General features: G+C 33.7%; 61 protein-coding genes and 1 pseudogene (2 of these 62 only partly in view). 38 read left to right on the forward strand and 24 right to left on the reverse strand.

Features of this window, described 5'->3' with window-relative positions; translation table 11 throughout:
• From A0O34_RS05355 to A0O34_RS05405, 11 genes are all read left to right on the forward strand, one after another.
• A protein-coding gene (locus A0O34_RS05355) for an ATP-dependent nuclease (RefSeq protein ID WP_066752188.1) crosses the window boundary here: on the forward strand, window positions 1–213 show its end. It extends 810 nt beyond the left edge of the window; 213 of the gene's 1,023 nt are visible here — the last part of the coding sequence; its start codon lies beyond the left edge, outside the window; its stop codon occupies window positions 211–213.
• A gap of 2 nt (window positions 214–215) precedes the next feature.
• Window positions 216–758, forward strand: a complete 543-nt coding sequence (locus tag A0O34_RS05360) for a hypothetical protein (protein WP_066752193.1) — start codon at window positions 216–218, stop codon at window positions 756–758.
• Window positions 759–783: 25 nt separating this feature from the next.
• The gene (locus A0O34_RS05365; RefSeq protein ID WP_054512961.1) at window positions 784–1,782 is read left to right on the forward strand and encodes an NADH-quinone oxidoreductase subunit G; all 999 of its coding nucleotides are present in this window, start codon (window positions 784–786) and stop codon (window positions 1,780–1,782) included.
• Window positions 1,783–1,960: 178 nt separating this feature from the next.
• On the forward strand, window positions 1,961–3,025 hold the full coding sequence (gene nuoH / locus A0O34_RS05370) for an NADH-quinone oxidoreductase subunit NuoH (RefSeq protein WP_066752196.1): 1,065 nt from the start codon (window positions 1,961–1,963) through the stop codon (window positions 3,023–3,025).
• A 62-nt stretch (window positions 3,026–3,087) separates the two neighbouring features.
• A complete protein-coding gene (locus A0O34_RS05375; RefSeq protein ID WP_054512963.1) occupies window positions 3,088–3,645 on the forward strand; it encodes a NuoI/complex I 23 kDa subunit family protein in 558 nt (185 codons plus the stop codon).
• On the forward strand, window positions 3,645–4,142 hold the full coding sequence (locus tag A0O34_RS05380) for an NADH-quinone oxidoreductase subunit J family protein (RefSeq protein WP_054512964.1): 498 nt from the start codon (window positions 3,645–3,647) through the stop codon (window positions 4,140–4,142). Before A0O34_RS05375 ends, A0O34_RS05380 begins: the two co-directional genes overlap by 1 nt.
• Window positions 4,143–4,146: 4 nt before the next feature.
• Window positions 4,147–4,476 (forward strand): NADH-quinone oxidoreductase subunit NuoK, encoded by a 330-nt coding sequence (gene nuoK / locus A0O34_RS05385; protein ID WP_054512965.1) that lies wholly within the window; start codon window positions 4,147–4,149, stop codon window positions 4,474–4,476.
• 2 nt (window positions 4,477–4,478) lie between these two features.
• Window positions 4,479–6,392, forward strand: a complete 1,914-nt coding sequence (gene nuoL, locus A0O34_RS05390; protein ID WP_066752199.1) for an NADH-quinone oxidoreductase subunit L — start codon at window positions 4,479–4,481, stop codon at window positions 6,390–6,392.
• Window positions 6,392–7,885 (forward strand): complex I subunit 4 family protein, encoded by a 1,494-nt coding sequence (locus A0O34_RS05395; protein WP_066752204.1) that lies wholly within the window; start codon window positions 6,392–6,394, stop codon window positions 7,883–7,885. Before nuoL ends, A0O34_RS05395 begins: the two co-directional genes overlap by 1 nt.
• A gap of 98 nt (window positions 7,886–7,983) precedes the next feature.
• Window positions 7,984–9,363, forward strand: a complete 1,380-nt coding sequence (locus A0O34_RS05400) for an NADH-quinone oxidoreductase subunit N (protein WP_066752206.1) — start codon at window positions 7,984–7,986, stop codon at window positions 9,361–9,363.
• 74 nt (window positions 9,364–9,437) lie between these two features.
• Window positions 9,438–11,744 (forward strand): GAF domain-containing protein, encoded by a 2,307-nt coding sequence (locus A0O34_RS05405; protein WP_066752210.1) that lies wholly within the window; start codon window positions 9,438–9,440, stop codon window positions 11,742–11,744.
• On the opposite strand, the gene A0O34_RS05410 is transcribed toward A0O34_RS05405, so the two are convergent.
• Window positions 11,741–12,664: a bestrophin family protein gene (locus A0O34_RS05410; protein ID WP_066752212.1), complete on the reverse strand. Its 924-nt coding sequence runs from the start codon at window positions 12,662–12,664 to the stop codon at window positions 11,741–11,743. The genes A0O34_RS05405 and A0O34_RS05410 overlap by 4 nt on opposite strands.
• Before the next feature lie 21 nt (window positions 12,665–12,685).
• A complete protein-coding gene (locus tag A0O34_RS05415; RefSeq protein WP_066752215.1) occupies window positions 12,686–13,855 on the reverse strand; it encodes a Pycsar system effector family protein in 1,170 nt (389 codons plus the stop codon).
• Between the two features lie 38 nt (window positions 13,856–13,893).
• Between A0O34_RS05415 and A0O34_RS05420 the strand changes: the two genes are divergently transcribed.
• On the forward strand, window positions 13,894–17,595 hold the full coding sequence (locus A0O34_RS05420; protein WP_228394355.1) for a metallophosphoesterase: 3,702 nt from the start codon (window positions 13,894–13,896) through the stop codon (window positions 17,593–17,595).
• 58 nt (window positions 17,596–17,653) lie between these two features.
• Here the strand turns inward: A0O34_RS05420 and A0O34_RS05425 are convergent, their stop codons facing one another.
• From A0O34_RS05425 to ruvX, 6 genes are all read right to left on the reverse strand, one after another.
• Entirely contained in the window at window positions 17,654–18,532 is an 879-nt protein-coding gene (locus A0O34_RS05425; protein ID WP_066752222.1) for a hypothetical protein, read from the reverse strand.
• Complete coding sequence (gene mazG, locus A0O34_RS05430; protein ID WP_066752225.1) at window positions 18,532–19,305, reverse strand: nucleoside triphosphate pyrophosphohydrolase; 774 nt, start codon at window positions 19,303–19,305, stop codon at window positions 18,532–18,534. Before mazG ends, A0O34_RS05425 begins: the two co-directional genes overlap by 1 nt.
• A gap of 212 nt (window positions 19,306–19,517) precedes the next feature.
• Window positions 19,518–20,261 (reverse strand): hypothetical protein, encoded by a 744-nt coding sequence (locus A0O34_RS05435; RefSeq protein ID WP_066752228.1) that lies wholly within the window; start codon window positions 20,259–20,261, stop codon window positions 19,518–19,520.
• A 250-nt stretch (window positions 20,262–20,511) separates the two neighbouring features.
• Complete coding sequence (locus A0O34_RS05440) at window positions 20,512–21,072, reverse strand: DUF5606 family protein (protein ID WP_066752230.1); 561 nt, start codon at window positions 21,070–21,072, stop codon at window positions 20,512–20,514.
• Between the two features lie 102 nt (window positions 21,073–21,174).
• The gene (def, locus tag A0O34_RS05445) at window positions 21,175–21,747 is read right to left on the reverse strand and encodes a peptide deformylase (RefSeq protein ID WP_066752232.1); all 573 of its coding nucleotides are present in this window, start codon (window positions 21,745–21,747) and stop codon (window positions 21,175–21,177) included.
• A complete protein-coding gene (gene ruvX / locus A0O34_RS05450; RefSeq protein WP_066752233.1) occupies window positions 21,744–22,160 on the reverse strand; it encodes a Holliday junction resolvase RuvX in 417 nt (138 codons plus the stop codon). Before ruvX ends, def begins: the two co-directional genes overlap by 4 nt.
• Window positions 22,161–22,273: 113 nt before the next feature.
• Between ruvX and A0O34_RS05455 the strand changes: the two genes are divergently transcribed.
• Window positions 22,274–22,750 (forward strand): SixA phosphatase family protein, encoded by a 477-nt coding sequence (locus A0O34_RS05455; RefSeq protein WP_066752235.1) that lies wholly within the window; start codon window positions 22,274–22,276, stop codon window positions 22,748–22,750.
• A complete protein-coding gene (locus A0O34_RS05460; protein ID WP_066759520.1) occupies window positions 22,731–23,621 on the forward strand; it encodes an archaemetzincin in 891 nt (296 codons plus the stop codon). Before A0O34_RS05455 ends, A0O34_RS05460 begins: the two co-directional genes overlap by 20 nt.
• Before the next feature lie 81 nt (window positions 23,622–23,702).
• On the opposite strand, the gene A0O34_RS05465 is transcribed toward A0O34_RS05460, so the two are convergent.
• Window positions 23,703–25,244, reverse strand: a complete 1,542-nt coding sequence (locus A0O34_RS05465; protein WP_066752238.1) for a serine hydrolase — start codon at window positions 25,242–25,244, stop codon at window positions 23,703–23,705.
• A gap of 97 nt (window positions 25,245–25,341) precedes the next feature.
• Here A0O34_RS05465 and A0O34_RS05470 point away from each other — a divergent pair, with 97 nt between their 5' ends.
• The 6 genes and pseudogenes from A0O34_RS05470 to A0O34_RS05495 all read left to right on the forward strand — a co-directional run.
• Window positions 25,342–25,596 (forward strand): hypothetical protein, encoded by a 255-nt coding sequence (locus A0O34_RS05470; RefSeq protein WP_157885958.1) that lies wholly within the window; start codon window positions 25,342–25,344, stop codon window positions 25,594–25,596.
• 185 nt (window positions 25,597–25,781) lie between these two features.
• Window positions 25,782–26,279 (forward strand): metallophosphoesterase family protein, encoded by a 498-nt coding sequence (locus A0O34_RS05475; protein WP_066752244.1) that lies wholly within the window; start codon window positions 25,782–25,784, stop codon window positions 26,277–26,279.
• A gap of 106 nt (window positions 26,280–26,385) precedes the next feature.
• Window positions 26,386–26,880 (forward strand): Smr/MutS family protein, encoded by a 495-nt coding sequence (locus A0O34_RS05480; RefSeq protein WP_066752247.1) that lies wholly within the window; start codon window positions 26,386–26,388, stop codon window positions 26,878–26,880.
• A gap of 18 nt (window positions 26,881–26,898) precedes the next feature.
• Window positions 26,899–27,615, forward strand: coding sequence for a DUF3822 family protein (locus A0O34_RS05485; RefSeq protein ID WP_066752249.1), 717 nt, complete (start codon window positions 26,899–26,901; stop codon window positions 27,613–27,615).
• A 39-nt stretch (window positions 27,616–27,654) separates the two neighbouring features.
• Window positions 27,655–27,954 carry a hypothetical protein gene (locus A0O34_RS05490; RefSeq protein WP_066752252.1) on the forward strand — a complete coding sequence of 100 codons (300 nt, stop codon included), beginning with the start codon at window positions 27,655–27,657 and terminating at the stop codon, window positions 27,952–27,954.
• A 25-nt stretch (window positions 27,955–27,979) separates the two neighbouring features.
• A pseudogene (locus tag A0O34_RS05495) lies at window positions 27,980–28,570 on the forward strand (RsmD family RNA methyltransferase); the annotation flags it as partial.
• On the opposite strand, the gene A0O34_RS05500 reads toward A0O34_RS05495, so the two are convergent.
• Entirely contained in the window at window positions 28,567–28,914 is a 348-nt protein-coding gene (locus A0O34_RS05500; protein WP_066752258.1) for a winged helix-turn-helix transcriptional regulator, read from the reverse strand. The pseudogene A0O34_RS05495 and the gene A0O34_RS05500 overlap by 4 nt on opposite strands.
• Before the next feature lie 82 nt (window positions 28,915–28,996).
• On the opposite strand from A0O34_RS05500, the gene A0O34_RS05505 reads away from it, so the two are divergent.
• Entirely contained in the window at window positions 28,997–29,596 is a 600-nt protein-coding gene (locus A0O34_RS05505) for a nitroreductase family protein (RefSeq protein WP_066752261.1), read from the forward strand.
• Window positions 29,597–29,809: 213 nt separating this feature from the next.
• Here A0O34_RS05505 and murI read toward each other — a convergent pair whose 3' ends face one another.
• The 5 genes from murI to A0O34_RS05530 all read right to left on the reverse strand — a co-directional run bounded on the left by murI (window position 29,810) and on the right by A0O34_RS05530 (window position 35,151).
• Window positions 29,810–30,640, reverse strand: coding sequence for a glutamate racemase (gene murI, locus A0O34_RS05510; RefSeq protein ID WP_066752264.1), 831 nt, complete (start codon window positions 30,638–30,640; stop codon window positions 29,810–29,812).
• A 108-nt stretch (window positions 30,641–30,748) separates the two neighbouring features.
• Complete coding sequence (hemW, locus tag A0O34_RS05515) at window positions 30,749–31,873, reverse strand: radical SAM family heme chaperone HemW (RefSeq protein WP_082891102.1); 1,125 nt, start codon at window positions 31,871–31,873, stop codon at window positions 30,749–30,751.
• Window positions 31,874–31,923: 50 nt separating this feature from the next.
• The gene (locus tag A0O34_RS05520; protein WP_066752270.1) at window positions 31,924–32,874 is read right to left on the reverse strand and encodes a PorP/SprF family type IX secretion system membrane protein; all 951 of its coding nucleotides are present in this window, start codon (window positions 32,872–32,874) and stop codon (window positions 31,924–31,926) included.
• A gap of 51 nt (window positions 32,875–32,925) precedes the next feature.
• Complete coding sequence (locus tag A0O34_RS05525) at window positions 32,926–33,999, reverse strand: RluA family pseudouridine synthase (protein WP_169816836.1); 1,074 nt, start codon at window positions 33,997–33,999, stop codon at window positions 32,926–32,928.
• A 72-nt stretch (window positions 34,000–34,071) separates the two neighbouring features.
• The gene (locus A0O34_RS05530) at window positions 34,072–35,151 is read right to left on the reverse strand and encodes a PASTA domain-containing protein (protein WP_066752273.1); all 1,080 of its coding nucleotides are present in this window, start codon (window positions 35,149–35,151) and stop codon (window positions 34,072–34,074) included.
• Window positions 35,152–35,307: 156 nt separating this feature from the next.
• Between A0O34_RS05530 and A0O34_RS05535 the strand changes: the two genes are divergently transcribed.
• The 4 genes from A0O34_RS05535 (at window position 35,308) to A0O34_RS05550 (ending at window position 37,920) form a co-directional block, all read left to right on the forward strand.
• On the forward strand, window positions 35,308–36,300 hold the full coding sequence (locus tag A0O34_RS05535) for a D-alanine--D-alanine ligase (protein ID WP_066759522.1): 993 nt from the start codon (window positions 35,308–35,310) through the stop codon (window positions 36,298–36,300).
• Window positions 36,301–36,381: 81 nt separating this feature from the next.
• Complete coding sequence (coaD, locus tag A0O34_RS05540) at window positions 36,382–36,846, forward strand: pantetheine-phosphate adenylyltransferase (protein ID WP_066752277.1); 465 nt, start codon at window positions 36,382–36,384, stop codon at window positions 36,844–36,846.
• A 36-nt stretch (window positions 36,847–36,882) separates the two neighbouring features.
• Window positions 36,883–37,245, forward strand: coding sequence for a four helix bundle protein (locus A0O34_RS05545; protein WP_082891103.1), 363 nt, complete (start codon window positions 36,883–36,885; stop codon window positions 37,243–37,245).
• A 42-nt stretch (window positions 37,246–37,287) separates the two neighbouring features.
• Entirely contained in the window at window positions 37,288–37,920 is a 633-nt protein-coding gene (locus A0O34_RS05550) for a trimeric intracellular cation channel family protein (protein WP_066752284.1), read from the forward strand.
• A gap of 206 nt (window positions 37,921–38,126) precedes the next feature.
• On the opposite strand, the gene A0O34_RS05555 is transcribed toward A0O34_RS05550, so the two are convergent.
• Both A0O34_RS05555 and A0O34_RS05560 read right to left on the reverse strand, forming a co-directional pair.
• Window positions 38,127–38,693: a hypothetical protein gene (locus A0O34_RS05555; RefSeq protein ID WP_066752287.1), complete on the reverse strand. Its 567-nt coding sequence runs from the start codon at window positions 38,691–38,693 to the stop codon at window positions 38,127–38,129.
• 75 nt (window positions 38,694–38,768) lie between these two features.
• Window positions 38,769–39,263 carry a dihydrofolate reductase gene (locus A0O34_RS05560; protein ID WP_066752289.1) on the reverse strand — a complete coding sequence of 165 codons (495 nt, stop codon included), beginning with the start codon at window positions 39,261–39,263 and terminating at the stop codon, window positions 38,769–38,771.
• A gap of 76 nt (window positions 39,264–39,339) precedes the next feature.
• On the opposite strand from A0O34_RS05560, the gene A0O34_RS05565 reads away from it, so the two are divergent.
• The 5 genes from A0O34_RS05565 (at window position 39,340) to A0O34_RS05585 (ending at window position 43,868) form a co-directional block, all read left to right on the forward strand.
• Window positions 39,340–39,948: a LemA family protein gene (locus A0O34_RS05565; RefSeq protein WP_066752292.1), complete on the forward strand. Its 609-nt coding sequence runs from the start codon at window positions 39,340–39,342 to the stop codon at window positions 39,946–39,948.
• The gene (locus A0O34_RS05570; RefSeq protein WP_185097275.1) at window positions 39,948–40,376 is read left to right on the forward strand and encodes a TPM domain-containing protein; all 429 of its coding nucleotides are present in this window, start codon (window positions 39,948–39,950) and stop codon (window positions 40,374–40,376) included. Before A0O34_RS05565 ends, A0O34_RS05570 begins: the two co-directional genes overlap by 1 nt.
• Window positions 40,357–41,163: a TPM domain-containing protein gene (locus A0O34_RS05575; RefSeq protein WP_066752297.1), complete on the forward strand. Its 807-nt coding sequence runs from the start codon at window positions 40,357–40,359 to the stop codon at window positions 41,161–41,163. Before A0O34_RS05570 ends, A0O34_RS05575 begins: the two co-directional genes overlap by 20 nt.
• A gap of 294 nt (window positions 41,164–41,457) precedes the next feature.
• Window positions 41,458–41,979, forward strand: a complete 522-nt coding sequence (locus A0O34_RS05580) for an NAD(P)H-dependent oxidoreductase (protein ID WP_066752300.1) — start codon at window positions 41,458–41,460, stop codon at window positions 41,977–41,979.
• A gap of 5 nt (window positions 41,980–41,984) precedes the next feature.
• Complete coding sequence (locus tag A0O34_RS05585; protein ID WP_066752302.1) at window positions 41,985–43,868, forward strand: monovalent cation:proton antiporter-2 (CPA2) family protein; 1,884 nt, start codon at window positions 41,985–41,987, stop codon at window positions 43,866–43,868.
• A gap of 3 nt (window positions 43,869–43,871) precedes the next feature.
• Here A0O34_RS05585 and A0O34_RS05590 read toward each other — a convergent pair whose 3' ends face one another.
• Entirely contained in the window at window positions 43,872–44,687 is an 816-nt protein-coding gene (locus tag A0O34_RS05590; RefSeq protein WP_066759524.1) for a GIN domain-containing protein, read from the reverse strand.
• Between the two features lie 58 nt (window positions 44,688–44,745).
• Here A0O34_RS05590 and A0O34_RS05595 point away from each other — a divergent pair, with 58 nt between their 5' ends.
• Both A0O34_RS05595 and A0O34_RS05600 read left to right on the forward strand, forming a co-directional pair.
• The gene (locus tag A0O34_RS05595) at window positions 44,746–46,887 is read left to right on the forward strand and encodes a M3 family metallopeptidase (RefSeq protein WP_066752304.1); all 2,142 of its coding nucleotides are present in this window, start codon (window positions 44,746–44,748) and stop codon (window positions 46,885–46,887) included.
• A gap of 315 nt (window positions 46,888–47,202) precedes the next feature.
• On the forward strand, window positions 47,203–47,580 hold the full coding sequence (locus tag A0O34_RS05600) for a YchJ family protein (protein WP_066752306.1): 378 nt from the start codon (window positions 47,203–47,205) through the stop codon (window positions 47,578–47,580).
• Between the two features lie 39 nt (window positions 47,581–47,619).
• Here the strand turns inward: A0O34_RS05600 and A0O34_RS05605 are convergent, their stop codons facing one another.
• From A0O34_RS05605 to A0O34_RS05615, 3 genes are all read right to left on the reverse strand, one after another.
• A complete protein-coding gene (locus tag A0O34_RS05605; RefSeq protein WP_066752309.1) occupies window positions 47,620–48,120 on the reverse strand; it encodes an FKBP-type peptidyl-prolyl cis-trans isomerase in 501 nt (166 codons plus the stop codon).
• Window positions 48,121–48,231: 111 nt separating this feature from the next.
• Complete coding sequence (locus A0O34_RS05610) at window positions 48,232–48,483, reverse strand: VF530 family protein (protein ID WP_066752312.1); 252 nt, start codon at window positions 48,481–48,483, stop codon at window positions 48,232–48,234.
• A 12-nt stretch (window positions 48,484–48,495) separates the two neighbouring features.
• The gene (locus A0O34_RS05615; protein WP_066752315.1) at window positions 48,496–49,344 is read right to left on the reverse strand and encodes a hypothetical protein; all 849 of its coding nucleotides are present in this window, start codon (window positions 49,342–49,344) and stop codon (window positions 48,496–48,498) included.
• A gap of 71 nt (window positions 49,345–49,415) precedes the next feature.
• Between A0O34_RS05615 and A0O34_RS05620 the strand changes: the two genes are divergently transcribed.
• From A0O34_RS05620 to A0O34_RS05645, 6 genes are all read left to right on the forward strand, one after another.
• Window positions 49,416–50,510: a sensor histidine kinase gene (locus A0O34_RS05620; RefSeq protein ID WP_066752319.1), complete on the forward strand. Its 1,095-nt coding sequence runs from the start codon at window positions 49,416–49,418 to the stop codon at window positions 50,508–50,510.
• A gap of 4 nt (window positions 50,511–50,514) precedes the next feature.
• Entirely contained in the window at window positions 50,515–51,189 is a 675-nt protein-coding gene (locus tag A0O34_RS05625) for a LytR/AlgR family response regulator transcription factor (RefSeq protein WP_066752322.1), read from the forward strand.
• 339 nt (window positions 51,190–51,528) lie between these two features.
• Window positions 51,529–52,257, forward strand: coding sequence for a dioxygenase family protein (locus tag A0O34_RS05630; protein WP_228394356.1), 729 nt, complete (start codon window positions 51,529–51,531; stop codon window positions 52,255–52,257).
• A gap of 131 nt (window positions 52,258–52,388) precedes the next feature.
• On the forward strand, window positions 52,389–53,033 hold the full coding sequence (locus A0O34_RS05635) for a pirin family protein (protein WP_066752324.1): 645 nt from the start codon (window positions 52,389–52,391) through the stop codon (window positions 53,031–53,033).
• Window positions 53,034–53,045: 12 nt separating this feature from the next.
• Window positions 53,046–53,306, forward strand: a complete 261-nt coding sequence (locus A0O34_RS05640) for a T9SS type A sorting domain-containing protein (protein ID WP_066752327.1) — start codon at window positions 53,046–53,048, stop codon at window positions 53,304–53,306.
• A gap of 95 nt (window positions 53,307–53,401) precedes the next feature.
• Window positions 53,402–53,908, forward strand: a complete 507-nt coding sequence (locus A0O34_RS05645) for a hypothetical protein (RefSeq protein WP_066752330.1) — start codon at window positions 53,402–53,404, stop codon at window positions 53,906–53,908.
• 197 nt (window positions 53,909–54,105) lie between these two features.
• Here A0O34_RS05645 and A0O34_RS05650 read toward each other — a convergent pair whose 3' ends face one another.
• From A0O34_RS05650 to A0O34_RS05660, 3 genes are all read right to left on the reverse strand, one after another.
• Window positions 54,106–55,128 carry an LLM class flavin-dependent oxidoreductase gene (locus A0O34_RS05650; RefSeq protein WP_066752333.1) on the reverse strand — a complete coding sequence of 341 codons (1,023 nt, stop codon included), beginning with the start codon at window positions 55,126–55,128 and terminating at the stop codon, window positions 54,106–54,108.
• Between the two features lie 84 nt (window positions 55,129–55,212).
• Window positions 55,213–56,151, reverse strand: a complete 939-nt coding sequence (locus A0O34_RS05655) for an acyltransferase family protein (protein WP_082891104.1) — start codon at window positions 56,149–56,151, stop codon at window positions 55,213–55,215.
• 153 nt (window positions 56,152–56,304) lie between these two features.
• On the reverse strand, window positions 56,305–57,671 hold the 3' portion of the coding sequence (locus A0O34_RS05660) for a S9 family peptidase (protein WP_066752340.1). 775 nt of this gene lie beyond the right edge of the window; the window shows 1,367 of its 2,142 coding nt (coding positions 776–2,142); its start codon lies off the right edge, out of view — the gene reads right to left on this strand; the stop codon is at window positions 56,305–56,307.

The following is a 57,671-nucleotide window of genomic DNA, read 5'->3' on the forward strand; positions in this document are numbered from 1 at the left end:
AATAATCAGTTTTTCATGGTTACTCACAGTGATTTTATTATTCAGGAATTTTTGAGAGATGAAGAAAGTAAAAACAACTTGCAGATTTATTTAGTTAATAATGTAGAAGGAAAAACGGAAGTAAAGAAGCTAGATAAAGAAAAAAATGATGATGTTTATGAGTATGGGATGAATGTATTTTTCAACTTCGACAGTCTTTGGGAAAATAATTAATCATGGAAAGGGTTGTTGCAGTTGAATGTTTTGCAGATAAATATTTTTTCGGAAAGTTATTACAAAATGAAAAACGTATCCGAAAAGAAAAAAATAAAAATGAAGTTATAAAAGCTTTTGAAAGAGTAAAAGGAGAATTTCTTATCGGAATTGTAGATGAAGACAGAAAAGATTTATTACTCAATCCTAATTTAAAAAACTTCGAGAAAATTAAAGAAGGAAATAGTTTCAAAATTTATAAGGATAAAACAAAATATCAATTTATTTTTGCACTTTGTCCTAAGGCCTTTGAAGATTGGATTTGTCAATTTTTAAAATGTCAAAATAAGGATTTAGTTGAATTTGATTATATTGATTTTGAATCATTTAAAAAAGAAACTAAAAGTGAACAAATAGATAAGGAAAATAAGTATAAAAATTTGGTTAAGCATATCATTCAAACTTATCCAGATTTTGATAATCATATCAGAGAATTTAAAATTCATATTGATTATCTGCTTACAGAAACTTATAATTTTAATTTAGAAAGATTTAAAAATTTATAGCTTAATTAAGCGAAAAGCATAGAATATGAGCGAAGAGGTTAAAAAATTCACAATAACTATAGACGGACAAACTACCGAAGTTTTGCCTGGTACTTCTATTCTTGAAGCAGCAAGACAAATCGGTGGAAAATCTGTACCTCCTGCAATGTGCTACTATAGCAAATTGGAAACCAGTGGAGGAAGATGTAGAACTTGCTTAGTAGAAGTTTCGAAAGGATCGGAAGCAGATCCTCGCCCTATGCCAAAATTAGTTGCAAGTTGCAGAACTAACGTAATGGATGGTATGGAAGTTAAAAATCTTTCTTCTGAAAAAGCTCAGGAAGGAAGAAAGGCGGTTACCGAATTTTTATTAGTAAATCACCCACTAGACTGTCCTGTATGTGATCAGGCTGGTGAATGTCATCTTCAGGATCTTGGATATGAGCACGGAAATCTTCAGACAAGAACTGAGTTTGAAAGAAATACATACGAAGCAGACGACCTTGGTCCGAATATTAAGTTGAATATGAACCGTTGTATTCTTTGCGCAAGATGCGTATTGACAGCAAATCAATTGACAGAGACTAGAGAGCATGGAATTCTTTTCAGAGGAGATCACGCAGAAATTTCTACCTATTTAAATAAAGCTTTAGATAACGACTACATCGGAAATATTATCGATGTTTGTCCTGTTGGAGCATTAACAGACAGAACTTCTCGTTTTGCAAGCAGAGTTTGGTTCACAAAACCAATGAATGCTACTTGTAAATGTGGTAAATGTTCAGGAAAAGCTGTTGTTTGGATGAAAGGTGACGAGATTGTAAGAGTTACTGCCAGAAAAGATCAGTGGGGAGAAGTTGAAGAATTCATCTGTGATACATGTCGTTTCGAAAGAAAAGAACTTTCAGATTGGAATATTGAAGGTCCTAGACATATCGACAGACATTCTGTTATTTCATTGAATCACTATGAAAAGCCTAAAGATGAGCTAAGAGTCTTAGACAATCCAATGGCTAAGGAAATCAGTGAAAAAGACGAAAAATAAAATAGTTGGATGCTAGAAGCTGGGAGCTGGAAGTTTTAATCACAAAAACCTACAGTCCACTTTTAACTTCAACCATTTAAAAAAATAAAAAAAAATTGGTAATGTGATGAAGAGTTGATGCCACGACGTGATAAACTTCCAGCTTCCAGCTCCCATCTTCAAACATTTAAATTAAAAAATGGATTTACTTACATTTAAACTTATACTTGTACTTGCGCTTTTCTTGTTATCATTAACGATAGCAGCCTACTCTACTTGGGCAGAAAGAAAAGTTGCTTCTATTATGCAAGATAGAATTGGTCCTAACAGAGCCGGACCTTTCGGATTACTACAGCCTCTTGCAGATGGTGGAAAGTTTTTCTTTAAAGAAGACTTTACGCCTGCCAATGCAGAGAGATTCCTATTTGTATTAGGACCGGCTTTGGTAATGTTTATTTCATTAATCACAGGAGCGGTTATTCCTTGGGGTAAAAGTTTAAATATTGGAGGTACTTCTTTTGATTTACAGGTTGCTAACATTGATGTTGGTGTACTTTTTATCATCGGAATGGCTTCTATTGGTGTTTACGGAATCATGATCGGAGGTTGGGCGTCGAATAACAAATATTCATTATTAGGTGCCATCCGTGCTTCATCTCAGATGATTTCTTATGAATTGGCAATGGGACTTGCTTTACTTTCTATTATTATGATGACAGGAAGTTTAGATCTAAAAGTAATTACTGAAAGCCAGACTACAGGAAAACTTTGGGGAGTGATTCCTTGGGTTTCCGGGATGAACTGGAATATTTTCTACCAACCAGTTGCCTTCCTTGTATTCTTTGTAGCTGCTTTGGCAGAAACCAACAGACACCCTTTCGATTTACCGGAATGTGAATCTGAATTGGTAACAGGATATTCTACAGAATACTCATCAATGAAATTAGGTTTATACATGTTCGGTGAATATGTGAACATGTTTATTTCAAATGCTTTTATGGTTGTTCTTTTCTTCGGAGGGTATAACTATCCGGGAATTGATTGGGTAACTCAGCACTGGGGTGAGAACACTGCAGGAATCTTGAGTGTTGTAGCATTTTTAGCAAAAACTGTAATCGGAATCTTGATCTTTATGTGGATCAGATGGACGCTTCCAAGGTTTAGATATGACCAATTAATGCACCTAGGTTGGAAAACATTAATTCCAATGGCATTGGTGAACTTAATTATTACAGGTGCTGTAATTTTAGCATTTGCAAACTAAGAAATAGATAAGAATATATTTTTAACGCTGAATAAAAATTCGGCCTAAAAAAAATAAAATAAATGAAACTTACTAACAGATCAAAAGTTGTTTCTAACAAAGAAATGACCCTTGCTGAGAAAATCTACCTCCCGGCGATTTTCAAAGGTATGGGGATTACATTTAAGCATGCTGTAAGAACCGTTATGAAAGGTGCTCCTGCAGTTTATTCGTATCCTGAAGTACAGAAGCCAAGAACGACTATCTGGAGAGGTCAGCACGTTTTGAAAAGAGACGAGGAAGGCAGAGAAAGATGTACAGCTTGTGGACTTTGTGCGGTAGCATGCCCTGCAGAAGCAATTACAATGACTGCGGCTGAAAGAACGAAAGAAGAAAAAGGCCTTTACAGAGAAGAGAAATATGCCTCAGTATATGAAATCAATATGCTAAGATGTATTTTCTGCGGTATGTGTGAAGAAGCTTGTCCGAAATCTGCAATCTATCTTACAGACAGATTGGTAGACGTGGAAACCAACAGAGGTTCTTTCATCTACGGAAAGGAAAAGTTAGTCGAAAAAATAAATGAAAGGATTGATATCACTACAAGACAATCCGAGAAACAAAAAAATGCGGTAAAATAATGGATCAGTTTTTATTTTTCTTGGTGGCGTTTTTAGCAGTGGCTAGTGCAGTGTATTTTGTATTTGCAAGAAATCCTTTATATGCTATTTTGTCATTAATTGTCACGATGTTTTCCATTGCAGGAATGTACATTCTTTTGAATGCACAATTCTTAGCAATTATTCAGATTATAGTGTATGCCGGAGCGATCATGGTATTATTCCTTTATATACTGATGATGCTTAACCTTAATAAAGAAGACGAAAGTAAGAAGAGCAATACTTTAAAATTTATTGGTGTTTTTACAGCAGGTCTTTTATTAATTGGAGTTTTAGGCGTATTCAGAGGAGTACAAGACAAACATATTGTTGCAGATAATGTAGACAAAGGGGTTGGTCTTACTAAAAATCTGGGTAGACTTTTGTTTAACGAATATGTTTTGCCGTTTGAGCTTGCCTCGATTCTTATTTTAGCAGGTATTGTAGGTGCGGTATTAATCGGTAAAAAAGATTTATAAAATTATGGGAGAAGTAAATACATTTATACAAAGCGTCCCTCTAGATTATTTCATAATTCTTTCTTCAGTATTGTTCTGTTTGGGAGTATTGGGAGTATTGTTGAGAAAAAACGCTATTGTTATTTTGGGTTGTGTTGAGCTTATGCTGAATTCTACAAACCTTTTATTAGCTGCATTTTCAGCCTACAAAGGGAATGGCGACGGACAACTTTTAGTTTTCTTCATTATGGTGGTGGCTGCTGCGGAAGTAGCAGTAGGTTTGGCAATTATTGCTATGCTATATAGAAATACCCGTTCTGTGGATGTAAGTATATTTAATAAATTAAGAGGATAAGAATGGAAAATTTAGTGTATGCAATAGTACTTTTACCACTTTTAGGTTTTCTTATTAACGGTTTATTCGGGAAAAATCTTCCAAAGATAGTTGTTGGAAGTTTGGCTACGATTGCTGTTTTCGGATCTTTCTGTATCGCAGTAAGCCTTTTCATGAATTTCGATTCTGAAAGCCAGCCTGTAATTGTAAAAGCTTTTGAATGGTTTAGAGTAAATGGAATTCAGATCAATTTTGGTTTCCAGATCGATCAATTATCATTAATGATGATTATGGTCATCACAGGAATCGGATCTTTGATTCACCTGTACTCTATCGGATATATGAGTCATGATAAAGGTTTCTATAAGTTTTTTACTTATTTAAATCTATTTATCTTCTCAATGTTATTATTAGTAATGGGAAGCAACTACCTTATCTTATTCATCGGATGGGAAGGTGTAGGATTGTGTTCTTATTTATTGATCGGATTTTGGTATACCAACGAAGAATATGGTAAAGCGGCAAGAAAAGCTTTCATCATGAACAGAATTGGTGACTTAGCATTATTGATCGGTATCTTTATGATCGCTTCTCAAACCAATGCGGTAGATTATCTTACAGTAGCTCAAAACGCAGGAAAATTTGAATTAGACGGATCTGTAATTATCTTTATTACGGCGAGTTTATTTATCGGTGCAACTGGTAAATCGGCTCAGGTTCCTTTATATACTTGGTTACCGGACGCGATGGCAGGACCAACTCCTGTATCAGCATTGATCCACGCGGCAACGATGGTTACGGCAGGTATTTATTTAGTGGTAAGATCAAACTTCTTATTTACTTTAGCACCAACCGTTCAGGACGGAATCTTATTAATAGGATTCTTAACCGCTGCTTTAGCTGGTTTCTATGCTCTTCGTCAAAACGATATCAAAAAAGTATTGGCATATTCTACAGTTTCACAACTTGGATTTATGTTCATTGCTTTAGGATTAGGAGCCTACACAACAGCAATGTTCCACGTAATGACGCACGCTTTCTTCAAAGCATTGTTATTCTTAGGAGCAGGTTCTGTAATTCACGCAATGAGCAACGAGCAGGATATGCGTTTCATGGGAGGTCTTAAAAAGTACATTCCTATTACTCACGCTACATTCCTTATCGGAACATTGGCAATTTCAGGATTCCCTTTATTATCAGGGATGATTTCTAAAGACGAAATTTTAGTGGCTGCTTATGCTAAAAACCCTATTTACTGGGTAATGTTATTCATTTTAGCGGCAATCACTGCAACCTATATGTTCAGACTGTATTACCTGACTTTCCACGGAGAGTTCAGAGGTACAGAAGATCAGAAACACCATTTACATGAAAGTCCGACAAGCATGACATTACCATTGATCGTCTTGGCTATTCTTTCTGTATTGGGTGGATTAATTAACCTTCCTCACTTCATCGGACATGGTCATTATGCTAAACTAATGGAATGGCTTAAACCTGTTCTTACCGAGGAAAGTTTCAAACAAATGGAAAATACCCTTTCAGGAGTTCCTTTTAATACTGAAATGATCCTTCTTGGAGCAACAGTATTAATGTTCTTCGCTGTTTGGTTTATTGTGAAAAATACTTATGTAAATAAGAAGAAAATGGCTCTTGCTGAAGAGAACTACACCGGATGGGAAAAGCTTTCTGCTAAAAAACTATATGTAGACGAACTTTACAATGCATTAATTGTAAAAACTGTTGAAGGATTAGGACGTGGAGGAAAGATGTTTGATAAGGGAATACTGGATCGTTTCGTTGACTTTGTGGGCGAAGGCGCTGAAGACAGCGGTAGATCTATGAAACGTATCCAAAACGGAAACGTTGAGACATACATACTTATCATGTCTTTAGCTGTGGGAATTATACTGATTGTTAACTTTATATTACAATAATGTCTGGTTTATTATTAACATTATTACTATTACCTCTAGTAGGTTCGGGACTGGTTTTTGCCTGGAAAGACAAATCCAGCAAATATTTGGCATTAGGAATTGCATTGGTTCAAATGCTTATTACGTTTTACATCGCAGCGGATTTCGATTTTAATCCAACGGTAGACAGCGTATTACAGCACGAGATCAATTATCCTTGGTCACAATTTATTAAAAGCTCTCTTCATTTCGGAATTGACGGAATGAGCTTGCTGCTTTTATTATTGACCAACATCTTAACACCGATCATCATTTTATCTTCATTTAATGAAAATGTGAGTTACAGAAACTCTTTCTATGGTTTGATCTTGCTTATGCAGTTCGGATTGGTTGGAGTTTTCACCTCTTTGGACGGCTTACTGTTCTACATTTTCTGGGAAGTAACTTTGATCCCAATTTGGTTTATTGCCGGACTTTGGGGGCAGGAAAATAAAAGATTGGAATTCACTACGAAATTCTTTGTCTATACATTCGTTGGATCTTTATTCATGTTGGTAGGATTGATTTATGTTTACAATCATTCTGCATCATTTGCATTAACAGATCTATACAATGCTACATTAAACGAAACTCAACAGACTGTGGTCTTCTGGTTTATTTTCTTTGCTTTTGCAGTGAAATTACCGGTATTCCCTTTCCACACATGGCAGCCTGATACTTATACCTACTCTCCTACTCAAGGATCGATGTTGTTATCTGGTATTATGCTAAAGATGGCGGTTTATGGAGTTCTTCGTTACTTATTACCAATTACTCCAATTCCAATTGCAGGAATTTCAGGACAAATTGTAATCATTCTTGCAATCGTAGGAATTGTTCACGGAGCATTAATTGCAATCATCCAGACAGATATGAAGAGAATCATTGCATATTCTTCTTTCTCTCACGTTGGATTGATGGTAGCAGGTATCTTTGCTTCTGCAGTAGTTACTTTAAGAGGATCATTCACAATCGAAGGTGCTGAAGGAGCTTTAGTACAAACTTTTGCTCACGGTATCAACGTGGTAGGTTTATTCTACTGTTGTGATATTTTATATAAAAGATTTAAATCAAGAGACATCAGACAAATGGGAGGTTTAGCGAAAGTGGCGCCGAAGTTTGCTGTATTATTCTTGATCATTGTATTAGGTTCAATGGGAGTTCCATTAACCAACGGATTCATCGGAGAATTTATCTTGTTGAAATCTGTATATGATTTTAACGGATTAGCAGCAGTAATCGCTGGTCTTACGGTAATTCTTTGTGCTGTTTACTTATTGAGATTCTACGGAAAAGCAATGTTTGGAGAAGGGAATGATGCCGTATTAAGCACAGCAAAAGATCTATCTGCAGTAGAATTTTCTGTATTGGCAAGTATCGCAGTTTTCGTGATCTTACTAGGTGTTTTTCCACAACCGGTAATTACAATGGTAAGTAGCTCAGTGAAGTTTATCTACACAGCTATGGCTAATTAGAAATTAAAAGATTTAAAAATTAAAAAATTAAGAGAGAGTATGAAATTTAGGACCTATTTTTATTCTGAATTTCAGTTCTCAAATCTCAAATCTATATTATGAGTGTTTTAATTATTGTTTTCCTAACGGCAATTGTTGCGTTATTTTCAGGAGTTTTCGAACAAGGAAAATTCGCAAGATACATTGGGATTTTTGGATTAATCATCGCATTGTATGTAAGCTTCATGCCAGGACTTGCTTTTTTCGAAAAGTACAGACACATGTATGATTATACTGCAAATACTGCCTTATTTACAAAAATATCAATTGTAACTACTTTATTATTATTCTTTTTGGGAGGTTTTGCATTCAGCAATCACAGAAGCCACCAGTCAGAATTGTATGCATTGATGTTATTTGCTCTTTGTGGAGGAATTACCCTTTTCGGTTTCCAAAACTTAGTAACATTATTCTTAGGAGTAGAAATTCTTTCCATTCCTTTATATGTAATGGCAGGTACCAACAAAACTGATCTAAGATCAAACGAAGCTTCTATCAAATATTTCCTAATGGGTGCATTTGCAACAGGATTCCTCTTGTTTGGTATTGCGTTTATCTATGGAAGTACAGGAACTTTCGATTTATATAAAATTCATGATTTTGGAACTCAGAATCCTAAAAATGTAATGTTCATTTTGGGAGTTCTATTAATGCTTTGTGCAATGGCTTTTAAAGTTGCATTAGCACCTTTCCACATGTGGAGTCCTGATGTTTATTCAGGTTCACCATCATTGATTACTGCTTTCATGGCAAGTGTTGTGAAAATCTCAGGATTCTATGCGTTATTCAGATTAATGACGATTGGTTTCGCAGGCGTTACTCATGACTGGATCAATGTATTCGGAGTATTCCTAATCATCACCTTATTCTTAGCCAACGCAATGGGTCTTGCACAGACTAATGCGAAGAGAATGTTGGCCTATTCATCAGTTTCTCACGCAGGATACATCGGTTTGGTTTTCTTCGGAATGACGAGCCTTTCTACGTATAACTTAGCATTTTATTTATTTGCTTATTCGTTATCTACAGTAGGTGTATTTATGTGTTTGATCTGGGTAGAAAAATTAAAGAGAGAAACTTCTTTCGGAGCATTCAAAGGATTGGCAAAATCTGAGCCTTTGTTGGCAACAGTTGCAGCAATCTCATTGCTTTCAATGGCTGGAGTTCCTTTAACAGCAGGTTTCATGGGTAAATTTTCTTTATTTTCTCAGGCGATGAACGGAGCAGCTTTCTTAGTATTGGTAGCCGTTTTAGGTTCTGCAATTTCAATTGCTTTTTATCTAAGACTAATTGTTGCGATGTTCTTCTTTAAAGAAACAACGTTTAAAACATCAGAAAAAGTAACCTTAACTTATAATATTGTTGCAGTTTTCATTATCGCTTCAATTATTATGCTAGGAATCTTCCCGGATCTGTTTGCAAAGCAGTTCGGATTGTAAGAATCAACATAAAAATATAAAAGCACAACCTTCAAGTTGTGCTTTTTTCATAACTTTACTTTAAATTTCAACTTTTGTCAAATCTTTACAAAAAAGATGCTCCATTTCAGGTTTTTATATCATTCAAAAAATATTTGGATGTTCTTGAGCATATTCGATATAACGACAGATTAGAATACCGTGTTAATTACGCTGAATCTTTAATTGAAAAAACCAAAAACTTTAAAGAACTTAAAGAAGGTTTTCAGGATACTGCATTATTAGACAAACATGAAGATCTCATCAGGCTTTTATTGGCCGACCTATTTCCGACAGGTTTAACGAATAATGAAATAAAAGCGGCAAGTATTCCGCTTTCAAATATCACTTTTAATTATACCGAAAGGTTTAAAAACATCCTTAAAGACGCCGGAAAAGATTTTGAAATAGAGCTTAGAAATATCGATGACGATGAGTTTTATGTATTTTGCTGCTGTCTAATTTTACAGAGTTATTTCAAAAAAGATATAAAAAGTACTTTTCCGTTTTATTATGACATTCCCAACAAACTGGGAATCATGAAGCATTATAAAATTACGGTGAATTCTGATTTTACCGAACTTTTTCCTACAGATAAGGCCACTATACCAACAGATGAAGTTATTGATATGCTTTTAGAGAATATTGATGATTTTAAACTTTGGAAAAAACACTTTCCGTCACAATCTTGGTTATTGAAAGGTTTTACCATTATTTCCCTTGTAGATTGTACCTCGGAAGTTGCATTGTCAGATTTGAAATCAAGCATGATACAGATCGACCCTGAAAATTTGAATCCTGATGAAAATTTAACCGAAATATTCAAATCCTATTTTGATGTTCCGGAACTTAATTTTGGGTTAATGCTTTTCAATAAAAAAGATCAGAGCCTTGAAAAACTTCCGATTTATGAAAACGTTTTTACCAATCATATTTTAGATTTCTGGATTAATGCTTTTGATGAAGAAACAAGGAAAAATACGTTTGATAATTTAAATCATAATTCTAAAGCAATCGTTGTTTCAAATGTTGATAAGTTGGATGAGGAAATAAAAAATATAGCTTCTTTCAACATTTTAAAGGATAATAACATCAACAGTTTCATGGTAATTCCTATTATGAAAGATAACGAATTATTAGCAATTATGGAATTTACTTCTCCCCATGCTAATAGTTTCAACGGATTAAAACTTAAAAAACTCGAGTTTTTTACTGACATGATTCTTTTTTCAATCAACCGATTCAGTTTTGAGAAAAATTATCAGATCGAAGCCATTATTCAGCGAGAATATACCTCCATACATGACAGTGTTGTATGGAAATTTAGAAATGAAGCAGAAAAATATTTCAACGCTTCTTTAGGTAAAAAAATATATACTTTAAAACAGATTTCATTTAAAAATCTTACGCCACTTTTTGGTTTTTCGGATATCCGTTCGTCTTCGGAAAAACGTTTTAATTTAATGCTTGAGGATCTTAATCAGCAGATTGACGGTCTTCATGATATTTTTTCATTAATTAACTCAGATTCTGAAAAATATTTATTGGCTTTGGATATATTTGAGAATGAATTAAACAACGAAATAAAAGCAGATACAGAGCAACGTCTCCAAAGATTATTGAGAGAAGAAATACACCCTTATTTGCAGGGAAAACTGGAAGTACAGGCAAGTGGAGAAATCAAAACAAAGATCAAAGATTATTTTACACAGGTTTTCACTCAAAGTGATCTGTTTTATGCGAATAGAAAAAGCTTAGATGATTCTATCACTCTGGTTAATCGAAAATTGGCTGATGTATTGGATGAAAATCAGGTAAAAGCCCAACAGATCTTTCCACATTATTATGAGAGATTTAAATCAGACGGAATAGAGCATAATTTATTCACAGGTCATAATATTGCTCCAGAACTTCATTATTCATCAAAAATCGTTCATCAGTTAAGATATTGGCAATTGAAAACCGTCTGCAAAATGGAGCAGGATTTTCAAAGTTTCAAAAAAGATCTGCCGATTTCTTTAGATATTGCTTCATTGATTTTTGTTTATAACGAAAAAATAGACATCCGTTTCCGAATGGATGAAAAGCGTTTTGACGTAGACGGAGCTTACAATTCGTACTATGAAATTATCAAAAAACGTCTTGATAAAGCCCACATAAAAGATTCAACGGAAAGAATTACCTGTCCCGGAAAAATCACAATCGTGTATTTCGGAATGGAAAATCAAAAGGAATATTTGGATTATATTTCCAGACTTCAGAAAAAAGGAATTCTTCAGTCTGATGTAGAATTTTTGAGGGTTGAAGATTTGCAGGGAATTACAGGATTATTGGCGTTGAGAATATCTTTAGTTCAAATTTAATCAACAAAATAAGAATCCGGTTTCTTCAATTCACCTTGCGGAATTTCTGCCTGTTCGAAAATAGAAAACTCAATCGTTCGGCAAATACTGTTCAAAGCAAGATCATTTTCTTCCTCACCAAATGGTTCTGCAATCTCCTGAATAATAGCATCTAAAGCAATAAAAGTATAACTTATCAACAGCACAATCAAAGGCATCATCCAGCCAAGGCTGTCAACCAATCCAAAAGGCAGCCAAAAACAGTATAAATAAACGGTTCTGTGCAGTAAAACGCTGTAAGCAAAAGGCAAAGGAGTATTGTAAATTCTCTCGCAACCACCGGAAATATTAGAAAACTGATTCAACTGATGATCCAATGAAGTCAAAATAATCGTGTCGATATTTCCTTTTTTATTCTGCTCGTTCAGCCAATCTGCAATAAACCCCAATATAATACTTGGAATGAATTTTTTCCCCTCCAATTGCTTAACCTGCTCAGGAGAAAGCAATCGCAAAAGGTGCTCAGTGTCGGATTTATCTCTTAATTGATAATTTAATGACCAGCAAAATGCCGAAATTATTTTTACAATTTTTCGTTTTTCTTCTTTAGCTTCGGGAGAATTATTATTTATTAATGAAAAAATCTGTCTTGTAAGAGATCGAGTTTCAATAACCAACAGTCCCCAAAGTTTCCTTCCTTCCCAATAACGGTCATAGCTTGCAGAATTACAGAATCCCATAAAAATGGCTAAAGCTAAACCTATCAATGTAAAAATTGTAGGATTAAGATGAACTTTATAATCGTAAATTTTTCCTTTAAAAAGGTAAACCGCGAAAGAAAACAACGTAATAAGAACAAGCTGGACAATAATTTTCTTCAATACAGAACCTTTCCATATGAATAACATTTTCAGCCAATTCGTACGCTGTCTTACAATCATTTTTTTATATTAAATTAAAAATTATAGCGAAAGAAAAGCATACGCAAAAGACAGAACGGAAATAATAATTCCGGCCATAAAAATCTGATATGTGATCGATAAAAGCTTATATTTTCTGTCTAAAACTTTCCCCAAATAATACAAATCCTTCACCATAGAATCGTAGATATACTCTCTGTCTTGAATCAGGTCTTTCATTGCATCATGAAAATCTCCAAACAGCATTTGATGGAAATTTCCGAAGAATAAAAGATTCACTTTTCTATCTTTAACATCTTGATTGCTAAAATTGGTCTTGGTAACGTTCGGTTTTGTAGATAAAATAGCAAAAATGATCGTCAAAACACTCGATAAAAGCAAAACAAAGCTCGGAATAATAAGATGTGAGTTTTTCGGAGTATCCAGTTTAGGAACCAAAACAGAAAGACAAACCGAAATAATGATCGCATTTACAGAAAGTAAAATATTCGCTTTGCTGTCGGCAATATCGCTTAATCTTGTGTGATTATTCAATGTTACTCTGAACAAAGTATCAACACTTCTGTCAGATTTTGGCTCTTTTGGTTCTTTTTTGCTGTCGGAATTATCTTTTTTATCATCTTCTTTTTCTAATTTTTTCTCGATCTTTTTGATGTTTTTCTTTTTCAAAGGATTCCAGTTTTCTTTGGCATAATCGGTGTAATATTGGTGCTTATTTTTAAGCATATCCAGATTTCCCTCATTCCATTCGTCGTTTGAAAAACATCTTACGTTGGTCAACTCCCACTCTTTTCTCAAAGAATCAGAAATATCATTATAATCATGACTTGCAAAATGACTACAATCTGCGTCTTTAGCTATTTTTTCTAAAAGATTTTGAGGTTCGTACGTAATTTTAGTCGCTAAAATCAGCTTAGAAACATCTTCAATATAATTTTCCGAATAATTTTCTTTTTGTAGAAAATCTTTCAGGATCTCTACTCCTTTTTCTTCATGATTCTGAGCGCACTCAATGTAGCCCGTATCATGAAACCAAAGCGCTAACAATACTTTTTCCTGATCCTCATTGGATACAGGTGTATTTTTCATAATTTCTTCAGCTTTGTTTACCGTATATGTGGTATGAATAAAATTATGATAAAAATATACCGAAGATAACTTATCTTTGAATAAGATTTCAACATAATCTTTGGCTTTGTGTAAAATGCTCATTCCTGAATTTTTGTTATTGTAAATTTATGAATTTATCCTTGAAAAATCATCTAAAAAAAATTCCGATTATCCTCAGACTATTATTGTTCACAGGACTTGTTTATTCCTGCGCAACATATAACGTAAAAAAAGGTAAAAACTTATTTGAAGTTAAAAATTCTGATATAAAATCTGAAAATGACTTTAAAATATTCTTAATCGGTGACGCAGGAAATGCAGACGAAATTCAGGCTCAGAATACGTTGAATCTGCTTAAAAATAAATTAGACTCTGCAGATGAAAAATCAATGTTGATTTTCCTAGGTGATAATATTTACCCTTCAGGAATGCCGAAAGAATCTGATAAAGATTATGTTCTTGCAAAACAAAAGCTGGAAAATCAGCTTGCAATCACGAAAAACTTCAAAGGAAAAACATTAGTTATCCCCGGAAATCACGATTGGTATCATGGTCTGGACGGATTACAAGCTCAGGAAGATTTCGTTAAATCATATTTAAATGATAAGAAATCTTTTTTACCCAAAAACTCCTGCCCGATTGATGATATCAACCTTACTAAAGATATTAAACTAATTGTAATTGATACAGAATGGGCGTTGGTCAATTGGGACAAATATCCGGGAATCAATAAAAATTGCAACATCAAAACCCGCGAAGATCTTTTCGATGAATTTAAAGATTTAGTTAATAAAAATCAGGACAAGAGAATAATTGTTGCGCTTCATCATCCAATCATCAGCAGCGGAACTCATGCAGGCTATACTTCTCCAAAATCTCATCTTTTTCCTTTAAAAAGTAAAGTTCCGGTTCCTGGAGTGGCAAGTTTGGTTAATGTGTTGAGAAGTTCTTCAGGCGCAAGTTTAGAAGATATTAATAATCAACATTATGCAGATCTTGCAAATAGATTGAAAAGCATTGTTCAGGAAAAAGAAAATGTGATCTTTGTTTCAGGACACGATCATAATTTACAATATCACGAGCAGAGAAATATCCGACAAATCATCAGCGGAGCCGGTTCAAAGACCGATCCTGCAACGATTGCTGAAAAAAGTGATTTTTCATATGGAGGAAATGGTTTTGCTGTTTTAAATATGAGAAAAGATCAAAGTTCTGATGTAGAATTTTTTTCAACAAAAGATAATAAATTTAAAAAGCTTAGTCATATTTCGGTTGTTTCAAAACCAGATGTGTTTGTAAACAATTATCCTACTTCTTTTCCGGCTTCCGTTTCATCTACAATTTATCCTAAAAAATTAACCGAAAAAGGAAAATTTTACACTTGGCTTTGGGGCACGCATTACAGAAATTATTACGGAATGCCCATTGAAGCTCAAACAGCCAATATTTCTGAACTGGATGGAGGTTATACTCCTTTTAGAGAAGGCGGAGGAAATCAATCCAACAGTTTGAGATTAAAAGCTAAAGACGGACAGGAATTCGTTATGAGAGGTGTTAAGAAAAGTGCCGTTCGTTTCCTGAACAATATGGCTTTTAAGAAAAGTACTTTCGGAAATGAATTAAACAATACTTTCCCAGAGAAATTCTTACTGGATTTTTATACTACCAATCATCCTTTTACACCATTTTCTGTTGGAAATATGGCTGATAAGATTAATATTTTTCATAGCAACCCGAGATTATTTTATATTCCCAAGCAACAAGGTTTAGGTGAATTCAATATAAATTACGGAGATGAAATGTATATGATTGAAGAACGTTTTTCATCAGATCCAAAAACTTTACAGTCTCTTGACAACGCAAAAGATATTCTTTCTACAGATGATGTTTTGAAAAATTTCACGAAAAATTATAAATATTCGGTAGATCAGGAATCTTACATCAGAGCAAGAATTTTTGACATGCTGATCGGCGATTGGGACAGGCATTCAGACCAATGGAAATGGGCAGAATATTCGGATGGCGACAAAGTGATTTACAAACCGATTGCGAGAGACAGAGATCAGGCTTTCAGTAAATATGACGGAGCGGCTTTTAAGATCATTATGAATGTTCCTGCAATTCGTCACATGAAAACATTTAAAGATGATATTAAAAATGTAAAATGGATGAATATGGAGCCTTATCCGCTAGACTTGGTCTTTTTAAAAGGTTCTACTGAGGAAGACTGGATCGCGCAGGCAAAATACATTCAGGAACATCTGACTGATAAAGATATTGATGAAGCTTTTAATAATATTCCGAAAGAAGTAAAAGATAAAACGATTGCTGATATTCAACGAAAATTAAAATTAAGAAAAACCAAATTACAGGATTACGCAACCAGATATTTTGATGTTTTACAGGAAAAAGTTCCGTTAGCAGGAACCGTGAATCCCGATAAATTTGTGATCACAAAAACTGGAAATTCTGTTGAAGTAAAGCAATATAAATTAGATAAAAACAAAGAAAATCCCGAGCTGGTATTTGAAAAAACTTACAGTGATTCTAAAACAAAAGAACTTTGGATTTACGGTTTGGAAGATGATGATATTTATGAAGTTTCCGGAGACGGAAGACCAAAAATAAATATTAGACTGATCGGAGGTTACAATCATGATGTTTACAATGTGGCCAACGGAAGTAAAGTGAAAATCTATGATTTTAAATCTCAGAAAAACACTTATACAGGCTCAGGAACAAAGCATATTTCTGATGATTATGATGTTAACACCTACAATTATAAACACCCGAAATATAATTTCGTAGCTGGTTATCCGAATGCTGATTACAACCCTGATGACGGCTTAATCATCGGTGTTTTGGCAAATTATACAGTCAATAATTTCATCCGCGATCCTTATACTCAAAAACATAGTTTAAAAGCTAATTTTTATACTGCAACGGGTGGATTTAATTTAGTTTATAAAGGAATTTTCAAGAAAGCAATTTCTGATTGGGATTTTAATTTGGATGCTTCATTTACGACTCCAAGATTTTCAGAAAACTTCTTCGGTTTGTCTAATGAAAATGAATATGACAAAGAAAATGTAGAAAGAGAATACAACAGAGCGAGAATTTCAAAAATAAATTTTGCGCCGTCTATTTCTAAGAAAAGCTGGATGAATCTTGAAAATAAATTTCAGCTTACTTTTGAGAATAATAAAGTGCAGAGCAATAATGACCGTTTTGTAGACCAATCGCCTGATGTAAGACCTGAAGTTTTTACAAGTCAGCAATTTGCGGGGGCAAACTATACTTTTAGTTTTAAAAATTTAGATAATAATGCTTTCCCGACCCTAGGTCTAGAATTCGTTGTGAACGCTGATTGGAAAACCAATCTTTCAAATTTCGATAAAAACTTTTTAACCCTAACAGGAACTTTAGCAATCGATCACAGGCTTGATAAAAGAGGAATTTTCGTCTTTGCCAATTCGAGTAACGTAATGTGGATCAACAATAATAATTTTGAATTTTACCAAGCTGCAGCCATCGGGGGAAGTAATGGAATGAGAGCTTTCAGAAACGACAGATTCTCAGGAAGATCTTATTTTACTAACAATTCAGAGATTCGTTGGGATTTCGGTAGAATAAGAAATACGATTATCCCTGCAAACATGGGAGTTTTGGTTGGTTACGACATCGGAAGGGTTTGGAATGATAATGAATATTCTAACAAATGGCATCAATCTGCCGGAGTTGGATTCTGGATCAGCGTTGTAGAAATGTTCTCCGCAAGGTTGAATTATTTCTATGGTTCGGATGGCGGAAGAATTTCCGGAGGTGTGGGAATGACGTTTTAATTTCCTTGATAAATAATAAAAAAATCCGCAGATAATTTCTGCGGATTTTTGTTTTCAATTAAAAAGAGAACTTATAAACATTCCCTCCTGTCTTTTTATCCTTTTCATCGGCGATCAATAATGTTTTATCATCAACAAAAACAATTGCTTCTTTTTGGGAATTATGATTTAAAGGTATTTTCTGAATTTTAGCTGAATTAAAATTATTCGCCGTAAATCCGGAAAGTACATGAATATTTTTATGTGTCAATAATACAATTTTATCTTTTGTACTGTTGATCGTTGCTGAAGTAATCGCAGCGTCGCTGTAACCTCCTTGGAGCTTCAGTTTCCCTATTAATTTTGCTTCAAAGTCACCTTCTTTATTAGGAACTTGGAAAACTAAGAAAGTTCCGTCAAAACCTTTGCTCCTGTTTTTCGTGAACAGATAAAAATTTCCGTCCATTTCTACGAAAGCTTCACAATCATATAACCAATTTGATTTTTTTGGAGGAAATTCTGTTTGTCCTTCATAATGGAAATTCGTTGTCTGAACAGCCTTTGCTGTTTTTTGGGAAGCATCTTTTAAATCTAATTTTAAGATGGAAAGATTTTGTCTGTTATTGTCATTATTTCCAAAATTTCCGATGTAAATATTGCCTTGAGAATCTTTCGTAATGTCTTCCCAGTCATTGTTTTCGGCATTTTCAACCAACACATCGGCAACCAAGTTACCTTGAGTATCTAATCCGTAAACAACATTTTTATTCCCTTGATCTTCTATTGCCCAGATCGTCTTTTTATCCTGAGACAAAGCAATTCCGGAAACTTCCTTTAATTTTTTAGGTAAAGAAAATTCTACTTTTAAAGTATCTTCTTTCGGCTGATCGGTTTGGTTTTTCGGATTGCAACCAACAAGCAAAAGCGAACTTATCGCACAAAACATATACATTTTCATTAGTTTTTATTTAATAGTTTAGCTTCTTCCCACAGAACGTCCATATCTTCCAGAGACATATCTTCAAGCTTTACATTTTTCTCTAAAGCAATAGTTTCCATTTTTTGAAATCTTGAGATAAATTTCAGATTGGTCCTTTCCAACGCTGAATCCGGATTAATTCCCGAAATTCGCGCATAATTGATTAGTGAGAAAAATACATCGCCCAATTCTAATTCTTTTTTATTCAAATCAGTTTCAGCATGAAATTCCTGAATTTCTTCATCTACTTTTTTCCATGCATCTTCGGCATCATGAAATTCAAAACCGATTCCTTTTACCTTGTCCTGAATTCTGTACGCTTTTACCAAGCTCGGTAGACTTTTCGGAACCCCGCCAAGAATAGACTTATTTCCTTCTTTTAATTTTAATTTTTCCCAATTCTGTTTTACTTCTTCTTCATCTTTCACTTCTACATCACCGTAAATATGAGGGTGACGGAAAATTAATTTTTCATTTAAAGAATTAATCACATCAGCAATATCGAAACTTTCTTTTTCAGACCCTATTTTCGAATAGAAAACAAGATGAAGCAGCACATCACCCAATTCTTTCTTTATCTCCTGCAAATCGCCCTGCAAAATGGCATCCGAAAGCTCATAAGTTTCTTCCAAAGTCAAATGACGAAGAGATTCTAACGTTTGTTTCTGATCCCACGGACATTTTTCGCGCAGATCATCCATAATATCTAATAATCTTCCGAAGGCTTCTAGTTTTTCCTGTTTGGTATTCATAGTTTGAAAATTCAAAGTAGTACAAATTTAAGGTAAATATTTACGTTGAACTACTGTTCTTAAACTTGTATAAAATGCAGTTAAGTATGTGCAACTAAAATATTATGGTAAAAATAAAATTAACAAATTTCAAAAAAATTATTAAAAACAGAAAATCCGTCCCACTTTTTATCGTTGTGAGACGGATTCTTTATTTTTTCAAGTAAATTAATCTATTGTTGAGAACTTGACGCCCAAACAACATTATTATTTCTGTCATAAATCACAAGATTTCCATCATCCTGTACACTCAATCTGCTTGCTCCAGTGTTGCTTGTATTTGATTTCCAAACAGCTTTACTGTATGAATCATAAACAACAAGATTTCCATCATTTTGAAATTCAGCACGTCCACCTTTATTATTGGTATCGGATGACCAAATTGGTGTACCGTTACTTCTAGATAATACTAAGTTTCCGTCTGCCTGGAAAGATAGATAATATCTTGAGTTAGGTGAATAAGTTTTATTTCCTGAGCGGAATGTATGTCCTAAATTAATATTTCCACTTCTTTGTCCGCTTGAACCATTATTTCCCCCATTTGTAGATGCCCACAAAGGATTATTATTGTTATAAATCACCAAATTTCCATCATCCTGAATAGTAAGTTTATTTCCACCACGGTCAGCAGTGTTTGTGCTAAAAACAGCACGGTTTCTTAAACCATACACCACTAAATTACCATCATCCTGAAATATTGCACTACTGCCTCTATTCGCCGTTTTAGACTCCCACACAGGAGTGCCTGATCTTCTGTAAAAAACCAAATTTCCATCGTTTTGAAATTGAAGATAAAACTGTTGATTGTCCGACCAATATTTTCTGTCTTGTTGTAAAGACTGCCCGTTTCGTATATTTTGCGCGTTTATAAGTAAACCGAAGAATATGCCTATTAATGCTAATAAATTTTTACTCATTTTAATTTATTTTAATGGTTTGTAGCTTTCTAAAAGTATGCCAAACAGTAGCGAAATTTTCATCTAAATATAATAATTTAATACTAAATAATTTAATTCCTGAATAAATGTATCAACCAAAAATCATAATGTCAAGAATTTATAAAAAGAAAAAACAGTAAAGACTTGAAAATCTTTACTGTTTTTTTATCAACTTTATTTGGTTAATCCTGCATTACTCTTGCAGGATTGGTTAATTCAAATGAATGAATTACCCCATTTTTCTGTGTGTACTTTTTGTAGCTGCTTTTGCTCCAGAAGAAGCTTTCGCTTTTGGTGCTGCAGGTTTATCAGCCTTTGGAGCTGCTTTTTTAGGAGCTTCCTTATCTGTTAGAGTTACTTCACCTGTTACAGGATCTAAAGTTTCAGGTTCAGCTTTTACAAAACTTTCAGGAGTAATGTATCCCGCTTTGTGTAAAATGTTGTACCATTGAGCCAATTTCTTAATATCAGAAGCATAAACTCTTTCTGTATCGTAGTTAGGAAGAGATACTCCCATGAAATCCTTCAACTCAGCATCAGTAGATTTGTGAGAAATAGTTTCTTTATAATCTTGGTTTTTAGCAATATTTTCAAATACTTCAAACAAAGGAACTTCCTTATCAAATGTAAACATCGCAATATTATCAAGCAAACTTACTTGACTAGAGTTTCCAATGCTTACTTTCTTTTTTGTAGTAACATCTTCAATAATAAAACCGTTTCTTAATTGAGAAACTAATTTGTAAAGTCCTGGTTTTCCAGAGATTGAAATTATTTTTTCTAACAGCATAATTTTATTTTTTTTAAATGTAGCAATCGGCTTTTACACTTCGACAAGCTTGGTGTGGCAGCTTTTTGCAGTTTATTATTTTTTTACTTAATTATTCTCTACCTATTTTGGAAATCTCATTTTATAGCTGATACTTACATCACCCTGAGAAATCTTTGTTAATTTACCTTTTACCAATTTCTTCTTCAAAGAGCTTAAATGGTCGGTAAACAGCGTTCCTTCAATATGATCATATTCATGTTGAATTACGCGGGCTCTAATATCGGAAAAAGTTTCCGTATGCTTAACGAAATTTTCGTCATAATATTCTATAAGGATATTACTTTTTCTCTTAACGTCCTCTCTTACGTCCGGAATAGAAAGACATCCTTCATTAAATTTCCATTCTTCTCCGGATTCTTCAAGAATTTTGGCATTGATGAAAACTTTCTTAAAGTTTACCAATTCATCCTTAATATCCTCATAATCATCATCATCTGCTAATGGAGAAACATCTATGATAAATAAACGGATATCCAGACCAATTTGCGGTGCTGCCAATCCTATGCCATTTGCACTGTTCATCGTGTCAAACATGTTGTCTATCAATTCTTGTAATTCGGGATAATTCTTGTCTATATCTTTGCCTACTTTTCTCAAAACAGGATCCCCAAAGGCTCTTATCGGTAAAATCATCTTGTTCTTTGTTCTAAAAAATTCTGCAATATGATGGTTGCACTTACTTTATCTATTAATCCTTTTTCCTGTCTCTGTTTTTTGCTTTTCCCACTTTGAGAAATAAAAAACGAAGCCATTTTGGACGTAAATCTTTCATCTAAACGATGAACGGGTATATCTGAAAATTCTTTTTTAAAATTTTCTATAAATTTTAGAATATCAGTTTCTATCTCGGAAATATTTCCTTTCAAATCTGTAGGAAGCCCTACAACGATGTCATCTACTCTGTTTTCAGTGAAATATTTTTTTAAAAATTCCATTAAAACTGGAGTTTGTACAGTGTCTAGACCACTCGCAATGATCTGCATGTCATCTGTCGCCGCAATACCGCAGCGAGCCTTTCCATAGTCTATTGCAAGGATCTGTCCCATAAGTTTGCAAATTTAGTAAATTTTAATGATTTTATTCATCACGTAGTTTTTTTTATAAATCATGTTTCATTCCATTATTTTTTTTATAATTTTAATCTTCCAAAAACGAAATTATGAAGAAACTCATCCTTGTAAGACATGCAAAAAGCGACTGGCCTGAAGACACAGAGGATTTCGACAGACCTCTGGCAGACAAAGGGTTAGAGGATGCTATGAATATGTCCAGATTTTTAAAATCAAATAAAGTTTCGATCGATTATCTGGTATCGAGCCCGGCGGTTCGTGCTTTGAATACGTGCAAAATTTTCAATCAAGCTTATCAGATCAAAATTATGACTGATGAAAAACTGTATAATCCATCGGAAAGAAATTTTGAATCTGTAATTTATGACTTGAATAACGATCATGATTCCGTAGCAATTTTCTCACATAATAATGGGATTTCTAACTTTGCGAATTCCATTTCTGACGATATTTTTCATTTTCCGACTTGCGGTGTTGCAGGTTTTGAAATCGACTGCAATTCGTGGTCAGAATTCGATGGCGCGAATAAGAAATTATTATTTTTTTATGAACCTGGGAAAATTTAATTTCATTTTTAAAACCTTTTTCTTATCAATCTTAATATTCTTTTTTTCGTGTGAAAAGAAGGAAAAGACTTATTTTGAAACCATTTCATTAAATGATGTGAGGCTTTCTGCTCCACAACAAGGTGAATGGAGATATGATCGAAATGAAAAATTTCAAACTTTTGGTGATTTTCAGAAAATGGAAAAAATTAAACCAGAAGCTGGAAAAAATACTATTTATTTACAACCGATTGGAGAATTCAACGATTTACAGAAGAAAGAGATTCAACTTACTCAAGAATATCTAAAAATTTATTTTCAGCTTGAAACCAAAGTTTTACCCACCTTATCTAATACTATTTTTCCAAAATCTGTAAGAAGAATATTTAAAAATGGACAAGAACAAATTCTCGCAGGATATGTTTTGGATAGTATTTTAATTAAAAGAAAACCAAAAGATGCAGTTGTATTCATGGGAATAACAGAAAGAGACCTTTTTCCGAAAGCTGAATGGAACTATGTTTTTGGAATGGCATCCTATCAAGATGGCGTTGGCGTTACTTCAATGTACCGATTTGCTGATGGAAATTTAACTGAATTAAATTTTATTAAAAGTCTCGAAAGGCTTATGAAAATCAGTTCCCATGAAATCGGGCATATGTTTGGAATCAGCCATTGTCTGAATGCCAATTGTGTCATGAATGGAACAAATCATCTTCCTGAAACCGATTCTCATTTCGCGAGAGCCTGTTCGCTTTGCCAGCAAAAACTGAATTCAAGTATTAAATATGATAATAAGAAACGATTGCTTGAATTAAAAACATTCTTTGAAAAACAGCACTTAAAATCTGAACTGACAAGAACTGAACAGGATTTGAAATTGTTAAAATAAGTTTAGGCTAAAGCCAATATTAGGCTGCAAAACAAAAAAACGGACTAAAGTCCGTTCTTATTGATAATAAATATTCTGTTTTTATTTTCTCTTCAAATCCAGATCCTCAAAATCGAAGCTGAAATCGGTAACGTCCGAAATAGGTTTCAACTTTGCAGACTGCGCTTTTCCGTTTTCATCATAATTAAAAATAATGTAAGAATCAGCGTCATAGCTTCTGTCATCCCATTTTATAATAAAAGAATTATTTGAATATGGAAGCAGTTCACCTTTTAATCTAGGAGAATTTTTGCATGAAATTCTATAATTATTTCCTTGCTGAGAAATTTCTACATCTCCAAACCAAACATCATTATAGCTTCCTACAAACTGCTCTGCTTTTGGTTGAAGATTTTTATCTTTTTTAAATGACTCAGATTTTGCAAAAGCTTCTTTCTTTTGTTTTTCATAAACGGCTTCATTTTTTGCCATTCTTTCACCGTAAGTTTTAAGCCAATTTCGGTCTGCAACACCTAAATAAGAATCTTTTACCGTATTGGTTATTGTATTGAAAGCCGCTCCAGACTGTTGATTAGTCAAGACTACAATTCCTAGTTTCAGATCTGGAATTAAAGTAAATTGAGTTACCGTTCCAATCAATCCACCTGTATGTTGAACTTGCTTATGACCTTTAACATCGCTTAAAAACCAACCCATTCCGTAACCGTAAAAGCTTGTATCATAAGGATTTTTCGGAGCTATTTTATCCGGAATCTGTAAACTCCAAAGCTGTTGAACATTTTTATCTGAAACTAATTTTTTCCCGTCTTTTGTAGTGAAATTATTTAATAAAAATTCTGCCCAAGTCGTCATGTCCTTAATGTTGCTCATAATTCCACCTGCAGCGTTGGCTGTTTCGTTCCAGTCGTGAGGAACTGCGATCGCTTTTCCGTCTACAGGAGCGTGAGCATCAATTTTATTGGTTACGGCTTTTGCTCTGTTATAACTTCCAACACTTGAAGTCATGCCAATAGGTTTCATAATTCTCTGTTCGATAAAATCTGCCCAGCTTAATCCTGAAACTCGGTGAATCACTTCTCCGGCAACGATAAACATGATATTATTATAATCTAAAGTCGTTCTGAAAGGGTTTTCAGGTTGAAGATATCTTACGTTATGAACAATGTCATTCACCGTTAAATTTCCGCCTTCAGGAAAAAACATCAAATCACCTTGCCCCAACCCTAATCCAGCTCTGTGCGTCACTAAATCCTTAATTGTAACATTTTGAGAAACATAAGGATCATACATTTGAAATTCTGGGATATATTTTGAAACTTTATCGTCCCAGCTCAGTTTCCCTTCATCCGCCAAAATCGCTAATGCTGTACACGTAAAACCTTTTGAATTGGAAGCAATTCCCACCAAAGTATTGTCGTCCATTGGCTGTTTTGTTGTTAAAGAACGTACCCCAAACCCTTTTGAATAGATTAGTTTACCATCTTTAATAACTCCGACAGACATTCCGGGAACATCAAAGGTTTTTAAGGTATTCTGGATCAATTCGTCCAGTTTTTTTTCTTCAACCTGCGCAAAAGACATCAGAGAAAGAAAAATAAAGAACAAAGAAAAGTTATGCTTCATTATTTTAAAATTTTCTCAAATTTAGTAAATATTGGATGATACTAATTTTGTAATCAATGAAAGTTTCTTTATTTTGGTTTAAATGTTTTTAATTCAAATGAAAAAATCGGTTTATATTTTATTATTACTATTCACTGTTATTTTCATTAACTCTCAAAGTAAGGTTGATAATCCTTTTCTTTTACAAAATTGGAAATTAAAGAGAATAGATACCATTACCTATATCTTTGAAAAGCAAGAACATCTTGATAAAAAAAGAATAAGTTTTAAGTTTAAGAAGAATGGAAAAATTATAGGAAATTTAACACCGATGACCTGTATAGTAGGAGAAGATATAAGTAAAGTAAAATAAAATTTAAAAGAACAGTCGGAACCTGGAAAAAAATTTCTGATACAATGATAGAAATAAAATTCCCTTATTCTACCGCCATAACTGGCTGGAATATTATTAAAACGGTAAATGAAAATGAGTTAGTAATAAGAAGAAACATCAGATTAAATAAAAAATAAATCTTCTAACTTTGCAAAAAAGTTTTAATGACCAAGATTCTCCTCCTTTCCGACTCTCATTCCTACATTGATGACCGAATTTTAGAATATGCCCGACAAGCTGACGAAATTTGGCATTGCGGGGATTTTGGCAGTTTCGAAATCATTGAAGAACTTGAAAAAATTAAACCTTTAAAAGGCGTTTACGGAAATATTGACAATGCTAAAATCCGTTCTGAATTTCCTGAAGTAAACCGATTTTTTTGTGAAAATCTGGAAGTTTTAATGATCCATATCGGAGGTTATCCCGGAAAGTATACACCTTTAGCTAAAGAAGAAATTGCAGAAAAAGCTCCGAAATTATTTATTTCAGGGCATTCTCATATCTTAAAGGCGATGTATGACAAAAAAAATAATCTTCTTCACCTTAATCCCGGAGCTTGTGGAAAACAAGGCTGGCATAAAATGAGAACAATGATGCGTTTTGTGGTCGATGGTGAAGAAATAAAAGATTTGGAGGTTATTGAATTGGGATCAAAAACTTGATTTTTTAAACACGAATATCACTAATACTTTCACAAATCTCACTATTTAAATTTGTTGAAATTCGTGATATTATTTGTGTCTTTTGTGTTTGTATTTAAAAATTATTATGAAGATAGGCGATAAAGTTTCTGTGGTAGACGAAGATTTAGGTGGAATTGTGACTTCCGTTCATGGAAAAACTGTGGTTTTTAAAGATGAATATGGATTCACTTATCAATATCCACAAGAGAAATTAGTTCCGAAAAATGCTGATCTTTATGAAAATATTAAAGTTGTAAGAAAACCCGAAGCCAAGAAAATTATTTCAAAAAAACATCAGAATAATGCTTTGGTTTTAGACTTACATTTTCATAATTTAGTTAAAAATCCTAATGATTATGATAGTTTTGAAAGATTGTTTATTCAAAAGGAAAAGCTATTACAAACCATTACTTTTTGCAGAAAAAATAATTTAAAAAGATTGGAAATCGTTCATGGAATTGGTGATGGCATTCTGCAGAGAATGGTTTTCGATGTTTTGGAAAGCCAAAGTAATCTCGATTTTTACAATAAAGATATACTTCATCATCAATCGGGTGCGGTAATGGTAGAATTTCACTAAATTTGCAACAATTGTAATATGAACGTACTTAATTTACTTTTTACCAAAGACGGATTGATCTACCAAATAGCTAAGAATAAAAGCATTTTGGAGGAAAAATCTTATTTCGTGACAGAGGAAACTCCGGAAAATTTCATTGCTGATCAACTGGATGATATTCTCATAAAACAAAGATTTGACGAAATTCATGTAATCTCGTCACTGAACCATTTTACCCTAATGCCTGAAGGATTTTCAGAGCATGATGCAGGCTTTGAGCTGATTGCTTTCAACGCTCCTGTAGACAAGGAAAACGAAGAACTGATGCTTTCTGTGAATAAAAAATTCAAGGTTCAGTTTTATTATACTTTTCCGAAAACTTTTTACAAGAAAATAAAAGAATTGGCGATTCCGGTTCATTTTAATTTTTCAGGAGAGAAATTTTTAAATTCGATCAACAATAAAAATAATAAAGAAATTCACATCAATTTATATCATAATCAGTGTGAGTTTTTTGCCATTGACAATAAAAAAATCATCTTATACAATAATCTGGATGTAAATTCGGAAGTAGATTTTCTTTATTTTGTAATGTTTACTTTAAGCAAAATCGGTTTTGGAATCAATGAAACCAGCTTTTTTGCTTACGGAGAAACCACTGAGAATGAAACCTTTATTTCAGAATTACAGAAATTTGTAAAGAATCTGAAAATTGTATTTGATAATATTCCTAATAAGAATTTTATACTTGTATAGTCTAATTTCATATTTCAACTAAAAACTTTAACCATTATCATGAAAAAATTTATTCTTTATCTTGTAATAACTACATGCAGTTTTGTTATTACTTCTTGTGGCTCGACTAATATCAGTCATCAAAAAGACGGTCTGTCATATGAAACAGCAGTCAAAGCAAAAAGTGTAAAGGATGAATATTTATTTATAGGACAAAACTGTAATGATTGCAAAGTAAAATCACAATCATTAACTGAACACAACGGGAAACCCTTTGATGTAATAACTGTAGAAAAAACTGACGGAACAACATTAAAATATTATTTTGATATAAAATCTTTTTATGGAAAATTTTATTAAAAAATAAAACAACAACTCAACTAAAAAAATGTACAGAATAATATCCGGCCGATGGAAAGCCAAAAAAATAGCAGCTCCAAAGAATTTTGATGTAAGACCGACGACGGATTTTGCAAAGGAAGCTTTGTTCAGTATCATAGAAAATACGTATGATATGCAGTCGATCTCCGTGCTGGATCTTTTCGCAGGAATCGGTTCTATCACGTTTGAATTTGCTTCGAGAGGCTGCAAAGACGTAACGTCTGTAGAAATGAATCCAAAACACACTTCTTTCCTTAATTCGACCGCTGCAGAACTTGATATGTCTGTGCAGGTAAGCGTTCAGAGAGGAGATGCTTTTGATTGGTTAAAAAAATTCAGAAATAAAAAATCTTTTGAGATCGTTTTTTCTGATGCACCATTCGAGATGGAAGAAAAAAAATACTACGAACTGCTTTCTTTAGTGTTAAATAATAAATATTTAAAAGAAAATGGTGTTCTGATTGTTGAACATCAAAGTAGATTGAAATTCGATCATCCCAACTTTTTAGAAACCAGAAAATACGGAAACGTGAGTTTCAGTTTTTTTAAACCGAATACTGTAGAAACATTAGAAATAGATAACCAGGAAATTTAATTCTTGGTTATTTTTTTTGAAATTTCTACGGCATCCTGTCCCCATTTTGTAATTTCATTCAGAACAGGAAGCAATGTTTTTCCAAAATCCGTTAATGAATATTCTACCATCAAAGGTGGCTTTTCTGTGAAAACTTTTCTGTCGATGATATTATCTTCTTCTAATTGTTTTAATTGAAGGCTTAACGTTCTTTCCGTTATTGTCGGGATTAATTTTCTTAATTCGTTATATCTTTTTGCTCCATCAATTAAATAAAACAAAATTACCGCTTTCCATTTTCCGCCTATAAACCTCATTGTGACGCTGGTGCAGCAAGGATATGGCTTGTTATCTACTGTGTACATTTATACTATCATTTTTTACCGTTATTGCAAAGTTAATAAACTTAAATTAATTTTGTAACTATAAAAATGATAGTATAAAATTATGAACTTTTTAAACAAAATGAAAACGAGGTATACCGTAAAAAAATACAATCCTCAAGGAATAATAAGTGAAGAACAAATAGCTCAATTGAAAGAAATTTTACATCTCAGTCCATCTTCCATCAACAGCCAGCCATGGAATTTTGTGTTTGTAAATAATCTTGAAATCAAAACTGAATTGGCAGAAGCTTCTTATTTTAACAAAGAGAAAATTGTAGACAGCAATCAATTAGTTGTATTTCAGGTGATCAAAAACGTTAAAGATTTTGAAGAGCAGATTGAGGAAAATCTTCCCGAAGGTTCTATTAATTATTACAAAAACTTTGTAAAACCAAAAGGTGAAGAAGCCATAAAATCATGGCTTGGACATCAGGTTTATCTGTCTCTGGGAGTTTTTCTTTCTGCTTGTGCTGATATGGGAATTGATTCCACACCGATGGAAGGAATTGAAACAGATAAATACAACGAGATTTTGAAAAATGAAGCCTATGAAACTTTGTTTGCAGTAGTAATCGGTGAGAAATCCGAAGAAGACAGCAATCAGCCGAGCCATACTCCGAAAAAGAGATTGGAAAGTAAAAAGGTGATTTTGGAAATTTAATTTATTTAAACGCAAAGATTATACAACTTATCGAAAATTTTAAGGAAGCAAAGAATGGCGACAAGTCGCTTATGAAGCTAGCTTAATAGATCAATTGGAAATTGATTAATTCTTTGCTCACTCAAAACTATACTTTAGATAATAAATCTTTGCGTTAAAAAAGCTTTATAAAACAAAGAAAAAAGCTGTTTCAATGCGAAGCAGCTTTTATTTTCATAATACTTTTAGTTCTAAATCGATGGTCTTACCAAAGAACTTTTTAGAGATCTTCTCAAAATTCTTGGTAATATCTGAGAGATAAAAATAATAATTAGGCTTAGAATTCCCCTCATTCAGAAGGTTATATTTATCTAAAATGATCTTTAAATGATTGGCAACAATATTTGGAGAATCAATTACACGAACGCGGTTTCCGTAATATTGTTTGATCTCATCAATCAACAAAGGATAATGAGTACATCCTAAAATAAGCGTTTCAATATTTTTTAATTTACTATTGCTTAAATAATTATAAATAATTGCATGTGTGATCGGATGATTTTTAAACCCTTCTTCAATAGCCGGAACTAATAAAGGTGTTGCCAATTCATCAACTTTGATCCACTTGTTATGCTTTCTAATGCTTTTTTTATACAAGCCTGAATTCACCGTTGCTTTTGTAGCAATAACTCCAACATTGTTATGAATTTCGTACGAAACTTTTTCTGCAACAGGATTTATTACATCAATCACAGGAACTTTTCCGGCAACAGATTGCATCACTTCATTTAAAGCATTCGCAGTTGCCGTATTACAGGCAATTACAATCGCTTTGCAATTTTGAGCCAACAAAAAGTTGGTGATCTTTGTAGAATATTCGATGATCGCTTCCTTTGATTTTTCACCATACGGAAGATGTTTTGTATCTCCGAAATAAATCAGATCTTCGTTAGGAAGAAGCCTTTTTATTTCTTTAGCAACCGTTAATCCTCCAACCCCGCTATCAAAAATTCCGATAGGCTGTTTTGCTGAAAGATGCGAGTAATTTACTTTTTTAGTTTTCAAGTGATCTGAAATTTTATACAAAAATAGTGAAATTGTTGAATGCTGAATGCTGGATGCCGGAAGTTTTTCACAAACAACTCTTCCAACTTCATGCTTCTGACTTCCAAGCTAAACCATAAACAAATCCGAAGCAATTCCATCCGCCATAAACCAATGCTTTTCAGGAATTTTAAGATGATTGTTTTCAACTACTAAAATACCGTCAGAAACTTTAGATTTAATATCATTTTGGAATGTATCTAAAATCTGATTTGAGAATTTATTATTCAAACTTTCAAGATCTACGCCCCAAATTGTTCTTAAACCAATCATGATCATTTCATTAAACTGATCTTCCTGAGACAGAATTTCTGTTTCTTTAGCTAAAATATTTGAATTTAATTTCTTAATATATTGTTGATTATTGGCAATATTCCAACTTCTGATATCATGACCGTTGTAAGAATGTGCAGATGGCCCGATTCCCAAGTACTCTTTATACTTCCAATACGCAGAATTATGCCTTGAATAAAAGCCGGGTTTTGCAAAATTGGACACTTCATAATGATCAAAACCATTATCTTTTAGGAAATCTGAGAGGTAATAAAACTCTTCATTCTGTTCTTCTTCCTTAGGATTAGCTACTTTTCCTTTCGAGATCCAGTTTTCCAACGCTGTTTTTGGCTCAACAGTTAGCGCATAAGAAGAAATATGGGGAACTTCTAAAGCGATTGTTTTGTTTAAATTTTCTTTCCAGATGGCAAGATTGGAGGTTGGCGAACCGTAAATTAGATCAATACTTAAGTTTTCAAAGCCAAAATCCTGAGCTCTTTTGATAGAACTTTCGGCTTCGGAAGCGTTATGTGCTCGGTTCATCAGCTTTAAATCTTCCTCAAAAAAGCTTTGAGTTCCGATCGACAATCGATTAATATGAGAATTTGATAGTCCTTTTAAAAAGTTTTTATCTAAATCATCTGGGTTGGCTTCCAAAGTTATCTCAATGTCTTTTTCAAAACTGAAATGTTTTAACACCTCATCGATCATAGAATTGATCTCATCAACAGAGAGAATAGAAGGTGTTCCACCACCAAAGTAAAGGGAATGCAGGTTTTTATTCTGCAGTTCATCTTTTCTTAAAAAGATTTCTTTCTTCATCACAGCAATCATTTCATCCTTAAAATTTAAAGATGTTGAAAAATGAAAGTTGCAATAGCTGCATTTTTGCTTACAGAACGGGATGTGAATATAAATCATAAAAAAAGCTCTGAAAAAATCAGAGCTCAAATTTATTTAAATTAAATTGATTAATATCTATAACCTCTATGATTAATGAAGTTATCAAAGTTATAACCTAGACCGATCATGAAGCTGTTTCCTCCATATTCCTGAATATCAGATAATCCAAGGTTGTAACTTGCTCCTATCATAAATTTGTTAAATCTTACTTTAACGATTGGAGAAATACTTAATTGTTGGCTATCGAATCTATTCTGAACAGATCTATAGTTAACTCCAAAAGAGAATGAATTGATATCGTTGAAGAACGTTGCTATCAAGTTATAATCAATTGTTCTTGTAGAGTTTGTATTAAGGTTGATTAATGCAGATGGTGTTACATACATGTTGTCTGCAAAATGCCAGTCATATCCTAAGTTTAAGAAGAATTTGATTGGAGAAGGCTCACGACCATTGATGATAGACTCATCATTTGTTAACGCGATATCATTTACAGAAACGCCTGCAAAGATATTGTGATAGGTAGCCGCTACCCCAAAGTTGGCATAAGCCATGAAGATATTACTCTCACTACCCTGTAATAAAGGGTCAGACGCATCTTCAGTATTAATTTTTGAGTAATCAAAATTCATATTATAGAAGCTTACGCTTGTACCGAAAGAGAATTGATCTTTTCTTTCTCCTTCACTGCTAAGAGGAATGAAATATGAAGCACCAGCTGTAATACCCCCAGCCGAGATAGGTCCATTACTATCTCTAAAAACAGAAATACCAGCACCTACTCTATCAAAGATATTCGCGTTGATCCCCACAGACTGTACGTTTGGAGACTCGCTAAACTTTGAAAATTGCTGTTGGTAGTTAAGATTAAGCTGAACATAGTCCGTTTTACCGTATTGTGCAGGGTTGAACAGGAACTCACCATCCAAAAGATATTGTTGATAGTATGGTAATGTTTCTTGTGCTTTATATGCATTTGACAAAAGAGCCAAACACACGATAGCATATAGTTTTCTCATAACAAATCTTGATTTCAATTCAACAAATATAAAAAAATTCTCAATATATTTTTAGTTTTCTAAATAATTTCTCCATTTTTTTACGGCATCCGTCATATCTTGGGGCATTGGGCTCTCAAAATACAATTCCTTTTTAGTAGTTGGATGAATAAATCCTAAAGTGTGGGCATGAAGCGCATGTCTGGGCAAAACCTCGAATACGTTTTTTATAAAATGCTTATACTTAGGTAGGTTAACCCCTCTCAAAGGTGTATGACCCTCATATCTTTCGTCATTAAAGAGCGTATGACCGATATGTTTGAAGTGCGCTCTTATCTGATGGGTTCTTCCGGTCTCTAATTTGCATTCCACCCAAGTCATATACTTAAATCTTTCAAGGACTTTATAATGGGTTACAGCATGTTTTCCGTGGCTTCCGTCTACATAGGTATGCATTTGCATTCTATTTTTAGGATGTCTTCCGATGTGTCCGGTTATTGTTCCTTCATCATCCTTCACATTTCCCCACACAAAAGCCCAGTATAATCTTTTTGTTTTTCTTTCAAAAAATTGCTTGGCAAGGAAACTTAAAGCATATTCATTTTTGGCAATAACCAATAATCCTGAAGTATCTTTATCAATTCTATGAACCAGTCCTACTCTGTCGAGATCAGATTTTTCATTATTTTGTTCGAAATGATAGGCAAGTGCATTTACTAAAGTTCCGTCCCAGTTTCCGAATCCGGGGTGAACAACCATTCCAGGATTTTTATCTACAACCACAAGATCATCATCCTCATAAATAATATTAATAGGAATATTTTGAGGAACAATAACATTTAGCCTTGGAGGATGTGCCAGCAATACAGAAACCTGATCTCCCGGCTTTACACGATAGTTTTGTTTTACGGGTAATCCGTTTACGACAACATTTCCGGCTCTGCAAGTTTGTGAGATTTTATTTCGTGAAGAATTCTGACGATAGATTAATAGAAATTTATCTATTCTTAATGGTTCTTGCTTTTTATCAACAGTGAGATTAAGATGCTCATACAGCCCGCTATTTTCCTCATCACTATCAATAGAATCGATACTGTTGGAATCTAATAATTCTTCATCTAAAAAATCTTCGTTATCTTCTGTCATTGTTTTATTTTTTTACACAAAAGGCCTCAACATTATGAAAGTTGAAGCCTTAATTTTTATAATAAGTAGGTATTATTCTACGACTACTTTTTTAGCTTTCGGCTTTTGAGCAGGTTGCTGTGTTGCGCCTGTAGCCGGTGTTTTATTATTACTTCCTGTATTCGCATTAGAACTTGCAGAAGTTTTTGGTTTATTTTCAGTTGTAGAAGTGGCCGGTTTTGTTGTTGCCGGTTTAGGTTCTGCCTTCACAGGTTCCGTTCTTTGTACTGGTGCCGGAGCAACAGGTACAGGTTCCGGAGCTGACTGATAATTCGGAACTTCTTCGTAACGTACAGGAGGTAATGATGTATCAACCTTCATACGGTATATCGAATTTAACTGTTCTATTTTAGCACTTAATTCTGCCGGAGTTTTCTTACTCGCCCAGAGATCCATCTGCATTCCCTGATCCCTGACATCTCCCGAAGCAGGATCCTGATAATAAATAATATCAGATTCGTCTTTGCTTCCGTCTTCATGTTCTACAAGACCAACTTCAAACATACTTCTTGCAATAACTCCTCTTGCTTCTTTCACGGTTAACCCTACCACATTTGGTATTGAGATATTTCTCATAGGTCCTGAACCTACGACAACATCAATCGTTGAGAATCTAGGAATCAATGTTCCAGGTTTTACTGCATTTCCTTTGAATAATACTCGAATAATAGCATCTTTTTGAATACTTGGTTCAAAAATAGTATCTCCAACCTTTAATCCAACCTGAGTTATTCTCTGGAAGGCTAATCCTGAATATTTATTGATAACATCAGGAATTGCAACAGGTGCCCAAGTTCTAGGATTTACTCTCAATTCAATTGCTCTACCGTCTTTTACACGAGAGCCCGCAAACGGAGACATTTTAAGAACCTGAAAAGCTCTATATTTAGGATCATATGTAGCACTGTCTACAGAATATTCTAAGCCTGCGTCCTCTAATATCTTAACAGCATCATATACAGATTTATTGACAACATTTGGAACCGGAGTTTCCTGACCATGTTTCGTATGGTATTCTAACCAACGAAACGTAAGCCACACCAACCCAACAAAAACTGCGATGGCTACTAATAAGTTCAGTAAAACTTTCCAATTGAAAAGTGATTTAAGCATACTTAAAAAGACTTTAATTATAACGGCAAATATAATTAATAATTTTAGAAAGTCCTTTTTATTTAACACAATTCATTTTTGATTTCAAATTTTCCGAATTTCCCTTATTGCATTGTATAAAATCATTAAATTTGCCCTAATTGATACTATATGGTTATGAGCAAAAAAACTGTTGCCGTAGTTATGGGAGGCTATTCCGACGAATATGTTGTCTCCCTGAAAAGCGGTCAATTAATTTATGATTCTTTAGACAGAGACCTCTACGATGTATATAAAGTAGTTATTCTTAAAGATGAGTGGTATTTTTTAGGTGAAAATGATAAAAAATATGCCATCAACAAAGGTGACTTCTCCGTAACATTAGATAATAATGAGCAGCTAAAATTTGATGTTTGCTTTAATATTATCCATGGAACTCCGGGCGAAAATGGAATTTTACAAGCGTATTGGGACGCCATCGGACAGACTTATACAGGCTGTGATTTTTACCAAAGTGCTTTAACATTTAATAAAAAAGATACGTTAGCGGTATTGTCTAAATATGGAATTCCTTCTGCGAAAAGTGTTTATTTAAGAAAAGGAGAAGATATTAATGTAGATAAGATCATTCATGAATTGGGACTTCCTGTTTTTGTTAAGCCTAATCAGTCCGGCTCTTCTCTAGGAATTTCTAAAGTGAAAGAAAAGTCTGAATTAATTGCAGCAACCGAGATTGCTTTTAAAGAAGATGATGAAATTTTAATTGAAAGTTTCTTAGACGGAATGGAAGTTTCTGTAGGCGTAATTGATTTTAAGGGTGAAACCATCGTTTTGGGAATTACAGAAATTGTTCCACAAAATGAATTTTTCGATTATGAAGCTAAATACGAAGGTGCTTCCGAAGAAATTACTCCTGCAAGAATTAATGCCGAAACGACAAAAAGAGTCGAAGAAATCTCAAAAAGAGCGTACGATTCTCTTGGGATGAGCGGCTTTTCGCGTAGTGAGTTTATTTTGATGGACGGTATTCCTTATATGTTGGAAATGAATACAAATCCAGGGTTTTCTCCGGCAAGTATTCTTCCTCAGCAGGCAAAAATCTACGGAATTTCTATCACAGATCTTTGTGGAAATGAAGTTGAAAAAGCATTAAATAAAAATAGAAATTAGAGGTTAGATAATAGAGATTAGAAATTTATAACGATTTTTCACCTCTTAATTGATAACTCATAACTTATAATTTAATTACGCATGAAAATTGCTGTTTTTCCGGGATCTTTTGATCCTATCACCTTAGGACACTATGATATTATAGAAAGAGCGGCTCCGCTTTTTGATAAATTAATCATTGCCATCGGACAGAATTCTCAAAAGAAATATATGTTTCCGTTGGAAAAAAGAATGGAATTCATCCAAAATTCCGTTTCCGAATTTCCAAACGTTGAAGTAGATTATTTTGAAGGCTTAACGGTTGACTTTTGCTTTGAAAAAAATGCTCAGTACATTCTTCGAGGATTAAGAAACCCTGCGGATTTTGAATTTGAAAAAGCAATTGCTCATACCAACAGAACTTTGGCTCATAAAAAATTGGAAACCGTTTTCTTATTAACTTCATCAGGAAAATCTTTCATCAGCAGTAGCATTGTGAGGGAAATTATCAATCATGGAGGAGAATATGAATTACTAGTTCCCGATGCAGTAAGAGTAAAATTATAAGTAATGGGTAATTGGTAATCAGTAATATTTACAATCATGGATTTTAATCAAAAATTTAGAGATAGAACTAAAAACTTCTCTATTTCTATAATTAAATCTTTATCATCATTACCATATTCTGACGGTCTTTCAATAATTAGAAAGCAAATAATAAGATCTGCAACCTCTGTAGCTGCAAATTACAGAGCCGTTGCAAGAGCTAGATCTGAAAAAGAAAGGTTTGCTAAAATCTGTATTGTAGTTGAAGAAATTGATGAAACTCAACTTTGGTTAGAAATTATTGAAGAAATGAGATATTTAGATTCTGAAAATATTTTACATTTAAAATCAGAATGTGAAGAACTTGTAAAAGTAATGACAACTTATAAATTTAAATTATCTCAAAATAAAACAGCATAATATTATTACTCATTACCAATTACTCATTACCTATATTAAAATATGCACGAACAGTTCAATTTTGCCATAGAAGTACTCGGAACGATTTCCTTTTCGATGTCGGGAAGTTTTGCAGCGATGCAAAAACGTCTTGATCCATTCGGTGTGCTTATTATTGCCTTCGTAACTTCGGTTGGAGGCGGAACTGTGAGAGATTTATTATTAGACATTCCGGTTTTCTGGATGCACGATCTTTTGACTTGTGCTGTGATTATCATTACAAGTATTTTTTCAATGATATTTAAATCTTTGGAGAAAAATTTTAAGGTTACTCTATTTATTTTTGATAGTTTCGGATTGGGATTGTTTACCATAATCGGAGTTCAGAAAGGTTTGAATGCGGATATCCATCCTTTAATATGTATCGGACTTGGAACAATTACCGGCTGTTTCGGAGGTATAATTCGGGACATTTTGCTGAATAGAATTCCATTGATCTTTAGAAAAGAAATTTATGCTACAGCTTGTATTGTCGGAGGTTCTGCATTTTTATTAATGACAAAATTCACGAATCTTTCTTATACTTTTATTCAGATTTTCACCATTTTATTAATTGTAGGCATCAGAACGTTAGCTGTAAAATATCATTGGCAAATTCCCAAATTTTATGGGCATGATCATAGTTCGGAAATGTAATTGCGTACTAAAACCATTAAGATTTTAATTAAGAAGTGAAGAATATTAAGAAATTCATTTCTCAAAATGAAAGAACAGCGCAAGCGGAGCGAGCGTCAAAGCAGATAGTATTAGTGATGTCACGAAACATATTAAAATCAATTATTCAAAATAATAAATGCACTTGAAAAAATCAAGTGCATTTATATTTATAAGCAAATTCTCAATTAGAATTTCCCTCTTTGTCTCATATGAGGATTGTGAATGTGTTTTTGCATTGTAGGCATTTTCAACTGATCTTTCATCATTTTGATCTGATCCGTCATCATTCCTGCAGTGTCCAATCTTTTCGCTTCTTCCAATAGCTTTTGACCTTCCTGTTTTCTACCTTTTGAGATCGCTCCAGCAGCAAGATTTAATGTTGCCATTGCTCTGTCGTGTTTCATGTTTAAACCATATTCCAATGCTTTTTTCATTAAAGGTTCCACTTTTGTAGGGTGGTCCTGAGCTAATGTCAAACCTTGTAAATAATGGAAATATCCATACTGAGATTTGTGAAGCTGACTCTGATAATTGGTAATACCAGTTAAATAGTTTGCTGCTTTCTGCATATTCTGTTTTCTTAATTGCCAGAATGCCAAAAGGATATATTCATTTTTAAGGAAAAGAAAAATAGGCAATGCCGCCAGAAGAAATATTACAATTCCCCATCCTAAACTTCTTGTAAAGATCATCAGATAAAGACCTGATATAATAAGAAGAGCTGCAATTACAATTTTTATGTACTTATTCATTATTAAAATTTAGAAGTGCAAAGATAAATAATTTAGAGGTTAGAAGCTAGAAGTTAGAGCCTAGAATTTCTATAACTATTCACTCTTAATTTTCTCAAATGTCTGAAAATAGAAATCATATTGATTTTTTTCATCTTTTTCATGAAATACTTCTTCTGTTTTTTTCCAAACCTTAGCATCAATTTTAGGGAAATAAGTATCGGCTTCCAAATCGGCTTTCACTAGAGTAACTTCTAATTTATCTGCCAAATCTATCGTTTGCTCATAAATATTTCCGCCACCGATGATGAAAACATTTTCATCAATTTTCTTAGCGAATTTTACAGCTTCTTTAATGCTTCCAACAATTAAAATCCCTTCTTCAAACCAGTTTTTCTTTTTTGAAATAACAATATTAGTACGATTAGGAAGAGGTTTCCCGATACTTTCATATGTTTTTCTTCCCATAATAATTGGATGTTCCGAGGTAAGATCCTTAAAATGTTTTAAATCTTTTGGAAGATGCCAAAGCAACTGATTATTAAAACCAATCTCATTCTTCTCTCCCATTGCCACCACTATTGTTGTCATTAAAATAATTTTCTGCAAAATTAGCACATAATTTGTATATTTGGTTAGCACAAAAAATATTTAAAAAAATTAAACTATGAAAAATAAAGGTTGCCTGAGCGCCGGAACGATCGGTATTGCTCTTCTTATTATTGTTGCTGTTCTATTCTTTTGGGGAAAGAGCGGGTATAATAACTTCGTTACCAAAGAACAAACGGTAAATACAAAATGGTCTAACGTGGAGACTGTGTATCAAAAAAGAGCCAATCTTATCCCGAATCTGGAGAGAACAGTAAAATCGTATTCAAAATTTGAGCAGGAAACATTAACGAAAGTTGTTGAAGCACGTTCTAAAGCGACTTCTATCAACATCGACCCTACGAATATGACTGAAGCTGATATGGCTAAATTCCAAGCAGCACAAGGAGAATTATCCGGATCATTAAGCAGATTGATGGCCGTTGTAGAGTCTTATCCAAACTTAAAGGCAGATCAACAATATATCAATTTCCAAAGAGAATATACTGCGATTGAAAACAGTATCAGATCTGAAACGGTTTACTATAATGAATCGGCTCAGGATTACAATACTTCGATCAAAACTTTCCCAAATAATATTTTGGCGAATTTTACCAACTTTAAAGAAAAACCTTACTTCAAAGCTGAAGCAGGAGCTCAAAAAGCACCAGACGCATTCAAAGAATAATGGGTAATTTCTTAACAGATCAGCAAATAGCTTCCCTCGTGGAAGCTATTCAATCAGCAGAGAAACATTCTACAGGCGAGATTAGAGTGCATATAGACTCTACAACCGAAGATCAGAATGCAAAAACGGCATTTGAAGTTTTCAAAAAGCTTTGTCAGAATAAAACTGTCGAGAGGAATGCTGTGCTTTTTCATGTCAATTTCGAAAAAAAATATCTTACCATTATTGGCGATGTTGGAATTCATGATAAAGTATATCAATCTTTTTGGGATCATCTGCACGATTATATTACGTCTGAATTTGCGAAAGGAAATTATCACAAGGCATTAAAAAGTGCCATTCTGGAAACAGGTATTGAGTTAAAAAAACATTTTCCCGTAAAAGGAGAAAACCCCAACCAACTTTCTAATGAGATTACGTTCTCTTAAAATAGTATTTTTATTTTTATTGATTTGCTTTTACAGTTTTGTATCAGCACAATATACTATTCCTGCAAAGCCTGCGGTTTTGTATCCTGTTTTTGATGAAGCCAATATCCTTAGTCAACAGGAAAAGGATCAGCTTAATAACAAACTAATTAAGTTCGCAGATTCTACCTCAACAGAGATTGAAGTTATTATTATTCGTTCTTCAAAAGGAGAAGATGTGAATTTTCTGGCGACAATGTTTGGCGAAAAATGGGGAATCGGAAAAAAAGGTGTTGACAATGGTGTAGTTTTCTTAATTGCAACAGAAGATCACACGATGTCTATCCAGCAAGGAAGAGCGGTTGAACAATATTTAACAGCATCAGTTGCCGGACAGATCTTAGATTATATTGTTACTCCCAATTTCAAACAAGGACAATGGTATGAAGGTATCAATCGTGGTACCTCAGCTATTATGGAAGCTGTGCAGGGGGAATTTAAACCTGCTGCTCCAGAAAGTGGCGGAAGTGGAAGTACTTTAAAAATACTGCTCATTGCATTTGTTATCTTTATTATTCTCATCATTTTATTCGGAAATAAAGGTGGCGGAAGAGGCGGAAACAATGACGATGATGACGTAATTCTCTCCAGAAGAGGTCGCAGCAATTATCCGGGTGGATTCTTTCCTTTCCCGGGAAGTTTTGGAGGAGGTGGCTTTGGTGGTGGAAGTTCCGGCGGAGGCGGCGGTTTTGGAGGCTTCGGCGGTGGCGGAAGTTTTGGAGGCGGTGGCGCTTCGGGTGGTTGGTAAATTAAAAATATCTTTAAACACAATATAGGATCGGTCATTATTTGGCCGATTTTTTTATTTTTAAATTAATTTTAAAAGTTTCAACAGGCTCAACGTAACATCGCTAATACTATCTGCTTTGACGCTCGCTTCGCTCGCACCATTTATCTTTTTATTTAAAATTCTAAAAACGAGACGTTTCTTTGTCTTATTTTAACATTAAATTCAATTTTACATATCGAAAAGTTAATAAAATCACTATAAAAACTTCTTTTATTCAATATTTTTTCATTATATTTACTGAAAACAGGTTTTATGAAGAAGACGTTGGTAGTTTTTGCGCATCCTTATTTAGAGCACTCAAACTCAAATGTAGAGCTCATTAATTTCTATGTTCGTCACCAACATTTTACCCTTAGAGATCTTTACGAAGAATATCCTGATTTTCACATTGCAGCTTTCAGAGAAAGAAAACGACTGAAAAATTATGATCGTTTTATTTTCCAATTCCCTATTATTTGGTTCGGAATTCCACCTTTATTAAGATTATGGGTTGATGAAGTTTTCGATCGCGATTGGCTGAAAGAAGGCGAGAACAATCCACTCGAAGGCAAAGAAGTTTACATCCTCGTAACCACAGGCGGAAAAGAAAGATCTTTTACCAAAACCGGAACTTATAAATATACAATTGATGAACTCATCAGCGGTTTGATCGTTTCCTTAAATGTTTTCAAAGCTGATATTAAAAACATCAAAATCGTTTACGAAGCCAATAAACTCTCAAAAAAAGAGATCATTTTACATAAAAAAGAATTTGTAGAACTCCTGAATCAATAAAAAATATGGAATCCAGTTTAGCAATGAACACATTAATTTTCTTAGGCGTTGCCATCATTATGGTTCCGCTGGCTAGGAAATTGGGGTTAAGCTCTGTGATCGGCTATATTTTTGGAGGAATTATCATCGGTCCGTACGTTCTCAGATTGACCGGAAAAGATGTTAATGGCATCATGCACGCCAGTGAATTTGGCGTAATTATGCTTTTATTTTTGGTTGGATTGGAACTGGAACCCAGAAAATTCTGGGAAATGCGAAAGAAAATAGTCGGTTTGGGGCTCACACAAATGTTACTTACCATTTCCTTATTATTTCTAGTTTTCATAAGTGTGGGTTGGAGAATTGATAAAGCGATCTCCATTGCGATGTGTTTTGCACTGTCTTCCACAGCTATTGTTTTACAGACCTTACAGGAAAAAAATAACCTGAAGACTCTGGCGGGTGAAGCATCATTTTCTACCCTGCTATTTCAGGATATTGCGGTAATTCCAATTTTGGCAATTTTACCGATTATTGCCAATTATAAAGCAAGACACAACGATAATGAAGTCCAGATCTTAATTCAGAAACTTCCGGAATGGCTGCAGGCCGGAACAGTAATTCTAGGTGTTGTAATTTTGATTTTATTAGGTAGATATGTTTTCGTTCCATTTTTAAGATATGTTTCAAAATCAGGAATGACAGAATTATTAACTGCCTCTTCCCTATTTTTAGTAATCGGCGTTTCAGAATTAATGGTTGCGATTGGGTTATCTCCCGCATTAGGCGCTTTCCTTGCAGGGGTGATGCTGGCGAACAGCGAATTTCGCCATGAATTGGAAGCTCAGATCGATCCTTTCAAAGGGTTATTGCTTGCCGTCTTTTTCGTGAGTGTAGGTTCTACGATGAATTTTAATATTATTCAACAAGATCCGCTTTTCATTTTCAGTACGGTTTTTGCGGTTTTAGCAGTGAAATTTTTAGTTTTATACGCTATTGGAAAATTTTTCAAAATAGATACTCCTCAAACTTTATTTTATGCTTTTGCACTTTCTCAGGTTGGAGAATTTGCTTTTGTTTTAATTAATTATGCTTCAAATTTATATCTTTTAAGTCCGGAACTTAATGCACAAATGATGGCTGTGACGGCAATTACGATGTGTATTACGCCATTTCTTTTAATTATTAATGATAAATTTCTCACTCCAAAATTTATCAAAGAAATTCCTGAGGAAGAAAGTGCTTTTAATATTCTGGACAATGATATTACTCAAAAAAAGATCATCATTGTTGGGTTTGGGCACTTTGGAAGTACCGTTGGTCGATTATTGAAGGCCAATAAAGTTACGGCAACCGTTTTGGACAGAGATTCTGACCGTGTGAAACTTCTGAGAAGTTATGGTTTTAAAGTATATTACGGTGACGCCACAAGAATTCCGATTTTAAGAGCGGCAGGAATTGAAGACGCCGAAGTTTTGGTTTTATGTCTTGATGATGCTGATGATAACAAATTCATTGCAGATCTCGTACGTGAGCATTATCCGGACGTGAAAATTTTTGTCCGAGCAAAAAACAGAATTGACGCCTACACTTATCTTAATAACGGGATTGATAATATTTACCGCGAAACATTAGGAACTGCCGTTGACATGGCCGTTGATGTTCTTCACGAAACAGGAATGAGAAAATATGCTGCAAGACGTCTCGGACAGAGATTTATGGCGATCGATAAAGCGTCTATCAGAAGGTTAGCCAAAGCAAAAGAGGATGATGAAATTCTTCTTTTCACCACAAAAGAAATCCTCCAGCGAGAGGAGGAATTATTGGCTTTTGATAATCTTAATTTTGATAACAAAAACTGGGAAGGCTCCTCATCCACAGATGATGAAGATGAAGAACCTCTTGTTTAATTTTTATTGAATAGTAACGCTTCCGCCACTGCTTTCATCTTTTTTGATGTCTGTAACATTTCCTTTTTTGTAAACATTTACACTTCCGCCTGATGAAGCTTCTGCATCTATGCTTGATGTTGCACCTACCTCAACGCTTGCGCCGCTTGAAGCCTCAACTTTTAGATTATCAGCAATAAAATCTTTTGCAGAAAGACTACTTCCCGAAGAAGAACTAAGGTCAACATTTTTAGCCTTTCCGGAAATACTGATGCTTGCTGCTGAAGATGCTTCTACATCTAAATCAACTGCCCAGATTTTTCCTTCAAAACTACTACTGCTGTCTGCGGAAATTTCAAATTTATTAGCTTCTAAATCTCCAGTCACACTTGCTGCGCTTGATACTTCAATATCTGTTTTTTCTTGGGTAAATTTATCGTTTACTGTAATACTTGCTGCAGAATTAGCAATCAGTTTAGAGAAATCTTTAACGTAAATTTTAGCTTTAACATTATGTCCATTCATTACTCTGATTCCGGATTTATAATGAATGTGTACCTTACTTCCGATTTTATCAATTAATATGTCATCGATAATATTGGCAGGTGCGTAAACCACTACTCTTTCCGTTTCAGATTTTATAATTTCAGCGCTGATAGCTTGAGAAACTTCGATTTCATCAAAATCACCTGTATATTGTTTTTCCTTGCCTGGACCGTGGTCTTTATTAGTTACCTTATCTACCCAATTGCTTTTGTCTTCTCTGTTGCTCTCATGTTTATCATTACACGAGGATAATAAGACGAAGGCCGAAAAAATAAAAATAGTTGTTGATTTCATGTTTACCGTTTTATACATTAAGTTTTTAATATCTTTATACTTTAATAACAACTAATTTATGAAAAATATTACATCGGTATTATTAATTTCTGCATTAGCATTTAATTACTCTTGTACTACAATGAAAAAAACCGATAATCAACAGGAAATTCCTGTACCGGACGCTTCTCTTTCATCAAATCCTTTTATGAAAAAAAGCAAGCTTCAATACGAAGCTCCCGAATTTGATAAAATTAAAAATGAACATTTTAAACCAGCTTTTGATTTTGGGTTAAAACAGCACGACGCTGAAATTTTAAAAATCGCCAACAATCCTGATGCTCCAACTTTTGAAAACACCATCGTTGCTTTAGAAAAAAGTGGTGAAGTGTTGAAAAGAACGGTTATCATATTTTCAAATCTTACAAGTGCGAATACAAACCCAACTTTACAGGCTTTAGACGAAGAATATGCTCCAATTTTTGCAGCGCATTCTGACAAAATGTATTTAAATGATAATCTTTACAAAAGAATTAAATCGATTAAAGAAGATGGTTTAGATCCTGAAAGTAAAAGACTGGTACAATTTTACAAACAGAATTTTGAAATTGCAGGAGCAAATCTTTCTTCTGCGGATAAAGAAAAATTAAAGCAGGTAAACCAAGAATTAGCTTCACTTTCTACTCAATATTCAAATAAACTATTGGAAGCTCGAAAAGTAGGTGGCGTTTTCTTTTCTGATGCAAAAGAATTGGACGGACTTTCCGCTGACGAAATAGCTGCTGCGGCAACCGATGCAAAAACTGCAGGAAAACCCGGTCAATATCTTTTAGCTTTACAAAATACGACTCAACAACCTTTATTGCAAAACCTTACCAACAGAGCAACGAGAGAAAAGTTATTTAAAGCTTCTTGGTTAAGAGCTGAAAAAGGTGACGGAAATGATACCAGAGAAACTATTGAAAAATTAGCAAAATTAAGACTTAAAAAAGCTCAGATTTTAGGTAAGAAAAGTTTTGCAGAATGGAAATTGCAAGATCAGATGGCAAAAACACCTGAAGCTGCAACCAACTTAATGAACCAAATTGCTACTCCGGCTGTAGAAACAGCAAGACGTGAGGCAAAAGACATTCAGGATTTGATCGATCAGCAAAAAGGAGGTTTCAAGGTTGAACCTTGGGACTGGAATTTTTACGCTGAACAGGTAAGAAAAGCGAAATTTGATTTAGATGAAAACCAAATCAAACCTTATTTTGAAATCACAACGGTTTTGGAAAAAGGTGTTTTCTTCGCTGCTGAAAAATTCTATGGACTGACTTTCAAAAAGAGAACAGATCTTCCGGTTTATCATCCTGATGTGGTAACTTATGAAGTTTTCGATCATGATGGAAAATCTATTGCAATTTATTATCTGGATTTCTACACAAGAGATTCTAAAAATGGTGGTGCTTGGATGAGTAATTTTGTTGAACAGTCTTATTTATTAGGAACAAAACCAGTAATTGTAAACTGTTATAATTATCAGAAACCCGCTCCAGGAAAACCTTCATTAATTAGTTTTGATGATGTTTCAACAATTTTCCATGAGTTTGGTCACTCGATTCACGGAATGTTTGCAAGTCAGAAATATCCATCGCTTTCAGGAACAAGTGTACCGAGAGACTTTGTAGAATTTCCGTCGCAAATTAATGAACATTGGGCTTTAGATCCGACTGTTTTAAAGAATTATGCACTTCATTACGAAACAAAACAGCCTATTCCACAAGCTTTGGTTGATAAAATCAAAAAAGCGGGAACATTCAATCAAGGTTATATGACCACAGAATTAGTTTCTGCTGCTGAACTTGATATGGATTGGCATACGGTGACGAATGAAAGTCAATTAATCCCTGTTTTAGATTTTGAAAAACAATCATTAACAAAACACGGGTTTACTTTATCAACCGTTCCACCAAGATATCACACACCTTATTTTGCACACATTTGGGGAGGTGGATATTCAGCAGGATACTACGCTTATTTATGGTCTGAAACATTGGATAACGATGCTTGGGAATGGATTTCAAAGAACGGAGGTTTGACAAGAGAAAATGGGGACCGTTTCAGAAAATATATTCTTTCTGTAGGTAACTCGGTTGATCTTAATCAGGCATTCAGAGATTTCACAGGACATGATCCGGATATTAAGCCTTTATTGAGAAACAGAGGATTTATTAAATAAATTTTAAAAGCATTCATTGATTTGGATGCTTTTTTTGTTTTTAAATTGTGGATATTTTTTATTTCCCACAGATCGCACAGATTTTCACAGATGTTTGTGTTATATTTTATTGTAATTAAAAAGATTATACGCAATCATCTGTGAAAATCTGTGCGATCTGTGGGAGAAATATTCCGGTATAAGTTTTGGCTAAAGCCAATTACAATTCATTTATTATTTAAACGGGCTAAAGCCCATTCCTATTGATACAAGATTGTGCTATTTGTAAAAAAATATTCGTGTAAATTTGTGTTTTGAAAATTAAAATTAGAAAAAATGAATTGTCCCTGCTGCTCAGGAAAACCTTACGAAGAATGTTGTCAACCTTACCACACAGGAGAAAAAAATGCGCCGACAGCTGAGGCTTTGATGCGTTCAAGGTTTTCTGCATTTGCGATTCCGAATGGAAAATATTTAATGGAAACAACATCTCCAAGCAAAAGACAATTTCATAATACAAAAGATTTGCAGGAATGGGGAGAAATTAATGAATGGACAAAACTGGAAATTGTGGATAAACCTTCTGTCAGCAAAGTTGAATTTAAAGCATTTTATACTGACGAAGACGGTCAAGAGCAAGTTCATCATGAATTATCAAAATTCAAAATGATACAAAACCGTTGGTTTTATGTGAGTGGAGAATTTTTAGAATAAAAAAATGTCCGATAAGAAATCGGACATTTATATTATATTTTAGTGAGCTTCGTTTCCATCAACTCCATGAGCGTGACCGTGAGATAACTCTTCTTCTGTCGCAGGACGTGTGTTTAAAATTTCTACCTGGAAATCTAAAACTTTCCCAGCCATTGGGTGGTTAAGGTCTGCCACAACAAATTCTGGAGTTACCTCTACTACAAATGCCTGGAAATTATTCCCTTCATTATCAGATAAAGGCAAAATAACTCCTACAGGAGGAATTCCAGCTTCTTTAAACATATCTATTGGCAATTGAGCAATAGCATCCGGTTGTTTTTCACCGTAAGCTTCTTCCGGCTGAATTACAAAAGCTGCTTTATCACCAGCTTTCAAACCAAGGATATTTTGTTCAAACTTAGGAATCATCATTCCCATACCGTATAAGAATATAAGTGGATTTTCGTTTGTTGTTTCTTCTACAAGAATTTTACTTCCACCCTCTTCGATAGTGTGAAGTATGTACTTTACAGCTACAACATGATTGTTTTCAATTGTCATATTTTCTCTTTTTTTCGTGAGCTTTTTTCACGATTAACGGCACAAATATACTATTTTTGAAATTATTGACCGAGAAAATACCTTTAAAGAAGTATCTAAAACCTAGCGTTTTTAGTTTTCACTTTTGGGTTCGTTCTTTTTTTTCTGTCTTAGTACATAAAGATAGAGGCTTTCAACTTTTGTTCTTGCCCAATCGGTTTTTCGTAAAAATTTCAGAGAAGAATTGATGCTCGGATTATCCGTGAAACATTTGATATTGATCTGCTGTCCCAAATTCTCAAATCCATCGTAATATTCTACCAGCTCTTCAAGAATAGCATCGAGTCTTTTTCCGTGTAAAGGGTCTTTCGCTTTTTCGTGCATAATTTTCTATTCTTAATTTTTGTTACTATTATTTTTGTCAGACTTCTCGACACTCTCGGCCATTCTTTTAAAATCTTTTTCTTTTATAATCACCAAATTATTGGTTTTATTTCTCCAAATGCTTACAAAGTCTTTAGAAACTACAAAATAATCTTCCCAATTGGTGAATTTATAGTAAAGCATTAAGGTGCAGATATCCGTTGGCGTTATCGTCTGGTGATTTTCCAAAACATGAGAGTGAAGTCCGGAAATTGCATTTTCCATTTTTTCCTGTTTCATGGCCTGAATAATAATTCCTTTATGCAATTTTTCTATATTTGTCACTTTATTTTTATCATTAAAACTGATCAAATAATCATTTCCAAAAACAACGATATCATCCACTGAAGGGCCTGTAACAGCATATACTTTCTTAACATTATTTTTATCAATAATAGGAATCAAATTCATACTCGTATTATTATATTGCTGGAAAATGGTATCGGTTTTTACTTTTTCGTTCGCATTTTGCCTGATCGTGAAATAATCTAATTCTTTCGGTGTAAAATCTCTTTCGTTCAGATCTATCTTCGCATCCCTCGGATTATAATTCGCAGGAAACGCAACTGTAGCTAAAACTTTACTCTTTTCAGAAAAGAAAATACATTTTGGAACTCCGCCATCAATGTAGGAAAAATATCCTTTTACATTTTCCATCTTATCATAGTTTGCCTTCAAAACATCCGTTCCGTACCAGCTCGCCATTTCACTTCGATATAATTCAATACCTTCTTCCTGTATTTCCTTTGCCGTTTTTTTAAGATCCTGAGCATTTATTAATGTTCCGATTAAAGCAAAGAAAATGACCCATAAATTTTTCATATCAAGTTTGTTTCAATCAAAAGTAACATTAATATTCTCAATATTCTTTAAACTTTTTATATTTTAGTTTAATGAAAAAACTATGGCCGCATATTATACTGATTCCATTGCTGTTAACTATACCTATAGTTTCTTCTCCGGATTTTGATGGTACGTTGTCTGTTTTCAGGGTTTCTCCTTTTCAGAGAGAGTTTATTCGTTTTGTTTTAATTATTATCTTTTTCTATTTAAACTTACTTATTTTTCTTCCGAAATTCTACAGCAAGAAAAAATATTCAGCTTTTGTTGTCTGTGTGGTGATAAGCTTTATCATCATGGTTTTTTTACCTTATTATTTTACTTCTGAAAATTTGTTGGATACACAACAGGCTTCACCAATGCCGATGCCTCAACATGAAATGTTTCCACCAAATGGAAATATGCCACCACCGCCAATGGATGGACAGCAGCCGTTTCAAAATTTCGGACACAGAAATGACGGTTCTTATTATCAGATGATTTTTTCCTCTCTCCTTCCTTTTTTATTTTCTTTTTTGTCGTCACTTTTTATTTATCGAAATAATGAAAAGAAAGAATTGGAAAGATCAAAAGCCAAAGCCGAATTATTAAATTTAAAATATCAACTGCAGCCCCATTTTTTGTTTAATATTTTAAACTCTATTTACTCATTAGCTTTACTAAAATCTGATGATGCTCCCAATGGAATTTTGAAACTTTCGAATGTGATGCGATATGTTGTTCAGGAAAGCAGTAAAGATTTTGTTGAACTAAGCAAAGAAATTGAGTATTTAAAGGATTATATCGCACTTCAATTAGTGAGAACAGACAGCAGTTTAGATTTCACTTACACTGAAATCGGTGAAACTAAAGATCTTAAAATTGCACCTTTTATTTTGGTTAATTTTATAGAAAATGCTTTTAAATATGGCTTTAATGCTGCCGAGAATTCAAAAATATCTGTGAAAGTGATTGTTCAGGAAGATATTTTAAGTTTTACGGTTTTTAATAATGTTGTCAATCATCACATTACAGATGAAAACAGTTTAAAAGTTGGTTTAAAAAACACAATTGAGCATCTTAATCAGGTTTATGCTGACAAACATACGCTGACAATTACTAACAATGTCTTGACTTATGAAGTTGATTTAAAAATTAATTTAACATAAAAATATGATAAAAGCCATCGCTTTGGACGACGAAATTCTTGCCCTGAAAATTATTGAGAATTATGCCGGAAAAATTGAAAATCTTTCGCTGGAAAAGGTTTTCAATATACAAAGTGATGCTCAAAAATATCTCAATAAATTTCCTGTTGACCTCATCTTTTTAGATATTGAAATGCCATCCAAAAACGGTCTGGATTTTTACAAAAATATTTCCCAAAACACAAAAGTGATCTTTACGACTGCCTATTCTGAATATGCGGTTGATGCTTTTAACATCAATGCTGTAGATTATTTATTGAAGCCTTTTTCTTTTGAAAGATTCAAGTCAGCTGTTGAAAAAGTAAAGATCAATACAGAAAATGATGAAGTAAAACATTTGTCTATCCGCGCAGATTATAAGCTTCATAAGATCAATTTTAATGACATTCTATTGATTGAAGGTTTGGATGATTATATTCAGATTCATTTAAAAGATAATTCTAAAATTACAGCACGTTCTTCCATGAAAAATATTATGGAAAAGCTTTCTGAAAAGGATTTTGTGCGGGTTCACCGTTCTTATATTGTTCCTGTAAATAATATTAAAACTATTGTTAATCGTAATATTCACATTGGGGATTTTATTATTCCTATTGGGGAAACTTATAAAGAAGAGGTGATGAGGATTGTGAATAAGTAATTCTCATCTGGAAAAGATCTAATAATAGAGATAGATTGAATTGGCGACAAAAACCCTAGCCCTGATTGTAGAGAAAATCCTTTTTAGCAAAAAAAGATTGTAACGAAAAGCAGGAAATAGCTAAAAAAAATAAGAGATTGCTTCGTCGCTTCGCTCCTCGCAATGACACAAAACATTCTTAACGTTTCTTAAAAAATCAGCATTTACCGACACTTTTCATCCGTTCACCTCATAAATTTTCGGGGAAGGTATTTTGAAAATACATTTGGTGTATCAAAATTGAAAAGATAAAATATATAGACTTTATCCTTTTAATTTTTAACCTTAAAAACCCGTATTATGAAAACAATGAATAGAAAGTCCTTTTTAAGAAGTCTGGGTTTAGCAGGCGTAACAGCAGTTGCAGCTCCTCTTTTAATCCATTGTGGAAGCGATGATGACGTTATAGATTCTTCCGGTACGTCATCAGGATCATCTACAGGATGTTCGGTAACCAATTCTGAAACAGAAGGTCCGTTTCCTACAAAAACGCCGTCAAGTTTGGTTCAGAGTAATATTATAAGCGACAGAACCGGAGTTCCTTTTACGATTGCCATTACAATTCAGAATGTTAATGCAAGCTGTGCCAATTTACAAGGTGCTCTTGTGGATATCTGGCATTGCGATAAAGACGGAAATTATTCTGAATATGGCGGAACAGGAATGCAGTCTACAAACTACACATCGGTTCATTTTTTAAGAGGAAGACAGACTACGGATGCTAACGGTAAAGTGAATTTTACCTCTATTTTTCCAGGTTGGTATAATGGAAGAGCTACTCATATTCATGTTCATGTTTACAATGCTGCGGGGCAATCGCTTTTGGTAACTCAAATTGCATTTCCGGAAGCAAGTGACAGCGCGGTTGTGCAAGTAGGCGCAAGTACCGGCTACAAGGGCATGAGCGGATATACTTATAATTCGAATGATAACGTGTTCAGTGATGGAACCTCCAATGAAATGTCCAGTATTTCAGGAAGCGTAAGCGGAGGTTTCGCTCTGACCCATACCATAAAAGTTTCGGCTTAAGTTTAGAGGTTGTTTAATTAGTTTCCACAAAAGCACAGGTTTTCATCGATAGAAACTATATATGTGAAGTGTTGAAAATCAAAAGCAGATGTTGATCTGTGTGATGTGGAGATATTTAAAATCAGGAAATTATGTTAGTTCAAAGCCCGTCAAGAATATGTAAATCAAATCTTTCTGTTTGGAAGAAAGAAAATTCATCTGCTTTTAATGAAATAAGTTTCAGTGAAGAAAATTCTAAGCTGAGAAAAGTTTCTGAAATTGTTTTGGATAAAAACGGAAGCTATGATTTTGAATACAAAGAGAACTGTACTATCCTGATGATCGTTCTGTACGGCGAAATTGTAATTAATGATTTTGAAAAACCTATTTCAGCAGAACAAATTTTTACTTTAAAATCAAGTGAAAGTAATTTTTTAACCTTAAAAAATAATCTTCCGAGCGAAAAAGCAGATGTTTTGATCTTGGAATTAAAAAGTAAAACATCAGAAAACTCTTTCTCAATTGAAAACTTGAATCTGAACGAAAAAAATACATTAATTCAAATCTCAAAAAACTTAGAGTGTCCGAATTTCATTGGATTATATGAAGGCAGAAAAGAGCAGGAATATTCTTTATATGAAAAAGGAAAATCAATTTTCGGAATGGTAATCAATGGTGCTTTTGAGCTTCAAAACAGGTTAATGGAAACCAGAGACGCGATCATTCTCAACGAAATTGAAATGTTGGAATTTGAAGCTTTAAGTGAAAATGCACTTATTATATTATTCGAAGTCTGATAAAAGCTCAATGTGAAAAAAATTTACCCAAATCCCTTTCTTAATGAAATTATTTTTCCTCTTGTTTTAAATGAAAGAGCAGTTGTAAGTATAGAATTAATTGATGAAGAAGGACGAGTTTTTAAAATACTTCATGAACAGGAACTTTTAAAGGGAAAACATAAAATTAAGATCACTAAAAATCAATTAAAATCGGGCATCTATTCCGTGAAAATTATAATAGAAAATTCTAAAGGAACATCTATAGAAAATACTAAAGTTGCCATTCATTAGTATACTTTAAGTGTTAGATATTTTTTCATATCATTTGTGTTTTGTACCAGGGCAGGCGTGGAAAACTGCCCTGATTTTATTAAAAATTTACTCTCATGAAAGCAAAAATAAAACTGGCATTCCGAATTGTGATCGATCAGAATTCTACGATACCCTGGGATAAATATGTTTTTGAAGATACTTATTTTGAGTATAAAATTCAGCATCAGGTTTTTGATGACAAAGAAAATCCTGTGAAAAATTATTGGGAGCTTTTGGCTAAAAACTCACATGCAGAAAGAATCCCTTTTTTGTTGAGTTCATCGGTGGTCAATTATATTTCTCAGCTTAATGGCGAGATCAAAAGTCTTCCTGATGTTTTAGGAAATACTTTTTTTCCTGTTGAAAGTTTCAAATTAGACCTCATCAGTTCAAATACAGAAGATCCGTCAAAACATAAGATCGGACTTACATTTTACACTCCCGAATTAGCATTAATTGATATTATCGACAATAAATATCTTTTAAGTAAAAATAATAAGCCAGAAAACGGCTTTGAGACTTTCATGTTCTCTTTTCATCCGCAGGTATCCATTGCTTACTACAATGCGGATCTCGATTAATAAACTCGCCACATTTTTGGCATTTTTATAAGATGATTTTAAGAAAAACCTCCGTTGAAAATTTCAGCGGAGGTTTTGTTTTACTTAAATTGTGGATAAATATTATTTAAAATATATAACAGTTATTTAAAACATATGACAGGATTGCATCCTGCCCTTTGTTAATTAGCCCCTTTGGGGCTCTGCAATGTATTTTATTAATTTTGAATAGCAGGTTTTACCTTTTCACCAAACAGTTCAATAGATTTCATCATCACATCATGAGCAGGATCGCCAACATCCATATGACCAATAAATCTTGTGATTCCGAAAATTTCTTTCATATACTCAATTTTACCTGCAACTTCAGCCGGACTTCCGATGAATAAAGCGCCGTCTTTGTTTCTTCCTCCATCATATTGCGCTTTTGTATATGGCGCCCAACCTCTGGAAGCTCCGATTCTGTCCATCTGAGATTTATAATTATTAAAATATCCGTCAACAACATTTTGGTCATCACTTACAAAAGTGTGCGAGTGAATGGCGATCTGCATTTTAGATACATCATGCCCTGCTTTTTGATATTCCTGTTTATAAAATTCGATTAAATTTTTAAACTGAATCGGCATTCCACCGATAATAGCAACAACTAACGGCATTCCCAATTGTGCAGCACTTAAAACTGATTGCGGAGTTCCGCCAACAGCTCTCCAGATTGACAATTTCCCGTCATTTTTTGCTCTTGGATAAACGGTTTGATTTTGCATCGGCGCACGAAGCTTTCCAGACCATGAAACGTTCTCTTCTGAATTAATTTTTAATAATAATTCTAATTTTTCATCAAAAAGCTGTTCGTAATCATTTAAAGAATACCCATACAAAGGAAAAGATTCTATGAAACTTCCTCTTCCAACGAATATTTCTGCTCTTCCGTCTGATATTAAATCTAATGTTGAAAAGTCTTCATATACTTTTACCGGCTCAGATGAACTCAACACCGTTACTCCACTCGCCAATTTTATATTTTTTGTAATACTTGCAGCCGCAGCCAAAACTATTTCTGGTGATGAAACTGCATAGTCCGGACGGTGATGTTCTCCCATTGCAAAAACATCAATTCCAACCTCATCCATTACTTTTACCTGTTCAAGAATTTCACGGATCTTTACGCCTGCATCTCTATATTTTCCGGTTGTCTGGTCAAAAGATAAGTCGCCAAACATTCCTATTCCTAATTCCATATTTTTTGATTTTAGATAGGACAAAATTACGACTATCAATATTAAAAAACATTGATCGATGGTAAGAACGAACAACAGAAAAACTTAGTTTGAGGTTTTAAGTTTTAAAAATTGTTTCTCAAAAAGTTGATACGATAAATAGGCAAAAATTACAGTAAAAGCAAATGACAATGAAGTAATAGAATACCAATTCAAATGATACTTCTCCCCCATTTTGACGAATAAACTAATGCATATCGGATGAATTAAATATAATCCGTAAGTATATTTTCCAAGACGAGCCAATATAGTTTTATCGGAGATTTTGAATACATTTTTTTCGCCCAAAGTGAATAGAATCAGTAAAGAAAACAGCGTTCCAAAGAAAAGTGAATTTATTTTTACATCAGGAATTACTGTCGTATTTAATCTTATCACAATGGCTGATAAAACAAATACAGCATAAAAATATTTATAAATGGACGGAATCTCATTTAGTTTTTTAATGATTTCTTTATGAAAAACAAATAGATAAGCCGGAATTGCCCCAAAAGCAAAATTATCAATATTCGTAAAGATATCTAAAGACTGAATATTATATGTTTCATAAATGATCTTGGTTAAAAATGAGACCAAAATACTTACAACAATAAGCTTCGGAATATTTTTTAATGAAATAAAATAGAAAATAAGTCCCCAGATAATATAGAAATGTTCTTCAATACAAAGCGACCAAATAACCGGCAATGGAGCCACATTTGGAAAACTTCCGGTATACATCATCATATAATTTTCGAGGAATGCAAAGGTGAAGAACCAATTCGGCTCGTAACCGTCATTAGAAAAAGAAACATGAAAAAAAGTAAGGATAAAAGGAGTACAAAATGCAAAAATAGCCATCGCATAATACAAGGGCCATATTCTTAATATTCTTCTTTTAAAGAACTTTTTAAGTGAAATTTTATTTTGATTATTGAGTTTTTCAAGAATTAAAATATAGGTAATTAAAAACCCGCTTAATACAAAGAAAAAAGAAACACCAATCCCCCTCCCTTAGAAAAATAGTGCAATACACTGTCTGTAGGAATGGGGGAATGATGTAAGAAAACTAATAAAAAAGATAGAAATCTTAACGAATCAAACGTATGAAAGTGGACTCTATCTACTTTTACCAAGTTCATTCTATATTTTTAATGATTACTTTTTCAAGTTCTGATCAAAATAATCTGTTACTTTCTGCATCAAATGCACTCTGTCTTTTCCGATCACGTTGTGCGGATGTCCAGGATAAACAAAATAATCTAACTGTACTCCGTTATCAACTGCAGATTTAATGAATTTAATTGAATGTTGCCAAACCACCACATCATCCTGTGCACCGTGAATCATCAATAATTTACCTTTTAAGTTCTGAACTTTATCCAATAAATTAGCCGCTGCATATCCTTGTGGATTTTCTTGTGGCGTGTCCATATATCTTTCGCCGTACATGATCTCGTACATACTCCAGTCGATCACGGGACCTCCTGCAACACCTACTTTGAAAACTTCAGGATGACGAGTCATGAAACTTGTTGTCATAAATCCACCGAAGCTCCATCCGTGAATACCCAATTTTTCTGAATCAACGTAAGGAAGAGATTTTAGATAATCTACCCCTTTCATCTGGTCATTCATTTCGGTTGTTCCCAAGTTTCTGAAAACAGCCTGCTCGAATTTCATTCCACGGTTGGCAGAACCTCTTCCGTCCATTGTGAAAATGATGTATCCGTTTTGAGCCATATATTCATACCAAAGATTTCCTGAGGCAGGGAAAGTATTCGTTATCAATTGTAAATGTGGTCCGTTGTATAGATAAACAATTACAGGATATTTTTTGTTCGGATCAAAATTCGTCGGAAGGATGATTTTACCGTATAAAGGTGTACCGTCATCAGCTTTTAGGTTTACATTTTTAATTTCAGGTCTCTGATAATTTTTTAATGTATTTTCTGCTGTTAGAATATTGTCGGATTTTAATGTATTTGTATTGATAATGTTGGCAACTTTTGGAGTGCTGGCATTGCTGTAAACATCATACAGATAATTTCCGTCACTGCTTAAAACTCCTGTGTGAACACCTTCTGCGTTGTCTAATCTCTGTAGTTTAAAGTTCGTCCAATTGATTCTGTATAAATGTTTTTCCAGAGGAGTTTCTTTCGTAGAAGTGAAATAAATTTCCTTTTTCTTTTCATTGAAACCTAAAATATCAGTTACCAGCCAATCTCCTTTTGTGATCTGAGCAACCAATCCTTTTTCTAAGCTATAGTGGAATAAATGATTATATCCCGTTCTCTGACTTTGCCAGATAAAGTCTGTATTAGAATTTGGGAAGAAAGTTAACGGATGTTGTGGTTCAACATATTTACTGTCTGATTCTTCAAATAAAGTTTTTACTAAATCTCCTGTAGCAGCGTCATACTGATTCATTTTCATGTGATTCTGACCTCTGTTCAACACTCCAACAAAGATATATTTTGAATCCGGACTCCAGGTAATTGCTGTTAAATATTGATCTTTCTCGC

This window comes from Chryseobacterium glaciei (genome assembly GCF_001648155.1).
In the GTDB taxonomy this organism is placed as follows: domain Bacteria; phylum Bacteroidota; class Bacteroidia; order Flavobacteriales; family Weeksellaceae; genus Chryseobacterium; species Chryseobacterium glaciei.

Excerpts from the sequence above, each read along its gene's own strand:
- A0O34_RS05360 (WP_066752193.1), top strand. The coding sequence starts at position 216 with ATGGAAAGGGTTGTTGCAGTTGAATGTTTTGCAGATAAATATTTTTTC.
- A0O34_RS05365 (WP_054512961.1), top strand. The coding sequence starts at position 784 with ATGAGCGAAGAGGTTAAAAAATTCACAATAACTATAGACGGACAAACT.
- nuoH (WP_066752196.1), top strand. The coding sequence starts at position 1,961 with ATGGATTTACTTACATTTAAACTTATACTTGTACTTGCGCTTTTCTTG.
- A0O34_RS05375 (WP_054512963.1), top strand. The coding sequence starts at position 3,088 with ATGAAACTTACTAACAGATCAAAAGTTGTTTCTAACAAAGAAATGACC.
- A0O34_RS05380 (WP_054512964.1), top strand. The coding sequence starts at position 3,645 with ATGGATCAGTTTTTATTTTTCTTGGTGGCGTTTTTAGCAGTGGCTAGT.
- nuoK (WP_054512965.1), top strand. The coding sequence starts at position 4,147 with ATGGGAGAAGTAAATACATTTATACAAAGCGTCCCTCTAGATTATTTC.
- nuoL (WP_066752199.1), top strand. The coding sequence starts at position 4,479 with ATGGAAAATTTAGTGTATGCAATAGTACTTTTACCACTTTTAGGTTTT.
- A0O34_RS05395 (WP_066752204.1), top strand. The coding sequence starts at position 6,392 with ATGTCTGGTTTATTATTAACATTATTACTATTACCTCTAGTAGGTTCG.
- A0O34_RS05400 (WP_066752206.1), top strand. The coding sequence starts at position 7,984 with ATGAGTGTTTTAATTATTGTTTTCCTAACGGCAATTGTTGCGTTATTT.
- A0O34_RS05410 (WP_066752212.1), bottom strand. The coding sequence starts at position 12,664 with ATGATTGTAAGACAGCGTACGAATTGGCTGAAAATGTTATTCATATGG.
- A0O34_RS05415 (WP_066752215.1), bottom strand. The coding sequence starts at position 13,855 with ATGAGCATTTTACACAAAGCCAAAGATTATGTTGAAATCTTATTCAAA.
- A0O34_RS05425 (WP_066752222.1), bottom strand. The coding sequence starts at position 18,532 with ATGAAAATGTATATGTTTTGTGCGATAAGTTCGCTTTTGCTTGTTGGT.
- mazG (WP_066752225.1), bottom strand. The coding sequence starts at position 19,305 with ATGAATACCAAACAGGAAAAACTAGAAGCCTTCGGAAGATTATTAGAT.
- A0O34_RS05435 (WP_066752228.1), bottom strand. The coding sequence starts at position 20,261 with ATGAGTAAAAATTTATTAGCATTAATAGGCATATTCTTCGGTTTACTT.
- A0O34_RS05440 (WP_066752230.1), bottom strand. The coding sequence starts at position 21,072 with ATGCTGTTAGAAAAAATAATTTCAATCTCTGGAAAACCAGGACTTTAC.
- def (WP_066752232.1), bottom strand. The coding sequence starts at position 21,747 with ATGATTTTACCGATAAGAGCCTTTGGGGATCCTGTTTTGAGAAAAGTA.
- ruvX (WP_066752233.1), bottom strand. The coding sequence starts at position 22,160 with ATGGGACAGATCCTTGCAATAGACTATGGAAAGGCTCGCTGCGGTATT.
- A0O34_RS05455 (WP_066752235.1), top strand. The coding sequence starts at position 22,274 with ATGAAGAAACTCATCCTTGTAAGACATGCAAAAAGCGACTGGCCTGAA.
- A0O34_RS05460 (WP_066759520.1), top strand. The coding sequence starts at position 22,731 with ATGAACCTGGGAAAATTTAATTTCATTTTTAAAACCTTTTTCTTATCA.
- A0O34_RS05465 (WP_066752238.1), bottom strand. The coding sequence starts at position 25,244 with ATGAAGCATAACTTTTCTTTGTTCTTTATTTTTCTTTCTCTGATGTCT.
- A0O34_RS05470 (WP_157885958.1), top strand. The coding sequence starts at position 25,342 with ATGAAAAAATCGGTTTATATTTTATTATTACTATTCACTGTTATTTTC.
- A0O34_RS05475 (WP_066752244.1), top strand. The coding sequence starts at position 25,782 with ATGACCAAGATTCTCCTCCTTTCCGACTCTCATTCCTACATTGATGAC.
- A0O34_RS05480 (WP_066752247.1), top strand. The coding sequence starts at position 26,386 with ATGAAGATAGGCGATAAAGTTTCTGTGGTAGACGAAGATTTAGGTGGA.
- A0O34_RS05485 (WP_066752249.1), top strand. The coding sequence starts at position 26,899 with ATGAACGTACTTAATTTACTTTTTACCAAAGACGGATTGATCTACCAA.
- A0O34_RS05490 (WP_066752252.1), top strand. The coding sequence starts at position 27,655 with ATGAAAAAATTTATTCTTTATCTTGTAATAACTACATGCAGTTTTGTT.
- A0O34_RS05500 (WP_066752258.1), bottom strand. The coding sequence starts at position 28,914 with ATGTACACAGTAGATAACAAGCCATATCCTTGCTGCACCAGCGTCACA.
- A0O34_RS05505 (WP_066752261.1), top strand. The coding sequence starts at position 28,997 with ATGAACTTTTTAAACAAAATGAAAACGAGGTATACCGTAAAAAAATAC.
- hemW (WP_082891102.1), bottom strand. The coding sequence starts at position 31,873 with ATGATTTATATTCACATCCCGTTCTGTAAGCAAAAATGCAGCTATTGC.
- A0O34_RS05520 (WP_066752270.1), bottom strand. The coding sequence starts at position 32,874 with ATGAGAAAACTATATGCTATCGTGTGTTTGGCTCTTTTGTCAAATGCA.
- A0O34_RS05525 (WP_169816836.1), bottom strand. The coding sequence starts at position 33,999 with ATGACAGAAGATAACGAAGATTTTTTAGATGAAGAATTATTAGATTCC.
- A0O34_RS05530 (WP_066752273.1), bottom strand. The coding sequence starts at position 35,151 with ATGCTTAAATCACTTTTCAATTGGAAAGTTTTACTGAACTTATTAGTA.
- A0O34_RS05535 (WP_066759522.1), top strand. The coding sequence starts at position 35,308 with ATGAGCAAAAAAACTGTTGCCGTAGTTATGGGAGGCTATTCCGACGAA.
- coaD (WP_066752277.1), top strand. The coding sequence starts at position 36,382 with ATGAAAATTGCTGTTTTTCCGGGATCTTTTGATCCTATCACCTTAGGA.
- A0O34_RS05545 (WP_082891103.1), top strand. The coding sequence starts at position 36,883 with ATGGATTTTAATCAAAAATTTAGAGATAGAACTAAAAACTTCTCTATT.
- A0O34_RS05550 (WP_066752284.1), top strand. The coding sequence starts at position 37,288 with ATGCACGAACAGTTCAATTTTGCCATAGAAGTACTCGGAACGATTTCC.
- A0O34_RS05555 (WP_066752287.1), bottom strand. The coding sequence starts at position 38,693 with ATGAATAAGTACATAAAAATTGTAATTGCAGCTCTTCTTATTATATCA.
- A0O34_RS05560 (WP_066752289.1), bottom strand. The coding sequence starts at position 39,263 with ATGACAACAATAGTGGTGGCAATGGGAGAGAAGAATGAGATTGGTTTT.
- A0O34_RS05565 (WP_066752292.1), top strand. The coding sequence starts at position 39,340 with ATGAAAAATAAAGGTTGCCTGAGCGCCGGAACGATCGGTATTGCTCTT.
- A0O34_RS05570 (WP_185097275.1), top strand. The coding sequence starts at position 39,948 with ATGGGTAATTTCTTAACAGATCAGCAAATAGCTTCCCTCGTGGAAGCT.
- A0O34_RS05575 (WP_066752297.1), top strand. The coding sequence starts at position 40,357 with ATGAGATTACGTTCTCTTAAAATAGTATTTTTATTTTTATTGATTTGC.
- A0O34_RS05580 (WP_066752300.1), top strand. The coding sequence starts at position 41,458 with ATGAAGAAGACGTTGGTAGTTTTTGCGCATCCTTATTTAGAGCACTCA.
- A0O34_RS05585 (WP_066752302.1), top strand. The coding sequence starts at position 41,985 with ATGGAATCCAGTTTAGCAATGAACACATTAATTTTCTTAGGCGTTGCC.
- A0O34_RS05590 (WP_066759524.1), bottom strand. The coding sequence starts at position 44,687 with ATGAAATCAACAACTATTTTTATTTTTTCGGCCTTCGTCTTATTATCC.
- A0O34_RS05595 (WP_066752304.1), top strand. The coding sequence starts at position 44,746 with ATGAAAAATATTACATCGGTATTATTAATTTCTGCATTAGCATTTAAT.
- A0O34_RS05600 (WP_066752306.1), top strand. The coding sequence starts at position 47,203 with ATGAATTGTCCCTGCTGCTCAGGAAAACCTTACGAAGAATGTTGTCAA.
- A0O34_RS05605 (WP_066752309.1), bottom strand. The coding sequence starts at position 48,120 with ATGACAATTGAAAACAATCATGTTGTAGCTGTAAAGTACATACTTCAC.
- A0O34_RS05610 (WP_066752312.1), bottom strand. The coding sequence starts at position 48,483 with ATGCACGAAAAAGCGAAAGACCCTTTACACGGAAAAAGACTCGATGCT.
- A0O34_RS05615 (WP_066752315.1), bottom strand. The coding sequence starts at position 49,344 with ATGAAAAATTTATGGGTCATTTTCTTTGCTTTAATCGGAACATTAATA.
- A0O34_RS05620 (WP_066752319.1), top strand. The coding sequence starts at position 49,416 with ATGAAAAAACTATGGCCGCATATTATACTGATTCCATTGCTGTTAACT.
- A0O34_RS05625 (WP_066752322.1), top strand. The coding sequence starts at position 50,515 with ATGATAAAAGCCATCGCTTTGGACGACGAAATTCTTGCCCTGAAAATT.
- A0O34_RS05630 (WP_228394356.1), top strand. The coding sequence starts at position 51,529 with ATGAAAACAATGAATAGAAAGTCCTTTTTAAGAAGTCTGGGTTTAGCA.
- A0O34_RS05635 (WP_066752324.1), top strand. The coding sequence starts at position 52,389 with ATGTTAGTTCAAAGCCCGTCAAGAATATGTAAATCAAATCTTTCTGTT.
- A0O34_RS05645 (WP_066752330.1), top strand. The coding sequence starts at position 53,402 with ATGAAAGCAAAAATAAAACTGGCATTCCGAATTGTGATCGATCAGAAT.
- A0O34_RS05650 (WP_066752333.1), bottom strand. The coding sequence starts at position 55,128 with ATGGAATTAGGAATAGGAATGTTTGGCGACTTATCTTTTGACCAGACA.